Here is a 41,477-nt window from a genome sequence, read left to right as displayed (position 1 = left end):
CAACAGCCCGACCCTGATGAACGCCGGGCGGCCGCTCGGGATGCTCAGCGCATGCTTTGTCCTGCCAGTGGACGACAGCCTGGAGAGCATCTACGACACCATGAAGCACGCCGCGCTCGTTCACCAGTCAGGGGGCGGTTGTATTGCTGGCGACGCGCGCGTCTGGAGCACGTTCTGCGGCATCGAGCCGATTGAGGTGCTCTTCAACCGGGCCACGGTCGATGGGCGCAGCGGCATCGCTTCGGGCTTCGGCGTCGCCTACGATGTGGCTGACCTAAACATCAACACAGTGGCGATGAACCCGGCCAGCGGCGCGGTTGCCCTCAAGCCAGTTACCCACGTCTGGAAGTTCGATGTCCCCGCTGAGAAGCAGATCGTCGTAAAGACCCGCGAGGGCACGACCGTTCAGACCAGCGACTGGCACCCCTTCATGGTCGTGCGCGGCACGCGCATGGTTGAAGTCGCCGCCGAGCATCTGCAGCCCGGCGATGTGATCCTCGGCCCAGATCGGCCAGACACCTACTGGCCCTGGCAGGAGAACCGCACGGTCGGTCGTCTCACCATTGACACCGATCTGGGCTGGCTGCTCGGCTTCACCCTCGGCGACGGCTCCTTCGGCTATGTGCCCGCGCTGCGCCAATATCGGGTGCGCTGGTTCTCTGGCACCGAGGATGTGCTCAATCGGGTGCGCGAGATCCTGGCCCGTTATGATATTCACGTCTCGATCCAGAAAGATGCTCGCGGCCTACTGTCGGTCGCAACCTTGACTCAGCATTTCATCCACAGCCTGCTTGAGGCCTGTGGGCTAGAGCAGATCGGGCCGAAGGATGCGAGCATCCGCGTCCCTGAGATCATCGCCAAATCGCCGCTCGCGGTGGTGCGCGCCTTTGTCGCCGGCCTGCTCGATAGTGACGGTTGTGTGGACAAGGACGGCAGCCCCTCGTACACAACTGCATCGAAGGAGATGGCCGAGGATCTGGCGGCGCTCCTGAGTCTGCTGGGCTATCAGCCCACGGTGCGCAGCAAGCGCCCGCACGGCAAGGGCCGCCTCACGACCTACACCGTGCTGTTGTGCCCGCAGCGGCAGGTGAACGATCTGGCCGCCGACCTCGCGCCTTGGATCGCCAACGATATGCGCCGCGAGCGCCTGCATAATACCAACCACTACGCAAGCGCGCTGAAGCTGCCCTTCCGCGAGTGGCGCGACCGGCTGGTCGAACTGGGCGTGGCGAAGCCCAGGAGTATGGGCCATGTCGGCGGCCCCGGTGTCTGCGCCACCGAGATGAGGCAGTGGGCGGCGAACCAGGCCGGGCGCTGTAGCCGCCACGATCTGCTCAGCATCGCCGACGCGGTTGCCCCTCACGATCAGGAGCTGTCCACACTGATTGGGCGGATCGCCCGCTGCGGCCAGGAGGTGAAGTGCATCGAGCGCGCCGCCGTGGCCAAGCCCTACTACGACCTGAGCGTGGCCGACTGGAACACCTACGCCGCCGGCAACTCGGGCATGGCGATGATCCATAACACCGGCTTCGCCTTCTCGCGCCTGCGCCCGCACAACGACATCGTCCGCTCGACCATGGGCGTGGCCTCCGGCCCGGTCAGCTTTATGGAGGTCTATAACTACTCCACCGAGGCGATTAAGCAGGGCGGGACAAGACGGGGCGCGAACATGGGCATCCTGCGGTGCGACCACCCGGATATCCTGAGCTTTATCAGCGTAAAGCAGGACCTCAGCAAGGTCCAAAACTTTAACATCTCGGTCGCGATCACCGACGCCTTCATGCGGGCGGTGGAGGCCGACGGCGAGTACGATCTGCTGAACCCGCGCAGCGGCCAGGTGCAGATCGCCACCCGCGAGCCGCTCAAGCACCCGGTCACCGGCGAGGTGCTGGTGGAGGCGGGCCAGCCCATGCGCCTGCGCGCGCGGGTCGTCTTCGACCTGATCGTCGAGTGCGCCCACGCCACCGGCGAGCCCGGCCTGTTCTTTATCGACCGCACGAATGAGTGGAACCCGGTACCGGCGTTGGGCGACTATGAAGCTACGAATCCCTGTATTACCCGTGATACCTGGGTGCAGACGGATAGTGGGCCTCGTCAGGTTGCCGAGCTTGTAGGGATGCCATTCACAGCCGTCGTTGATGGCAAGCTCTATGAGGGTGATGATCGCGGCTTCTGGTCAAATGGCATGAAGCCTATCTATGAACTGCGAGTAGCTGATGGCTATACGCTCCGCCTTACGGGCAACCATCTCGTACTGCGTGTCAATGCACTTGAGCGTAACGATGAGCAGACAGAATGGGTCGAGGCTCAACGTCTTCAGCCTGGTGATCGCATCAAACTCCATAACCACCGTGAGCATACACAGTGGGATGGTGCTGGTACGCTTGAGCAAGGCTGGCTTTTGGGCCTCTTAATAGGTGACGGGACATTCAGCGAGGATCGTGCTGTTCTCTCCTTCTGGGGGCAGGATGCCGAATATATGGCCCAGCAGGCGCTCGGTGCGGTAAAGGCTAACCTTAAGACACGTGCAGATCTCGGTATTCAGTCCATCGAAGATCGCGATGAGTTCCGTGTCCGCTCAACCGCGCTTGCGACTCTCGCGGCAGCCTTTGGTATCACCTCAGAACATAAGGCTCTTACCGACAGCACAGAGCGTGCATCAAGCTTGCTTTACCGTGGCCTGCTGCGCGGCCTGTTCGACGCGGATGGCACCGTGCTCGATGGTGGCGATAAGGGTATGTCTGTTCGACTCGCGCAGTCCAATCTTCCACTGCTTGAGCGGGCACAGCGGATGCTACTTCGCCTTGGTATCGCATCAACGATCTATCGTAACCGTCGCCCTACTGGCGAGCGCGTCCTCCCCGATGGTCGCGGCGGCAAGAAACCTTACGTTACTGAAGCCCAGCACGAGCTGAGCATCTCTAAAGACAACTTGCTGGCCTTTGCCTCGCTGGTCGGTTTCACGCATCCGACGAAAGCTCAGGCATTGAGCGCGGCCCTTGCAGCCCGTTCGGCTCGCGGCCCTTATCGTGAGCGATTCGTCGCCGAAGTCGATTCGGTTACGATCATTGGCGAGGCCGAGGTGTTTGATTGCTCGATTCCAGGCATCAACGCCTTCGATGCGAATGGCTTGTATGTTCATAACTGCGGTGAGCAGCCGCTTCTCCCGTACGACTCCTGCAACCTGGGCAGCATCAACCTGGGCCTCTTCGTCACGTCCAAGGGCACGGTGGACTGGGACAGCCTGCGCGATGTCGTCCACGAGAGCACGCGCTTCCTGGACAATGTGATCGACGCGAACCACTACCCGCTGCCGCAGATCGCCGAGCTGAGCCAGCGCATCCGCCGGATCGGCCTGGGCGTGATGGGCTGGGCCGACATGCTGGTCAGGCTGGGCGTGGCCTACAGCTCGCAGGAGGCGACCGACCTGGGCCGCGAGGTGATGCGCTTTGTGGACGAGGAGAGCAAGGTGGCCTCGGAGCAGCTGGCCAAGGAGCGCGGCGCCTTCCCCGAGTGGGAGCGCAGCATCTGGGGCCCCGACGCGAGCTGCGCCCGCCGCCCCGACGGCTCGCGGGTGCGCCCGATGCGCCCGATGCGCAACTGCAATGTGACGACCGTGGCCCCGACGGGCACGATCAGCATCATCGCCGGCTGCTCCTCGGGGATCGAGCCGCTCTTCGCCGTGGCCTTCTGGCGCTACCAGGCCGACGCGCGCATGCTCGACATCAACGAGCAGTTCGTGGCCCAGGCCAGGCGCGAGGGCTGGCACTCCGAGGCGCTCATGGAGCGGATCGCCGACACCGGCCACATCCACCACCCCGAGGTGCCCGAGGCCGTGCAGAAGGTCTGGGTCACCGCCCACGACATCGCGCCCGAGTGGCACATCCGCACCCAGGCCGCCTTCCAGGACCACACTGACTCGGCGATCAGCAAGACGGTGAACTTCTCGCACGAGGCGACCCCCGCCCAGGTGCGCGAGGCCTACGAGCTGGCCTTCAGCCTGGGCTGCAAGGGCATCACCGTCTACCGCGACGGCTCGCGCGCGAACCAGGTGCTCTCGACCGGCCCCGCGGCCGACCCGGCCAAGCCGGCGGCCGAGCCGGCCGCGGCGCCCGTCGCCGTGGACATGCCGGTGACGCCGCGCAACATCCCGGCCGACGGCCTGCCCAGCCACTCCTTCCCGGTGCAGACGCCGCTGGGCAAGCTGCGCCTGTTCGTCACCGAGCTCGACGACAAGCCCTTCGAGGCCTTCGCGATCATCGGGCGGGCCGGCAGCGACGTGATGGCCTTCACCGAGGCGATCGGCCGGCTGATCTCGCTGGCCCTGCGCTGCGGCGTGCCGGTCAAGCTGATCGCCGAGCAGCTGCGCGGCATCGGCGGGGCCAGTAGCGCCGGCTTCGGGCCGAACCGGGTGCGCTCGGTGCCCGACGCGATCGGCAAGCTGCTCCAGGATCATTACGTCAACCCAGATCACCCAGAGCGGCCCAAGAGCCTGAAGTCGAGCGGCGGCGACCTGAACGGCGTCGATGTCGCCGTGGCCCTCGGCGCCACGATCGCCCACGGCGAGGTGGTCAGCTCCGGCGAGATCTGCCCCGACTGCCAGAACGCCACTCTCATGAATGAGGAGGGCTGCCGCAAGTGCCACACCTGCGGCTATAGCGAGTGCTAGGAGATGGGGGTTGGGAGATGGGGGTTGAGGGCTGGCCCAACCCCCATCTCCCAACCCCCAGCCCCCAGTTTACATTCTGCGTCATGTGTGATACGATCTCCCTACATCGCCCAGTCGTACGCATCACTGTCAGGAGAAAACGCCATAGAGACAGCAAGTCTTGCCCGTCGCATTGTTGATCTCGCCGAGGACAAGCAGGCCCACGAGATCGCCATGCTCGACATTCGCACACAGAGCACCATTGCCGACTACTTTGTGATCTGCTCCGGAGATAACGACCGACAGCTGCGCGCCATCGTCGATCATATCGACGAGGAGGTTCACCGCGAGTACGGCATGAACCCGCGTATCGAGGGATCGTCCGACACCGGATGGATCGTGATCGACTACGCCGATGTGGTCGTCCACGTCTTCAGCGCCGCTCAGCGCGACTACTATCGCCTTGAGCGCCTCTGGAGCAAGGTTCCACCGGTCGTCGTGGTTCAATGAGGCTTCTATGAGTAAGGCACTCCCACATCACAGAGCTGTCTCCCGACGCAAGCGCATGATCCTCTTCGCCGCCGGCGCCGCATGTGGCAGCGCCATCGGCCTCATTGTGGGCTCGCTGCTGACCTTCTGGATCGGTGATGGCACCCTGCGCGCTATCCAGCGCGGCATCCGCCGGATCTCCGGCGATGATGGACACCCCAGCTTCGACCTGCTGCTACAGTAGCGCCACCTGCGCACCGGAGTGTGTTACGGTGGCTTGTCGCGACGGTGCGCGGGCTGCTGTAGGTGGGCGTGCGCCTCAATTGGCTTGTCTATTCCGTGGTCGGCCCCCGACCGACCGCATAGCTATAGATCGCGCGGCGCCGACAGATGTCGGCGCCGCGCTTTCATCAGGGCTGTTGCAACATCCTGGGGCTGCGCCCCAGACCCCATTTTTTGGTGGGTTTGGGCGGCTTCGCCGCCCAAACCCACCAAAAATATATGTTAGCGCGAATAAGCGCTGGGTCAAGCGTGGGGGCGGCTTCGCCGCCCCCACACCCCACCGGAAGGTGATGTTGCAACAGCCCTGGCGCTTTCATAATCCCGCTTCCCTAGAGGAGTCATCGTGATGAGCGCGCACATTGGCATGGGCCTGGACGGCACTGTGGTCGCCCAGACTCATCTCGGATCGATCGATGGCGACGCCGGGCGCCTGAGCCTCTGCGGCTATAACGTCCACGACCTGGCCGACGGCGCGCGGTGGGAGGAGGTCCTGCACCTGCTCTGGCGCGGCGAGCTGCCCACGGCCGGGCAGCTTTCCGCCCTGCGGGGCGAGCTGGCCGCCGCCCGAGCGCTCTCCGCCGAGGAGATCGCGCTGGTGCGCGGCCTGCCCCGCGCCGGCCACGCCATGGATGTGCTGCGGGCGGCCGTCAGCCTGCTCGCCGGCCTGCACCGCCCGGCGACCATGCGCGCCGACACGGTCTTCGCCGATGGCCTGCGGCTGGCGGCGAAGCTGCCCATGCTGGTGGCGGCCTACGCCCGCCTGCGCGAGGGCCGCGAGCCGGTGCAGCCCGACGCCGACCTCGGCCACGCCGCCGCCTTCCTGCACGCCCTCCACGGCCGCCGGCCCGCCCCCGAGGAGGAGGCCGCGCTCAACACCTACATGGTGCTGCTGGCCGAGCACGGACTGAACGTCTCGACCTTCGTGGCCCGCATCGTGGCCAGCGCCCAGAGCGACCTCTACGCGGCGATCGACGCGGCACTGGCCGCACTCAAGGGCACGGCCCACGGCGGGGCCAACGAGCACGCCATGCGCGCCTTCCTGGCCATCGACGCGCCGGCCGGCGTCCCCGCCTTCATCGAGGATCTGCTGGCCCGCAGGGCGCGCCTTATGGGCGTCGGCCACCGCATCTACAAGACCGAGGACCCGCGCGTGCGCCACCTGCGACAGCACTCCGCCGCCCTGGCCGCGCGCCCGCAGGCCGACGCCGGCGCACACGCCGTGGCCGAGGCCGTGGCCGCCTACATCATCGACCACCCGCACTTCCAGGCCCGCAGGCTCTACCCCAACGTCGAGTTCTACAGCGCCCCGCTGCTCTACCAGCTCGGCCTGCCGCTCGACACCTTCACCCTGGCCTTCGCCATGGCCCGCCTGCCCGGCTGGGTCGGCCACGTGCGCGAGCAGCTCGATGTGGCCCGCCTGGTGCGCCCCGAGGCCGAGTACATCGGCCCGGCCCCGCGTCCCTTCATCGCACTGGAGGATCGCGCGTGAGCGCCTACACCCCCGCCCAGCTCGCCGACAAGTTTGTGCGCTTCGCCGACGAGTGCCAGCCAGGCTCACCGCTCTACGCCTACCTGTCGCCGCGGATTGCCGCTGACGCCGACCTGATCGATCTCGCCCGCGCCACGCGGCCGGGCCAGCCGCCGCCAAACATGCTCTTTGGCGCAGCCCACTACCTGCTGCTGGGCGACCGCCGCCACCCGCTGGCCGGCTACTATGCGACCCTGGGCGGCGCGGAGCCGCCCGGCGAGTCGGCCTTCGCCGCATTCCGCGACTTCTGTCTGGGGCACGCCGGTGTGATCCGGCCCCTGCTCGCGGCGCGGATCACCCAGACCAACGAGACGCGCCGCTGCGCCTACCTGCTGCCCGCCTTCCAGACCGTCGCCGCGCAGAGCGGGCGGCCCCTGGCCCTGCTGGAGATCGGCCCCAGCGCGGGGCTGAACATGCTCTGGGACCGCTACCGCTACGACTATGGCGAGCTCCAGGCCGGCGACCCCGCGGCGCCCGTCTGCATCGCCAGCGAGCTGCGCGGCCCCGCGCGCCCGCCCATCCCGGCGCGCATGCCGGCGGTGGCCTGGCGGTGCGGCGTCGAGATCAGCCCGCCCGACCTGGGCGACGCCGACGCTGTGCGCTGGCTGGAGGCGCTGATCTGGCCGGAGAAGACCGAGCGCATGGACCGGCTGCGGGCGGCCATCGCTATGGCCAGATCCGCGCCGCCGCCGATCATCGCCGGGGACGCCCTTGCGCTGCTGCCCGCCATGATCGCCGCCGCCCCCGCCGACGCGGCCCTCTGCGTCTACCACACCCACGTGACCTACCAGCTTAGCCATGAGGGCCGGGCGCGGCTGGGCGCGATCCTGGCCGAGGCGGGGCGGGGCAGGACGATCTATCGGCTGGGCTGCGAGGGCTCGTCGCTAGGCGATGCGCGCCTGACGCTGACGGTCTATGCGGGTGAGGTGTTGGAGGAGCGGCCGCTCGCCACGGCCAGCGGACACGGGGACTGGGTGGAGTGGGTTGCCGCGGGCGGAGAGTCACGAGAGGGCTAGGCCCACTCGTGACTCTTTCTACTCGCCCTCGGGCATATTGCCGGTGCGCTCGTACTCGCGCAGGGCGACAATCGCACGATCAACGCTATAGTAGTAGATCTCAACGTCCCAACAGTCGTGCCTCGTATCGAGGCAACAGTAGATCTCGATCTCGACCCCGCCATCATCGGCCCGATGGGCCGTGGCCATCCACAGCCGCGCGCAGCGGAGCGCATCGCCGCGCTGGAGAGCCTTGCGGAAGGTGTCGGCCCCTAGATCGCTCAGGATCTGGCCAGGGCTCATCTCGATAGACGTGCTGCCCGCCATGCCTCATCCTCCCCCGCTAGGCAAGTGACACGTGCTGCAAGCAGTACAATTATAACGCACATCTGCGAGCCGCATAACGCGCCCTGTACACATACGCGCGGCCACAGGATACATCCTGTGGCCGCGTGAGACGGCCGCCTTTAGGGGGTGGCCGCCACCATCGCTCAGTCGACCGGGTAGAGCATGCCGGCCTGAAGCGTCACATCAGGGATGGTGGGGCCGGCGTCCTGGTACGAGCCGAGCACCTTCATGTAGTTTGCCCGCTCGTAGGTGGAGGGCTCGGCGACCGCGCGCTGGGCCATGCTGCCCTGCATCTGCGTGATCGACTCGTACTCGTGCTCGGTCATCCAGGTCTGCAGCTCCATGAGCATGGCGCGGACAACCTCATCGGGCTTGCCCTTGAGCAGCGCCGAGGCCATCATCGCCACCTTCGCACCGGCCATCATGGCCTTGAGCACATCATTGGCGGTGTGGACCCCGCTGGTGAGGGCCAGGTCGACGGGCACGCGCCCGTAGAGCAGGGCCACCCAGCGCAGGGGCAGGCGCAGGTCGTTCGAGGTGCTCAGCTGGAGGTTCGGCACCACCTCCAGGCTCTCCAGGTCGAAGTCGGGCTGGTAGAAGCGGTTGAAGAGCACCAGGCCCTGCGCGCCGGCCTCCATCAGCCGCCAGGCCAGGTTGGGCAGCGAGCTGAAGTAGGGGCTGAGCTTGATGGCCAGGGGGATCTTGATCTCGGCGCGCACGTTGCGCACCAGGTCGACGTAGCCCTGCTCCAGATCGGCCCCGGTGATGTTCGGGTCGGTGGGGATGTTGTAGATATTCAGCTCAAGGGCGTCGGCGCCGGCCTCCTCGATCAGGCGGGCGTAGTGGATCCAGCCGCCCGGTGAGACGCCGTTCAGGCTGCCGATCACCGGGATGTGTACCTTACGCTTGAGCTCGTGGATCTGCTCGATGTAGCGCTCGGGGCCGACATTGTACTTCCCGTGGTCGGGCAGGTAGTTCAGGGCCTCGGCGAAGCTCTCGGCGCCGTGGGTGAGCAGGTAGTCCAGCTCCAGGCTGGAGCGGATAATCTGCTCCTCGAAGAGCGAGTACATCACCACGGCCGAGGCCCCGGCCTCCTCAAGGCGCTGGATCACATCTGGGTGGTGCGAGAGCGGCGATGCTGACGCGACGATCGGCGTCTTCAGAGGCATGCCCAGGTAGCTTGTGCTCAGGTCGATCATCAGTGATTCCTTTCTTCAGGCCTTAGCTTCCGGGAAGGTAAAACCTTCCCGGAAGCTTATAGTCTCACTCGCCCTTGGCCAGCTGCTCCAGGCGGAGGTGGTGCTCGTGGTTGTTGGTGGCCGCCTGGGCCATCAGCGCTGCGGAGCGGGTCGGGTCGCTGTGGACCAGCATCTGGAAGCGGCCCTCGCCGGCGATGTACTTCTCGGGGCTGATGCTCGGCGGCTTGGAGTCGATCACCATCGCCGGCTTGCCCTGGTCGATCAGATCCGGGTTGTAGCGGTAGAGCGTCCACATACCGCTCTGCACGGCCAGCTTCTGCTGATCGAGGCCCCTGGTCATGTCGATGCCGTGGGCGATGCAGTGGCTGTAGGCGATCACGAGCGAGACGCCCGGGTAGGCCTCGGCCTCCTGGATGGCCCGCAGGGTCTGCACATCATCATAGCCCATGGCGATGCGGGCCACGTACACATCGCCGTAGGCCATCGCGATCAGGCCGAGGTCCTTCTTCGGGCGGCCCTTGCCCTTGGCGGCGAACTTAGCCACCGCCGCCAGCGGGGTGCTCTTGCTGGCCTGGCCGCCGGTGTTCGAGTAGACCTCGGTGTCGAGCACGAGGATGTTCACGTTGCGACCCGAGGCCAGCACGTGGTCCAGGCCGCCGTAGCCGATGTCGTAGGCCCAGCCGTCGCCGCCCATGATCCAGACGCTGCGCTTGACGAGCACATCGATCATAGCCAGCAGATCCTTCACCAGGGGCGACTTCGGGCCGGCGGGGGCGGCATCCAGGCGCACCTTGAGCGCGTCCACCCGCTCGCGCTGGGCGGCGATCCCGGCCTCGCTCGCCTGATCGGCGTTGAGCAGGGCGTCCACTAGGTCGGCGCCAATGATGTCGGCCAGCTTGGGCAGCAGCTCGCGGGCGTACTCCTCCTGCTTGTCGATGCTCAGGCGCATGCCCAGACCGAACTCGGCGTTGTCCTCAAAGAGCGAGTTCGACCAGGTCGGGCCGCGCCCGTCCTTGTTGACCGACCAGGGCGTGGTGGGCAGGTTACCGCCATAGATCGACGAGCAGCCGGTGGCGTTCGCGATCACCGCCCGGTCGCCGTAGAGCTGGCTGACCAGCTTGACGTAGGGCGTCTCGCCGCAGCCCGAGCAGGCCCCGGAGAACTCAAAGAGCGGCTGGAGCAGCTGCGAGTTCTTGATCGAGCCCAGGCCGATCTGGGTGCGGTCGACCTCGGGCAGGCTGAGGAAGAAGTCCCAGTTGGCCGACTCGGCGACGCGCAGGGGCGGCTGGGGGGCCATGTTGATCGCCTTGCGGCCGACCTGGGTCTTATCCTTCACCGGGCAGACCTCGACACAGAGGGTGCAGCCGGTGCAGTCCTCGGGGCTGACCTGGAGCGTGTAGAGCTGGCCGGGCAGCTCCTTGAAGCGGGCGGACACGCTCTTGAAGCCCTCGGGCGCGCCCTCCAGCGCCTCGGCCGGGTAGACCTTGGGGCGGATGACGGCGTGCGGGCAGACGAAGGCGCACTTGCCGCACTGGATGCAGATCTTCTCGTCCCAGACCGGGATCTCGAGGGCGATGTTGCGCTTCTCCCACTGGGCGGTGCCGGTGGGGTAGGTGCCGTCGAAGGGCATCTTGCTCACCGGCAGATCGTCGCCGTGGCCAGCGATCATGGGGGCGAGCACATCCTTGACGAAGGCCGGCGCGGCATCGGGCACCGTCGGGCGCATGTGCAGCCCGTTGGGTGAGGGGTCGGCGGCGGGGATAGCGACCTCGTAGAGGTTCGCCAGGGTCTGGTCGACGGCCATAAAGTTGCGGGCCACCACGGTGTCGCCGCGCTTCCCGTAGGTCTTCTTGATGCTGTCCTTGATCGCGGCGATCGCGTCCTCGCGCGGCAGCACGCCGCTGATCGCGAAGAAGCAGGTCTGCATCACCGTGTTGATGCGGCTGCCCATGCCGGTGGACTGAGCCACGGCGGCGGCGTCGATGATATAGAAGCGCAGGTTCTTCGCGCGGATGGTGGCGCGCACCTCGGCCGGGATCTGGCCCCAGACCTGGTCGGGGCCGAAGGGGGTGTTCAGCAGGAAGATGCCGCCGGGGCGGGCGTAGCTCAGCACATCGACCCGCTCCAGGAAGGCGAACTGGTGGCAGGCGACGAAGTTGGCCTCGCCGGCGCCGATCAGGTAGGGCGCGTGGATGGGGTGCGGCCCGAAGCGCAGGTGCGAGGTGGTGGTCGAGCCGGACTTCTTCGAGTCGTAGACGAAGTAGCCCTGGGCGTTGTTGTCGGTCTCCTCGCCGATGATCTTGATGCTGCTCTTGTTCGCGCCCACCGTGCCGTCGGCGCCGAGGCCCCAGAAGACGCAGCGCACCGTCTCGCCGGCCTCGATGTTGAAGCTCGGGTCGTAGCTGAGGCTGGTGCCGCTCACATCGTCGTTGATACCGATGGTGAAGCGGGTAGTCGGCTGGTCCTTACCCAGCTCATCGAAGACCGCCTTGACCATCGCCGGGGTGAACTCCTTGGAGGAGAGGCCGTAGCGCCCGCCGATCACGGTCGGCGAGATCTGGCTCTCGGTCACGGCGGAGACGATATCGAGGAAGAGCGGCTCGCCGGCGCTGCCGGGCTCCTTGGTGCGGTCGAGCGCGGCGATCGCGCGGACGGTGCTGGGCAGGGCGGCCATCAGGGCGGCGCTATCGAAGGGCCGGTAGAGCCGCACGAGCACCACGCCGACCTTCTCGCCCTGGTCGGCCAGGAAGCGCGCCGTCTCGGCGGCCGTCTCGCCGCCGGAGCCCATGAGCACGATCACCCGCTCGGCGTCGGGGGCGCCGACATAGTCGAAGATCCGGTACTGGCGGCCGGTCAGGCCGGCGAAGCGGTCCATCGCCTTCTGGACGATGCCGGGGCATGCCGCGTAGAAGGGGTTGACGCTCTCGCGGGCCTGGAAGTAGACATCGGGGTTCTGGGCGGTGCCGCGCAGCACGGGGCGGTCGGGGTTGAGCGCGCGCGAGCGGTGGGCGTGGACGAGCTCGTCGTCGATCATCGCCCGGATCGTCTCGGTCTCCAGCACGCTGATCTTATTCACCTCGTGCGAGGTGCGGAAGCCGTCGAAGAAGTGCAGGAAGGGCACCCGGCTCTCCAGCGCGGCGGCGTGGGCGACGAGGGAGAGGTCGTGGGCCTCCTGCACCGAGTTTGCGGCGAGCATGGCGAATCCCGTGCCGCGCACCGACATCACATCGGAGTGGTCGCCGAAGATCGAGAGGCCCTGGGCGGCCAGCGAGCGCGCCGCAATGTGGAAGACGGTCGGCGTCAGCTCGCCGGCGATCTTATACATATTGGGGATCATCAGCAGCAGGCCCTGCGAGGCGGTGAAGGTCGTGGTGAGGGCACCCGTCTGCATGGCGCCGTGGAGGGCGCCGGCGGCGCCGCCCTCGGACTGCATCTCGTACACCGAGGGCACGGTGCCCCAGAGGTTAGGCTTGCCGGCGGCGGCGTAGGCGTCGGACGACTCGCCCATCGGGGTCGATGGGGTGATCGGGTAGATCGCCACCACCTCACTGAGCATATAGGCTACTCTGGCAACGGCCTCGTTGCCGTCAAGCGTGATCTGTTCGCTACTCATCAGGATCTCCTCATATAGAACGCGCACGCTCCCTGGGCTGATATAGCCAGTATACGTTTGCGCCGCTTTGCACGAGGTAAAGCTCGGGCAACGCGCAGTGGTGATCTCTTTATGGCACTCGCACAATGGCCGATCGCCGGTTGGGAATCGGCGGTTGCGCGCAGCCCCGAAGGAGCCCCCACTGGCGAAGGGAGGCTAACAATTTGTTCACAAAGTATTGATAACGCGCCGAGCGTCGCCCTATAATAGAGTGAGCGCTCCACCCAGACATTCGCATATCACAACCTACTACCTATTGTCGGATGTCCACTAGCGACGTCCGACACCTGAAGCTATGGCACACCTGCTCATTCTCCTGGCCCATGATCCAGTGGTTCAGCTGGCATCCAATGAGCTACCATCGCACCTGGGATTCGCTGCGACCAATCTCTACGCCGCGTTCCTCGAAGACAGCGTCGCACTGGCGCAACAGGTGGCGCGGGCCGATGTCTTCATTGTGGCGCAGCACGGCGCGCTGCTGCATGGACGTGCGCCGATCCCAACCGGCCCGGAGATCATCACGCTCGCTGATATGCGGCCCACAGCCCTTGGGCATGTCGTCGCCCGATCCCTCGCCTCCGGGCCGGTGATCCTCTTTGGCAGCGATATGCCGCACATGCCGATCTGGCGGCTGCGCGATACGCTGACCTACCTGGAGTGCGGGGCCGATGTCGTCATCGGGCCGCGCGAGAGCGGCGGCTGGTACCTGATCGGGCTGCGGGCGGCCCACCCGGCCCTGCTGCGCGCGCTCCCCGGCCGCGACGAGACGCCGGACGATCTGTGCATCGCCGCAGCCACCCACAGCCTGCGGGTGGCGCAGATCCCGGCCTGGTACGCCCTCGACACACTGGCCGACCTCGACCGCCTCGCCGCCGACCTGCGCACCATGCCGCCGGACATCGCGCCGCATACGCGCGCCATGCTGAACGGCGTCGACTCCCAGGCGAGGGCTGTTGGCGGGTAGCCTGGACAAGGTCTTATACCAATTCTCCTGAGATATTCCGCATTCCTGTCACCCTGAGCGGAGCCGCAGGCGCAGTCGAAGGGTCTTCCCACAACGGTCATTGGAAGATTCCTCGCTGCGCTCGGAATGACACCATTGACAGCGTGACTTCTTAGGTATCGTCCTGGCGCTTGGCCAGAGCCCGCTGGCGGGCGGCGAGGGCGAGGGCGCGGGCCTTCTTAATGCCGTGCTTGCGCACCGAGAAGCTGGTGCGGCCCTGCTTCCCGTTGACCAGCCAGGTGGCCTCGAAGACGTCTCGGCTGCCCTTCGTCACCCGGTTGACGCCGACATCGGGGCGCAGCGCCTGCCCGGGGGCGGGCTTGCCGAGCTCCTTCGTCATCTTGTCGCGCCAGTCGAGGGCGGCGGCCAGGGCGGCGAAGCGATCTCCATAGACGCCATCGCTGAACAGCTTAGCGCGCTGCACCCCCTTCCAGGTGACCCGCACGAAGTAGCCGTGGGCCTTCGGGTAGTCCATGCGCGTCACGTTCAGGTAGCGGGTGGTGCGCGGCCCGCGCGGGCTGCGCTGGGCCGCGGGCTGCTCGGCCGCGGGCTGCTCGGCCGCGGGCTGCTCGGCCGCCCCCGGCACGCTCACCTCGCTCAGCGGCGGGGCGAGATCGTGGGGGATGCGCTGGGCCGCCTCCTGGACAAGCTGCTCCCAGAGGGTGTCGTCGTCGGCGTTAATGCGTGTGCGGTGTGGGCGAGTGCTCATAGCTCAGATCTATATAATAGTAGAAGGTTACACAGGTCGGTGGATGTATAGGCGCAGCGCGCTGCGCCTGTACGCCGAATCCTGATCAGCCCTGGAGATATTCGGCGAGCAGGCCGTGGAAGTGGTGGACGCCGTTCTCGCGCAGAAGCGAGTAGCGCCCGGTGCTGTATGATCGCGAGCGCAGCCGCCGCTGCACCGACTCGCAGATGTCGATATCCTCTTTCTGGATCAGGTCGCTGAACTTAAACGATTTGTGGAACTCCTCGGCGACATCAGGCCGATCCGCGTCGAGCACATACCACTCGAAGATCGTGACGGTGCGGTCGGGGCCGAGCGGCAGGATGATGTTGATCTGCAGGTTGTCCGGGTAGATGTTCAGCATCAGGTTGGGGAAGGCCCAGTAGTAGAGGGCCTGGGCCGGGGCGCCATCCTCCAGATGCCGCATGTAGAGCGAGTCGGGCTTCTCGCGGATGGGGGCGTGCTGCTTCGAGTAGTGGCGGAAGGTCTCGACCCGGTACTGCTTGTAGTCGATCTCCTTGAAGAGGCCGGGGTGGGCCGGCGGGATGTGGTAGCCCTCCAGGTAGTTATCGACATAGACCTTCCAGTTACAGGCGATCTCATAGTCGATGCGCTTGTAGAAGCCCATGCGGCCCAGCGGCATGTGGGCCGTCTCGGCGGGGATGGCCCCGAGGACCTCTCCCAGCGGCGGGGCCTGCGGGTCGAGGTTGACAAAGACGAACGGCCCCCAGGTGTCCACCTGCACCGGGCGCAGGCCGTAGTCGGCCCGCTCAAAGTTCTCGACGCCCTCCCACTCCGGGGTGTTCAGCAGCCTCCCGTCGAGGCCGTAGGTCCAGGCGTGATACTGGCACTGGAGGGTCTTGCGGTTGCCGCAGCCCTCGGCGACGGAGCCGGCGCGGTGGCGGCAGACGTTGTAGAAGGCGTGCAGCTGGCCGACGCCATCGCGGGTGACGACGATCGGCTCATCGACGACCTGGCAGGTGATAAAGTCGCCGGGGAGCTGGAGCTGCTCGGCGCGGCCGACGAGCTGCCAGGTGCGGCCAAAGATCCGCTCCTGCTCCAGGGGCAGCATGGCCGGGTCGGTGTACCAGCGGGCCGGGATGGTGCCAGCCCTGGCGAGATCTGGCTCGAAGTCCCGCTAATACGATTGCAGATTGCAGATTGCAGATTGCAGATTGCAGATTGCAGAGCGCAGAGCTCCATAATCTACAATCTGCAATCTACAATCTGCAATTACGAAGGAGCACTACCCGTGAGCGATGAGAAAGCCGCCCGGCTGGCCGCCATCCGCGCCGCGAAGGCCGCCGGCCAGGCCTCCGCCCCTCCCGCCCCGGCCGCCGACCAGCCCCCCACGCAGACTCCGCCACGCGCCCCAGTACGGGCCTCCGCACAGGCCGACGACGAGCTAGAGCGGCTGGAGAGCCTGCCGGCCATGCCCTTCCACACGCTGGTGGCCATCTTCATCGCCGTCGGCGTCGGCGTCTTCGCCGCCGTGGTGGCCCTGCCCACCTGGCTCCCCGGCCTGAGCGCCTCGCTGCTCGGCACAGAGCCCAAGGCCTACTGGTACCTCTCGCGCAGCAGCGCATTTGTGGCCTACGCGCTGGTCTGGCTCTCGATGGTCTTCGGCCTGCTGATGACCAGCCGCATGTCGCGGGCCTGGCCGGGCGGCCCGGCCGCCTTCGACCTGCACCAGCACGCCAGCCTGCTCGGCCTGGCCTTCGCCCTGTTCCACGGCCTGATCCTGATGGGCGACCGCTACATCCAGGCCGACCTGCGCCAGATCCTGGTGCCCTTCGCCTATAGCGGCTACAACCCGACCTGGGTCGGCCTCGGCCAGGTCGGCATCTACCTGACGGCGATCGTCGGCCTGAGCTTCTATGTGAAGGGGCAGATCGGCCGGACGGCATGGCGGGCCATCCACTTTATGAGCTTCGCGATGTTCGCCCTGGCCCTCGTCCACGGCGTCTGGAGCGGCAGCGACAGCGAGCTGACCTGGATCCAGGGCGTGTACTGGTTCACCGGCGGCAGCGTGGTCTTCCTGACGGTCTACCGCATCCTGGCGACGATGTTCTCGCGCCGCCAGCGACCGGCGCGGGCCGAGTCGCCCAAGCTTCAGGCGGCGGAGTAGCCCGATGGCAGGTCTGCCGATCATCCACGCCGTGGTCGGCGCGCTGGTGGTGCTGAGCAACGCGGCGGCGGCGGGCCTGCTCTGGCCGCGCCCCGGCGGCCCGGCCGGCCCCTGGGCGGGCCGGGCCCTGCTGGCGGCCCGCGCCGCCCTGGCGGCCCAGGTGCTGCTCGGGGTGGCCCTGGCCGCCGGAGGCTACGCCGGCCGGCAGTGGCACTACCTCGGCGCCCTCGGCGCGGTCGCCGCCGCCTGGTGGGCCGCCGGCCGCGGGCGCTCCCAGCGCGACCAGGCGCTCGGCTGCGCGCTCGCCGCCGGCCTGGCCCTGGCCGCCTACCTGCTCGCCCGCGGCTGAGTTGACAGCTTCTCAGCCTGCTGCTATACTCCGCGCGTCATCGAGCGGAGCGAGTATTTTAACCAATGGTTACCACCTTCTCGAAGCAGGATAAGCGCACCAAGAAGCCGGCCCCCCGGTCTGGTTAGCGCTGCCTGCACGAATGATCGAGTGTAGGCCCGGCTCACCAGACAGTGGTGAGCCGGGCCTTTTGTATCTCCCGGAGGGATTCTATGAAACAGCGCTACCCGATGCCCGCAGCCGTCGCCTACACGCCGCGCCACTGCCGCCCCGAGCTGTTCGGCGCGTGTCAAGTGAGACAGGAGCCTTCACGCCATGTCGCTGCCTGATCGCTTCCACTTGGTCGAGACGACCCTGCGCGAGGGCGAGCAGTTCGCCGGCGCGCGCTTCAGCAGCGCGCAGCGCGTGTCGATCGCCGACGCCCTCGACGCCTTCGGGGTCGAGTACATCGAGCTCACCTCGCCGGCCGCCTCGCCGCAGAGCGCGCGCGACCTTGAGGCCATCGCCCGCCGCGGGCTGCGCGCCCGCGTCCTGACCCACATCCGCTGCCACATGGACGACGCCCGGCTGGCCGTCGAGGCCGGCGCCCAGGGCGCCAACCTGCTCTTCGCCACCTCCGAGCAGCTGCGCCAGGTGAGCCACGGCCGCACCCTCGACGAGATCATCGAGCGGGCCGTCGAGGTGATCGCCTACCTCCAGCGCCACGACCTTGAGGTGCGCTTCTCCTGCGAGGATAGCTTCCGCACCCCCCTGCCCGACCTCATCCGCGTGTACCGGGCCATCGACAGCCTCGGCGTGCAGCGCATCGGCCTGGCCGACACCGTCGGCATCGCCGCGCCGCGCCAGGTCTACGATGTGCTGGCCGCCGTGCGCGCCGCCGTCGGCTGCGACATCGAGTTCCACGGCCATAACGATAGCGGCTGCGCGATCGCCAACGCCTTCTGCGCCCTTGAGGGCGGGGCCACCCATGTCGACGTGACCGTCCTGGGCATCGGCGAGCGCAACGGCATCGCCTCGCTGGGCGGCATGATCGCCCGCCTGGCCGCGATCGACCCGGCCCTGGTGGCCCGCTACAACCTGGGCATGCTGGGCGAGATCGACCAGATGGTCGCCGACATGGTCGGCATCGCCATCCCCTTCAACAGCTGCATCACCAGCCCGACGGCCTTCACCCACAAGGCGGGGATGCACACCAAGGCGGTGCTGGCCGACCCGCGCAGCTACGAGGTGCTTGACCCGAGCCTGTTCGGGCGGACGCGCACCGTGGCCGTGGCCCACCGCCTGGTGGGCTGGCACGCGATCGCCGAGCGCGCCCGCGAGCTGGGCATCTACCTCAGCGAGGCCCAGGCCCGCGTCGCCGCCGCCCGCATCAAGGCCCTCGGCGATGAGCACGATATCGATGGCAACACGGTGGATGAGCTGCTGTATGAGTATGCGGAGTAGCCCCTGGGGGGGAGGGCCAGGGAGGGCAACGCCCTCCCTGAAACCCTCCCCCCTATGAGCTTAGGAAGCGGAGCAACGGTTATGGCGCAGACATTGAGCGAGCAGATCCTCTCGCGGGCGGCCGGCAAGACGGTGCGGGCCGGCGAGGTGGCGACGGTGGCGGTGGACCTGGTGATGATGCACGACAGCCTCTCGCCGAGCATTATCCGGATCATGGAGCAGGAGCTGGGCGCCGAGCGGGTCTGGGACCCTGAGCGCGTGGCGGTGGTGATCGACCACGTGGCCCCGGCGGCCACGGTGCAGACGGCCGAGAAGCAGAACGATGTGCGGCGCTGGGTGCAGCGCCAGGGGATCACCCACTTCTACGACGTGGGCCGGGGCATCTCGCACCCGGTGCTGGTCGAGGAGGGCGTGGCCCAGCCCGGCATGGTCATCGTCGGCAGCGACAGCCACTCCACCGCCTACGGCGCGGTGGGCGCCTTCGGCAGCGGCATGGGCTCGACTGACATCGCCCTGGCCGCCGCCACCGGGCGCACCTGGTTCCGCGTCCCCGAGACGGTGCTGGTGCGGGCGACGGGGCGATTCCGCCCCGGCGTGAGCGCGAAGGACCTGGCCCTGCGCGCCGCCCGCGAGCTGCGCGCCGACGGGGCCACCTACGCCGCCGTCGAGTGGCACGGCGTCGAGTTCCTCACGGTGATGGAGCGCATGACCCTGGCCACCCTCTCGATCGAGGTCGGCGCGAAGGCCGGGATCGTGCCGCCAGTCTTTCAGGATGCAGGCGGCGGGAGGCCGGCGGCAGGGTTCGGCCTGCCTCCCGCGCCTGCCTCCTGGACGCCTGTCGTCCAGGAGGGCGCAACCTACAGCCGCATCGTCGAGGTGGACCTGGACACCCTGGAGCCGCAGGTGAGCGCGCCGAGCTACGTGGACAACGTGGCCGACCTGAGCGCCCTGGGGCGTGTGCCGGTGGACGTGGTCTACCTGGGCACCTGCACCAACGGCCACTACGAGGACATGGCCGCCGCCGCGCGCATCCTGAAGGGCCGGCGGGTGGCCCCCGGCGTGCGCATGATGGTGGTGCCGGCCAGCCGCGACGCCCTGCTGCGGGCCACCGAGGACGGCACCCTGGCCACCCTGATCGCCGCCGGCGCGGCCCTGGGCACCCCCGGCTGCGGGGCCTGCATCGGCCGCCACATGGGCGTGCTCGGCCCCGGCGAGACCTGCCTGTTCACCGGGAACCGCAACTTCCGCGGGCGCATGGGCAGCCCCGAGGCCAACATCTACCTGGCCTCCGCCGAGGTCGCCGCCGCCACCGCGATCACGGGGTATATCACGCACCCGGCCGACGTGTTGTAGGGCCGAAGCATTCGCGGTTGTCGCTACGCGACAACCGCGAATGCTTCGGCCCTACGTGACCACAACAATGGGATTGGAGGAAAGACATGTCCCGCGTATGGATCTTCGGCCAGGATATCAACACCGACCAGATTGTCCCCGGGCGCTTCGCGCCGATCATGCTGAAGAATGAGGACGACCTGCGCAAGTACCCGTTCGTCGAGCACCGGCCGGATTTCGCCGGCACGGTGCGGTCGGGCGACATCATCGTGGCCGGGAACAACTTCGGCTGCGGCAGCTCGCGCGAGTACGCGCCGCTGGCCCTGCGGATGGTCGGCGTGGGCGCGATCATCGCCCCGCTCTTCGCCCGCATCTTCTTCCGCAACGCGCTCAACCTGGGCATCCCCTGCTTCACCGCCGACCTGACCGCGCAGCTGCGCGACGGACAGGAGGTGGAGATGAACCTGGAGCAGGGCCTGATCATCACCGACGACGGCAGCAGGATCGCGCTGCCCCCCCCGCCCGCCTTCCTCCGCGAGGTCTGGGCCGCCGGCGGGATTGTGCCCTTCTACCGCCAGCACGGGCGGTTCCCGGGCGAGTAGAGGCGCAGCAGCGCCGCGCTGCTGCGCCCTTACGTGAGGCTGAGAGGATACAAGAGGATTAGCGAAGATGCGAGTATGTGTGATTCCCGGCGACGGGATTGGCCCGGAGGTGCTGGGGGCGGCGGTGGATGTGCTGCGCGCCGTCGCCCCCGATGTGGAGCTGGCCGAGGCCGAGGCGGGCTGGGCGGCCTTCCAGCGCCACGGCGAGGCGCTGCCGGCGGCGACCCTGGCGGCGGCGCGGGCGGCCGACGCGGTGCTCTTCGGGGCGGTGGCCTCGCCCAGCCACAGCGTGCCCGGCTACCGCAGCCCGATCGTGTCCCTGCGCCGCGAGCTGGATCTGTACGCCAACATCCGCCCGGTGGTCGGATTGCAGATTGCAGATTGCAGATTGCAGATTGAGGCGCCAATCTACAATCTGCAATCTGCAATCTGCAATCTCGTGGTGGTGCGCGAGAACACCGAGGGCCTGTACGCCGGGCGCGAGCGGCTGGAGGACGGCGGCGACACGGCGATCGCCGAGCGGCTGATCACCCGGCGGGCCAGCGCGCGGATCGTGCGCGCCGCCTTCGACCTGGCCCGTAGCCGGGCCGCCGCCGGCAAGGCGCACCCCAAGGTCACGATCGTCCACAAGGCGAACGTGCTGCGGGTGAGCGACGGGCTCTTCCGCACCGTGGCCCTGGAGGTGGCCGCGCAGCACCCCGACATCGCCCACGAGGAGATGCTGGTGGACGTGGCGGCGATGCGGGTCGCCCAGACGCCGGGGCGCTTCGACGTGATCGTCACCACCAACCTGTTCGGCGACATCCTCTCGGACGTGGCCTGCATCCACGGCGGCGGGCTGGGGCTGGCCTCCAGCGCCAACCTGGGCGAGGGCCGCGCCCTGTTCGAGCCGGTCCACGGGGCCGCGCCCGACATCGCCGGCCAGGGCATCGCCAACCCGCTGGCCGCCATCGAGTGCGCGGCCATGCTGCTGGAGTGGCGCCGCCGCGCCGAGGCGGCCGCCCGCGTGCGCGCCGCCGCCGCCGCCGTCATGTCCGACGGCCCGCGCACGCCCGACCTGGGCGGCGCATCCACCACCGCCGAGGTCGCGCGTGCGGTGATCGAACGGCTGTAGGGCCGAAGCATGTTGCTCTGGCGCGAAGCGCCAGAGCAACATGCTTCGGCCCTACGGATGGCCAAAATACCGATGATACAAGGAGACACCCCGATGACCGCAGCATGCCCTGAGTGCGCCGCCGACGTGGCCCTGCCCGACGGAACGATGGAGAGCGAGATCATCGCCTGCCCCGACTGCGGGGCCGAGCTTGAGGTGGTGAGCCTCGCTCCGCCGACACTGGCCCTGGCCCCCGAGGTCGAAGAGGACTGGGGAGAATAATATGCGTATCGCCGTCCTCGCCTCGCGCGTCCGCGCCGAGGAGAAGCTGATCTTCACCGAGCTGGAGCGCCGCGGCATCGACTATGTCAAGATCGATGACCGCGAGACGATCTTCGACCTGCAGCGCCGCGAGTACCCCTACGACGTGGTGCTGGAGCGCTGCATCCAGCACAGCCGCGCCCTGTACATGCTCAAGATCCTGAACGACGCCGGGGTGCCCACCGTCAACACCTACCATGTGGCCAACGTCTGCGGCGATAAGTTCCTGACCACCCAGGCCCTCGTCCACGCCGGGGTGCCCACGCCGAAGAACCTGCTGGCCTTCACCCCCGAGAGCGCCCTGGCGGCCATGGAGCAGCTGGGCTACCCGGTGGTGCTCAAGCCGGTGGTCGGCTCCTGGGGCCGCATGGTCTCGAAGATCAACGACCGCGACGCCGCCGAGGCCATCCTGGAGCACCGCGATGTGCTGGGCAGCTACCAGCACGCGATCTTCTACATCCAGGAGTACATCCGCAAGCCCGGCCGCGACATCCGCTCGTTTGTGGTGGGCGACGAGTGCATCGGCGCGATCTACCGGGCCAGCGAGCACTGGATCACCAACACCGCCCGCGGCGGGGTCGCCTCGAACTGCCCGCTCACCCCCGAGCTGGAGGACCTGAGCATCCGCGCGGCCAACGCTGTCGGCGGCGGGGTGGTGGCGATCGACCTGCTGGAGACCGACGACGGCCGCCTGCTGGTCAACGAGGTCAACTACACCATGGAGTTCCGCAACAGCATCGACACCACCGGCGTGAACATCCCGGCCCGGATCATCGACTATACGCTGAGCATCGCGAGGGGAGGCTAGCCTCTGGCCGTAAGGGCGCAGCTCGCCGTAAGGGCGCAGCTCGCCGTAAGGGCGCAGCTCGCCGTAAGGGCGCAGCTCGCCTGAGATCCGCCGTAAGGGCGCAGCAGCGCAGATGCGTGTGGCGCTCCAGCGCCACACGCATCTGCGCTGCTGCGCCCCAACATCTACCCCCGAAAGTATCTAGAGCGGGAAACGCACCCTATGAAAATATCAATTGTCGGCGCCTCGGGCTACGTGGGCGGCGAGCTGCTGCGGCTGCTGCTCTGGCACCCCGAGGTGGAGCTGGCCCAGGCCACCAGCGGGCGCAACGCCGGGCGCTACCTCTACCAGGTCCACCCGAACCTGCGCGGGCGCACGGCGATCCAGTTCATCCACCCCGACAAGCTGGAGCCCTGCGACCTGCTGTTCCTGGCGCTGCCGCACGGCGAGGCGGCGCGGGCGATTGATCGCTACGCCGGCCTAGCCGAGCGGATCATCGACTGTAGCGCCGACTTCCGCCTGGCCGACCCGGCGGCATACCGGCGCTGGTACGGCGAGGAGCACCCGGCCCCCGACTGGCTGGGGCGCTTCATCTACGGGCTGCCCGAGGTGAGCCGCGAGCGGCTGCGCGGGGCGCGCTACGCCAGCGGGGTGGGGTGTAATGCGACGGCGAGCAACCTGGCGCTGCTGCCGCTGGTGCGCGCCGGCCTGATCGATGCGGCCAGGCCGGTGATCATTGAGGTCAAGGTCGGCTCGTCGGAGGGCGGGGCGAGCGGCAGCGAGAGCAGCCACCACCCCGAGCGGGCCGGCGCGGTGCGCTCCTTCGCCCCGGTGGGCCACCGCCACGGCGCCGAGATCCAGCAGGTGACGGGCCTGAGCAACACGCACCTCTCGATCACCTCGGTCGAGCTGGTGCGCGGCGCGCTGGCCACCGCCCACGCCTTCGCCGCGCGCCCCCTGGCCGAGAAGGATCTCTGGCAGGCCTACCGGGCCTTCGCCAAGGAGCAGCCCTTCGTGCGGGTCGTCAAGGAGCGCCAGGGGATCTACCGCTACCCCGAGCCGAAGATCCTGGCCGGCAGCAACTTCGCTGACATCGGCTTCGCCCTCGACGCCGAGAGCGGGCGGGTCGTCAGCATCTGCGCGATCGACAACCTGATGAAGGGCGCCGCCGGCAGCGCCGTGCAGTGCATGAACCTCATGCTCGGCTACGACGAGGCGATGGGGCTCGACTTCCCCGGCCTGCACCCGGTGTAATGTGGTGGGGTGCTGGTGGCGAAGCCGCCAACACCCCACCACATTGCCTTGGGGTGGCGAAGCCACCCCCAACCCCCCGCATGGCGGCGATTCGCATCAGCCCCGGCCTAAAATCCCCCTGAGGGTTGCGGTAGGTATAGGGAGTCACTATAATAGAACCTCAGGCGTGTGAGCAGCGCACCCACGTTCCTGTCACTCTTCCGCCCCCCGCTGTTACGAGGAAGTTGCATGGGCCTGATCAAAAAAGTCGGCACGAAGGGACTTGGCACGCCGTCGGCAGATGACAGCACGCGCCATATCCCTCCCGCCGGCGATAGCACGCAGCAGGCCCCCCCCGCCGGCGATGACGGCACGCGCCAGATCACCCCGGCGCCGCTCGATGACGGCACGCGCCAGATCACCCCGGCGCCGCCCAGCGACGGCACGCGCAACCTGCCGCCGCCGCCGCCGCCGCCGCGCGCCGCCCCGCCGGCGGAGCCGGAGCCCGGTATCGCCGCGATCCAGATGCTCGCGCCGGGCACGGTGCTCCAGGGCCGCTACCGGGTCGAGGAGCCGATCGGCATCGGCGGGATGAGCGTCGTCTACCGCGGGCGCGACCTGCGCTTTAAGGATGTGGCCCGCTACTGCGCGATCAAGGAGATGTCGCAGAGCGCCCCCGACTCGCACACGCGCGCCCTGAACCTGAAGAACTTCGAGCGTGAGGCGGGCCTCCTCGCCACCCTCCAGCACCCGGCCATCCCTAAGGTCTACGATTTTTTTGAGGAGGGCGGGCGGATCTACCTGGTGCTTGAGCTCATCCCCGGCAAGGACCTGGAGGCGGTGCTTGAGGAGTCCGGCACGCCGCTGAGCGAGGCCCGCGTGGCCAACTGGGCCATCCAGATCTGCGATGTGCTTAGCTACCTGCATAAGCACACCCCCCAGCCGATCGTCTTCCGCGATATGAAGCCCTCGAATGTGATGGTCGTCGGCGACGACCGGATCGTACTGATCGACTTCGGCATCGCGCGGAGCCTGAACCGCAGCGACCGCAAGGGCACCATGATCGGCACCGAGGGCTACTCGCCGCCCGAGCAGTACCGCGGCATGGCTGAGCCTCAGGGCGATCTGTACGCCCTCGGGGCGACCATGCACCACCTGTTGACGAACACAGACCCGCGTCTGGAGACGCCCTTCACCTTCCAGGAGCGCCCCATCCGCCAGCTCAACCCCGCCGTCTCCCTGGAGATGGACGCCCTGGTGGTGAAGGCCCTGGAGTACGACATGTCGGCCCGCTGGCAGAGCGCTGATGAGATGAAGCAGGTGATCATGGCGGCGACGGGAGCCGGCGTCGTGCGCCCCGCCGCCGGGGCGATCTCCGCGCCGGCGGTGGCGAAGGGCCACGGGACGACGGAGCTCATCTGGAGCTTCACCTGTGAGGATGAGATCCGCTCCTCGCCGACGGTGAGCGGCGGCATGCTCTTCGTGGGCTGCTACGACACCAACCTCTACGCCCTCGATGCCGCGCGCGGCGAGTTCCGCTGGAAGTATGCCACTGAGGGCGGGATCAACTCCTCCCCGGCGGTCTGGCAGGACTATGTGATGGTCGGGTCGGAGGACGGCGCGCTCTACGCCTTCGACATGCGCCGCGGCGGGCTGCGCTGGACCTTCCGCACCGGCAAGCCGATCCGCTCCTCGCCACGGATCGAGGACCGCGTGGTCTTCATCGGCTCCGACGACCAGCACATCTACGCGATCGACGGGACGCGTGGCACGCCGATCTGGAAGTACCGCACATGGAACCCCATCCGCTCATCGGCCTATGTCGGCGCGCAGGTGATCTATATCGGCGGCGATGATGGCCACGTCTACTGCCTGGACGTGCGCAGCGGCAGCCTGAAGTGGAAGCAGCGCACCCAGCAGCCGGTGCGATCCTCGCCCGTCTACAGCGAGGGGCTGGTGTTCGTCGGCTCGCTCGACCAGAACCTCTACGCGCTGGACGCCGAGGGCGGCTGGCCGGCCTGGCGCTTTCGCACCGGCCACTATATCAACTCCTCGCCCTGCGTGGTCGGCACCCGCGTGTTCGTCGGCGGCGTCGATGGCTTTATGTACGCCCTCGACACGAAGAACGGCCGCCTGGCCTGGAAGTACGAGACGGGCAGCCAGATCACCTCCTCGCCGAAGGTCGAGGGCGGGCGCGTCTACTTCGGCGCCGTGGATGGCAACGTCTACTGCGTCGACGCGGGCGCCGGCACGCTGATCTGGAAGTACCCCACCGGCGCGGCGATCGTCTCGACGCCGGCTGTGTCCGAGGGGGCCGTCTATGTGGGCAGCATGGATCATCGTATGTACGCCCTGAAAGGCTAGGTATGGCATTCTTCCGTAAGCTGTTCCGCGGGAACGAGGGCGAGGCGAGCCCGCCGGCGCCCGACGCCGACGCGCCTACTAAAGCGGGCGCGCCCGCCGCCGACCCGCCGGCGCCCGACGCCGGGGGCGCGGTCACGGTTCCCGACGCGGCAGTCTGGTGGGATAGCTCGGCCCCCGCCGCAGCTGAGGCCCCGCCGGCCCGGCAGTCTTCGGCGGAATCCGCAGAGACGCCGACCGCGCCGGTGAGCGTGCTGGAGGTTGAGAAGGCTCGCCAGCGCCTCGCCAGCGTCGCCGCCCAGGTCGCTGCGGCCACCGGCCCGGAGCCGGTGAGCCTGAACACCGAGCCGGTCGACGCCACTCACCAGCTTGAGGCCAATGATGCCCCGGCCCTCAGCTCCCGCCAGTCCGCCCAGGGCCTGGCCGCCATGGCCGCCCGCGACATCGGGCGGGTGCGCGAGATCAACCAGGATAGCGTCTTCGCCATGATCACCACGCTGCCCCGTGAGGGCTCCGACCTCTCGGTGGGCCTGTTTATTGTGGCCGATGGCATGGGCGGCCACCAGGGCGGCGAGGTGGCCAGCCGCCTGGCCATCCGCACCGTCGTACACCAGGTGCTCAGCGAGCTGGTGCTGCCGGCCCTCGACGATAGCATGAGCGCGGCGCTCCAGCCGCTGATGATCTCCGCCGTGCAGGCGGCCAACCAGGCGATCTGGGATACCGCCCAGGCGATGGGCTCGGATATGGGCACCACCTGCACCGCCGCGCTGCTCGTGGGCCACGGCCTCTATATCGCCCACGTCGGCGACTCGCGGGCCTACCTGTACGAGCCGGGCGGCCTGCGCCAGATCACCACCGATCACTCCACCGTCGGGCGGCTCATTCAGCTCGGCCAGCTTGAGCCCTCCGAGGCCCGCGAGCACCCCCTGCGCAACCAGCTCTACCGCACCGTCGGCCAGCAGGCCCAGGTGATGGTCGACTTCATCTACCAGCCCCTCGGGGTCGGCTCGCACCTGCTGCTCTGTAGCGATGGCCTGTGGGGCATGGTCGATGACCCGGCCCTGGCGCAGGCCCTCACGCGTAGCCCGTGGCCCCAGGACGCATGCAATGAGCTGATCGCCCTGGCGAACTTGGCCGGCGGCGAGGATAATATCTCCGCTGTGGTTGTGTCGCTGCCGATGGCAGAAAGGTGATCGCCGATGGCACCGGGCATCCAGCTTCGTTCCACGCTTAGCCGCAGCGCGCTGCCCGATGTCGCCGAGGAGCAGCTGATCTATGTGCTGCTTGAGGTAAGCGCCCAGGGCGTGCCGACGAGCACCCCCAAGCTGCCGCTCAACCTCTGCCTGGTGATCGACCGCAGCTCATCGATGCGCGGCGAGCGGCTCCAGCAGGTGAAGGAGGCGGCCGGCCGGATCGTCGATATGCTCGGTGAGGAGGACTACCTCTCGCTCGTCACCTTCAACGACCGGGCCGAGGTGGTGATCGCCGCGCAGCGGGCGCGCAATAAGGGCGACCTCAAGCGCCTGATTGGCGGCCTCGAGGCCGCCGGCGGCACTGAGATGGCCACCGGTATGGCCCTGGCCCTCCAGGAGGTCCAGCGCGCCATCCTCGGGCGCGGGGTCAGCCGCATCCTGCTGCTCACCGACGGGCGAACCTACGGCGATGAGAGCCGCTGCGTCGAGATCGCCCGCCGCGCCCAGGGCCGCGGGGTTGGCCTGACGGCGCTCGGCATCGGCAACGAGTGGAACGAGGACCTGCTTGAGACGATGACGGCCCGCGAGAACAGCCGCACCCAGTACATCACCTCGGCCAGCGAGATCGCCCAGATCTTCACCGATGAGGTGACGCGCATGCACTCGGTCTTCGCCCAGGACGTGCAGCTGCGCGCCGAGGTGCGCCCCGGCGCGCTGCTCCGCTCGCTGGACCGGGTGCGGCCCTTCATCGCCACCGTGCAGGTCGTCGAGGAGAAGGACCGGGTCTGGGCGGCGAGCCTTGGCGACTGGCCGGGGAGCGACCCGCAGGCCTTTCTGCTGGAGGTGGTGGTGCCGCCGCTGGCTGTGGGCGACCACCCGCTGCTGCGGCTGACCCTGCGCTACAGCCTACCCGGCATGAACCTGATCGACCAGGAGGGCCACCTGGTGCTGCGCGTCGGCGTGCGCGAGGCGGCGAGCGTGCCCTATGATGTGGACGCCACCGTGAAGCACTGGCTGGAGCGGCTGGTGGCCTACCGGCTGCAGGCCGGGGCCTGGCAAGATATGGAGGCCGGCCGGATCGAGGAGGCCACCCGGCGCCTCCAGATGGCCGGCACGCGACTGTTCGATGCCGGCCAGGTTGACCTGGCCCACACCGTGCAGGAGGAGGCCACCCGGCTCCTGCGCTCGGGGCAGACGAGCGCCGAGGGCCGCAAGCGGATCAAGTACGGGACGCGCGGCCTGATCGATAGCGGCGAGGCGCAGGAGCGCGAGGCGTGATGGGACAAGGATCACGATGATACGCTGTAGCAACTGTAACGCGAAGCAGATGAACGGGGCGATCTTCTGCTCGGAGTGCGGGGCCGCTGTGTTCAGCGGCGGCCCGCATCGCGAGACGACCACCTCCCTGAAGCAGGAGGCCGACGGTCTGCCCTCAGTGGTCGAGGCGGATCCGCTGATCGTAGTGCCCGAGCCGACGGTCGCCATTGGGGTTCAGAGCATCAGCCTGGTGGTGATCAACAGCGGCCGGCGGATCAACCTTGAGGCCGGCGAGAAGCTGCTCGTCGGGCGGAAGGATAACCAGCGCGGGATCTTCCCCGATGTCGACCTCGGCCTTGACGGCGGCTATGACGCGGGGGTGTCGCGCCGCCACGCGATTATTGTGCCCTTCAGCCAGGGCTACGCCCTGGAGGATCTGGCCAGCGCGAATGGCACGTTCATCAATGGGCGCAAGCTGTCGCCCCAGAGCCCGACCCCCATCCAGCACGGCGATGAGCTAAAGTTTGGGACGCTGATCTTGCGCTTTCGGCCTGGAGCTCGACCTGGTCACCCACGACGTGGAGAAGTTCTGCCGGCTGCTGCTGCGGCCCAACGGCTACGTGCTGGAGCAGCTCTGCTCGCCGCTGGTGATACACACGACGCCGGCCCACGCCGCGCTGTGCGCCCTGGTGCCCGGGCTGCTCACCCGCCACCACGCCCACCACTACCTGGGCTTCGCGGCGACCCAGTGGCGGCTGTTTGCGGGCGAGCGGCCGCGGCGGGTCAAGCCGCTGCTCTACGTCTTCCGCGTGCTGCTCACCGGAATCCACCTGATGCAGACCGGCGATCTGGAGGCGAACCTGGTGGCGCTCAATGAGATCTTCCGGCTGCCCTACCTCCCCGAGTTGGTGGCGCGCAAGCTGGCCGGGCCAGAGCAGGGCACCCTGCCTGACGACGACATCGCCTCGCTCGCCGCCGAGTACGCCCGGCTGCGCGCGGAGCTGGAGGCCGCCCGTGAGGCCAGCCAGCTCCCCGACGAGCCGAGCGCCCGCGAGGCGGTCAACGATCTGCTCGTGCGGGTGCGGCTGGGGGAGGCGTGATGGAGAAGGTGACCTCTGTGATTGAAGGTTCGACGAGCAGGATATGACCATGCAGCCCATCCGCCCCTGGCTGCTGATCGGGAAGTACCGCGAGACGCTCGATAGCGACCTGCTGGCCCGCGCTCAGGTCGGCGCGCTGCTGCACCTGGCCGCCCGAGTCGAGCCGCCAGACATCACGACGCTCTACCTGCCGGTCGAGGACGGCGAGCCCCTCGACGCGACGACACTGCGGCGCGGGGTGGACTTCATCCTGGCCCAGCGTGCCGCCGGCAAGACCGTGCTGGTCGCCTGCGGGGCCGGCATCAGCCGCTCCACGACCTTCGCTATCGCCGCGCTGAAGGAGGCCGAGGGGCTGAGCCTGCTGGGCGCCGCGCGGGCAGTGCGCCGGCTCCACGCCAACGGCCTGCCGCACATGGCCCTCTGGTCCTCGCTCTGCGCGCACTATGGCGAGCCCGACGACTATATGGCGCTTATCCGCACCGCTGAGCCGGAGTCCGAGCAGGGATGAGCAAACTCCCGCTTGACTCTCAAGCCGCTTGAGGCGGTAGGATCATCACGGTGGCTGTCCTGACGAGGAGCGGACCATGCTCAAGATCGGCGAGTTCTCACGGGTGTGCCAGGTGCCGGTGTCCGCGCTGCGCTACTACGCGGATATCGGCCTGCTCCCGCCGGCCCAGGTTGACCCCCTGACCGGCTACCGCTTCTATACGATGGAGCAGCTCCCGCGCATCCATCGTATCCTGGCCCTGCGTGATCTGGGGCTCTCGCTCGATCAGATCGGCCTGATGCTCCGCGAGCCGCTCTCGCCCGCGCAGATCCAGGGCATGCTCCGGCTGCGTCAGGGCGAGCTCAGCCAGCAGATCGCGGAAGAGCAGGCGCGCCTGGCCCGAGTCGCGGCCAGGCTGCGCCAGATTGAACAGGAGGGAACGATGTCTGACTACGATGTGGTGCTGAAGGAGGTCGAGCCCCAGCTGGTGGCCGGCATCCGGTCCGTCATCCCGAGCTACGGGGCCATCGGCGCGCTCTTCGATGAGCTGTACGCCTACCTGGGCCAGCACGGCACCGGCGGCATGGCCGTCGGCATTGACCACAACGAGGAGTACAAGGAGCGTGACCCGGAGATGGAGGCGGCCGTCTACCTCGCCGCCCCCGTGCCAGAGGGCGGCCGGGTGCGGGTGTACACCCTGCCTGGCGTCACCGTCGCCAGCACGATCCACCGCGGCCCCTGGGAGGGGCTGAGCCAGGCCTACGCGGCGCTGATGGTCTGGCTCCAGGCGAGCGGCTACACGCCGAGCGGCGCCAGCCGCGAGCTCTACCTGCAACAAGGGGCCACCCCTGACGCCCATGTGACCGAAGTCCAGATCCCGGTGCGCCAGCGCTAGCCAGCCTGCGGGCGAGCGGGGCTGCGCTGTCCGCGCCGCTGCTGCGCGCGCGGCGCGGCACGCGGGTCAGCTACGACAGCCTGCACTACCAGTGGGCGAAGGTCTGCGCGCGGGCCGGGCTGCTTGACGATGGCCAGCCGCGCTACACCCTGCACCAGCTGCGCCACACCCTGGACAGCGACCTGATCGCCGACCTGCCCGAGCAGGTGGTCAGCCGCATGCTCGGCCACCGCGACCCGCGCGCACCCGGCGCTACGCGGCCGTCCACGACGAGCAGGTGCGCGCCGCCCTCGCCGCGAGGCGTCGGAGGTGAGTGGTGCCTGTACGCCAGCGACGGGTTGCGCTGCGATAGATTCAGCATCGTGCTGCCGTATTCGGCCACGGTTACAGATACGCATTCTACAGATTATAATAATCGCCAGAATGCTTGTTACAGAACTGCCCCCTGTCCCCTATGCTATAATAAAGGCACAATGAGGTTTCAGGGATATGGTTCAGTTTATCTGTATATAGCACATACTGATGCGCTCTCCCTATACCCTATACCCTATACCCTGTACCCTGTACCCTGTACCCTGTACCCTTGTCTCATGGCCTGGCTACGCCGTACGAAGGAGGCAGTATGGAGATCAGCCACCGCCCCATGAACCGGGTGGATCTGCTGGAAGTCACCGGGCGTGTCGACGCCGCGACGGCGTCGAAGCTCAAGCAACAGATCGATGCCCTCTTCGATGAGGGGCGCTACCGTATTGTCCTCGACCTGGCCGGGCTCGAGTATGTCAGCAGCCCCGGGCTGCGCGTGCTGATCGAGGCGCGCAAGCGGGCGCGCGAGTGGAAGATCACCGACCTTGAGGGCGGCGACATCCGGATCGCCAACCTGCCCCCGAAGATCAAAGAAGTGTTTGACCTGACCGGATTCACCTCGCTCTTCGAGATGTACGGCGATACCGTTGAGGCGGTGGGCTCCTTTTAAACTATGAAGGATGAAGGATGAAGGATGAAACGCTGTTTCATCCTTCATCCTTCATCCTTCATCCTTCCAGCTATGGACACCATCACCCTCACCGCCGACCTCGACGCGCTGGCGAAGATCAGCGCCTTTATTACCGCCGCCGCCGAGCGATCCGGCCTTGATGAGCGGGCGACGTGGCAGGTGCAGCTGGCCGTCGATGAGGCCGCGACCAATGTGATCCAGCACGCCTATGACCAGGAGGACCCCGGCGATATCACGCTTGGCTGGGCCTGTGAGGGGGGCCGCTTCATCATCACGCTGCGTGACCGGGGCCGCCAGTTCGACCCGGAGAGCGTGCCGCCGCCCGATATCAACTCGCCCCTGGAGGAGCGGCAGGTTGGCGGGCTCGGCCTCTACCTGATCACCAGACTGATGGACGAGGCCCGCTTCGACTTTCACCCCCAGGAAGGCAACGTCCTCACCATGGTCAAGTATCTCAGCTCCACGCACCGCGATGATGTCGTGACCATGCCGATCAGCGGTCGCGTGGATGCGGTGACGGCGCCGCAGCTGAATAAGACCGTCCACGCGCAGATCGCGTCCGGGGCGCGCTTTGTGCTGCTCGACCTGAGCGACGTGACGTTTCTCTCCAGCAGCGGGCTGCGCTCGCTGCTGCTCATCCGCAAAGAGCTGATGACCCTCGGCGGCGAGCTGCGCCTCGCCGGGCTCCAGCCCCAGGTCCACGAGGTCTTCGCCCTGACGGGATTCACCCAGGTGTTCGCCATCCACACGACGGCAGAGGAGGCCCGGGCCTCGTTTGGCCTGGGGCGTGCTTGAACCGCGAACGGCTACTGATCGTCTACTGCCTGATGGTCGGGGGCATCGGCTGGCTTTGGCTGGCCCTCACCCCGCCGCCCCCCACGCCCCTGTTTGCCCTGCTGCTCTTCGGCGCCATCGCCCTCTCGGTTGACACGCTCAGCTTCCGCGTGCCGCCCACCGACGCCCACAGCATGGGCGGCCTGGTGCTGGTCATGGCCGCCCTCGCCCTCGGCCCGGCCCCGGCCGCGCTGCTCGCCGCCTGGGAGGGCCTGCTCTCCGGCGCGCTGCTGCCCTTCGTCTACCGCCGCCCGCGCAGCGTCTACCTGCTGCTGGCCCGGCCCTTCCTGCGCGGCGGGGTGCGCGCCGTCGGCATCCTCGGCGGGGCGGCCCTGGCCAGCGCCGCGCTGGGCGCGCCGCAGTACGACCCGGCCACGCTGAACCCTGAGGCGCTGCTGCTCTGGACGATCCTCTGCTCGGCGGCCTCGCTCCAGCTCGGCCGGATCGGCCGCGAGTACCTGCAGGGCGGCCGCAGCGGCGTGACCACCTGGTGGCGCTCCACCTGGCGGCTGGCCCTCGGCGTCGAGCTGGCCCCGCTGCCGCTGGCCCTGCTCGGCGCGGCGATCTACCTCCGGCTCGGCGTGGGCTACTTCTGCCTGGCCGGCCTGGCCCTGATCGCCGCCGCCGTCGCCGTGCGCCGGGCCAGCGTCAACCTCCTGTCGCAGCGCCGCTCGGTGCGCGAGCTGGCCATGCTCAACGAGGCCAGCCGGGCGATCATCCGCAGCGAGCTAGACGCCGAGGCCCTCTGCGAGCTGATCTACCGCGAGGCCAGCAAGGTGATCGACACCGGATCCTTCCACCTCGGCCTCTTCGACGGCAGCGACTACACGCTCATGGTGCGCGTCCAGGACCGCGTGCGCCTGCCGCGGCTCACCGTCGACCTCGCGGCGGGCGACGGGATCATCGGCTGGATCCGGCAGACCGGGCGGGCGCTGCTGGTGGAGGACTTCGCCCAGGAGATGAGCCGGCTGCCGGCGCGCCCGCGCTACCAGAGCGAGCGCCCGCCGCGCTCGGGGATCTATGTGCCGCTGATCGCCGGCGAGGATGTGATCGGCTCGATCTCGGTGCAGAGCTACCAGCCCTCGGCCTTCGGGGCCAACGACCTGCGCATGCTCTCGCTGATCGCCGACCAGGCCGCCGTGGCGATCACCAGGGCGCGGGCCTTCCGCCAGGCCAGCCAGCGCGCCATCCAGCTCCAGGCCATCCACGAGGTCAGCGAGCAGATCACCGCCATCCTCAACCTGGAGGAGCTGCTGCCCTCGATCGTGCGGCTCATCCGCGAGCACTTCGGCTACCACCCGGTGCATATCTTCACCATCGACGATGGCGGGCAGGCGATCCGCTTCCGCGCCAGCACCGCCGACCTCTCGCGCCAGGAGATCATCGCCGCCGAGCCGATGCGGCTCGGCCAGGGCGTGGTGGGCAGCGCGGCGGCCAGCCGCGCGGCGGTGCTGGTGGGCGATGTGCGCCTCGACCCGCGCTACATCCGCGACGCCAAGGACACCCGCTCCGAGCTGGCCGTGCCGCTGCGGATCGGCGAGCACGTGATCGGGGTGCTGGATGTCCAGAGCGATCAGGTGAGCGACTTCGACGCCGACGACCTGTTTGTGATGCAGACCCTGGCCGGCCAGATCGCCGTGGCCATCGACAGCGCCAACACCTACACGGCCCAGCAGGAGCAGGCCTGGACGCTGAACGCGCTGCTCCAGATGTCCGAGAACATCGGCAGGGCCAGCACCCTCGACACGCTGCTCTCGACGGTGGTGCGGATGCCGCCGCTGCTGCTCGGCTGCAGCCGCTGCTACTGTCTGCTCTGGGTGCGCGAGGGCCACTTCGCGCTGCTGGCGGCCTACGGGCTGCCGGGCGATCTGCGCGACAAGCTGGTCGGGCAGCCGGTCGGGCTGGATGCGGCGCCCCTGCTGGCCCGGCTGCGCGCGCCAGTCGCCGACGGCGAGGCGCCCACGCGCCCGCTGGTGCTTCCGCGCGCCCAGTCACACCCGGCGGAGTGGCCGCAGCTGATCGGGCCGGCGGGCAGCGGCACCCTGGTGGCCCTGCCGATGCTGGCCCGGGCCAGCCTGCTCGGCGCGCTGATCTTCGACTGGGACGACCCCGATATCGTGCTGGACAGCCGCCAGATCAACCTGAGCACGGGGGCCGCCGCCCAGGTGGCGGGAGCCCTGGAGAGCCTGCTGCTGGCCCGCGAGGCCGAGGAGGCCGGGCGCATGGAGCAGGAGCTGCGGGTGGCCCGCGAGATCCAGACGGCGCTGCTGCCCGCCCACCCGCCGCAGATCGCCGGCTGGCAGATCGACGCCGCCTGGCGCTCGGCCCGCCTCGTCGGCGGCGACTTCTACGACTTCTGGCCGCTACGAAAGGTAGAAGGGAGAAGGATGAAGGATGAAGATCGGGCGGTCACTGATGAGTCGCTGCCAGACAGCGCTGGCGGCGACTCATCCTTCATCCTTCATCCTTCATCCTTTCTCGGCTTTGTGATCGCCGACGTGAGCGACAAGGGCGTGCCGGCGGCCATGTTCATGGCGATGTCGCGCTCGCTGGTGCGCGCCGCCGCCCTGGACGGGTCGGCGCCGCCGGCGGCGATGGAGCGGGCCAACCGCTGGATCACCCGCGACTCCGAGTCGGGCATGTTTGTCACGCTGTTCTACGGGCTGCTCGACACCGAGAGCGGGCGGCTGCGCTACACCTCGGCCGGCCACAACCCGCCGCTGCTCTACCGGCCGGACGCCGGCACCTTCGACGAGCTGCGCACGCCCGGGATCGCCCTCGGCGTGCTCGAGGAGATCAGCCTGAGCGAGGCAGCGATCTCGCTCGACCCGGGGGATGTGCTGGTCTGCTACACCGACGGGGTGACAGAGGCGATCGACGACGCCCAGCGCGAGTTCGGGGTGGAGCGGCTGCGCGGGGTGATCGCGGCCCACGCCGGCGAGGACGCGCCGGCGATCGTGCGGGCGATCGTCGGCGCGGTGGACCAGCACGGCCGCGCCCCTACTGGAACATCTCCTCGACGGGCACGAGGCGCAGGGCACCGGTGGGGCACGCGCTGACGCAGGCCTGGTCGGCGTGGCCGTGGCAGAGGTCGCACTTATCGGCGCGCTGGGTCTGGGTCAGCGGGATGTGCTTCCTGCGCTGGATCTGGCTGCGGGCCTGGCGGAGCAGATCCCAGAGCGGGCCGGAGGGCAGCTGCTGCGCATCCTGGGGCACGCTGTCGACGGCGTGGTAGGGGCAGGCCGTGACACAGTCGCCGCAGCCGGTACACGCGTCGGTGATGATCAGAATGCCGTCCTCGGTGCGCGCGAAGGCGTCCTCGGGGCAGGCCTCGACGCACTCGGGGCCGACGCTACACTGGCGGCAGGCGTCGAGCACATCGAGGCCATCGACCATGGTGCCGCCCATGTGCAGCCGCTGGTGGCCGTGGCGGCCGACGCAGGCCTCCTCGCAGATCCGGCAGCCGGGCGGGCAGAGGCTCGGCGTGCGCACGAGCAGGTGGGTGCCGCGCAGCAGCCCGTTGTCCACCGCCTGGGTCAGGCCGAGGGCGCGTGCCTGATCCTGGTGGACAGCGGCGTTGTTGCGGGTGCGGCTCTCGATCACCGCGCGCAGGCTCACCTCAAGCTGCGGCCGGTCGCGGATGAGCTGGTGAAAGTCTGGGCTGGGCAGGGCGAGCAGATCGACGGGGGTGATCGCGCGGATACTGGCGCGGTGGGGCTGGCGGGTGAGCAGGGCGATCTCGCCGAAGAAGTCGCCCTCGCCGAGGGTGGCCACCGTCTGGCCGCCCTGCTCGACAAGCACCTGGCCGCTCTCGATCAGGTAGAGGGCGTTGGCGCTATCGCCCTCGCGGATGAGCAGACTGCCGCGGCTGAAGCTGGATGGCCGCAGGCTGCTCGCCAGGCCCATGCGCTCGACGGGCGGGAGCTGGCCGAGGAGGGGCACCCGCGCCAGGGTACACTCCACGAGGCGGCGCTTGTAGACCTTGCGCAGGGCGGTGGCGAGCATGGGCATCATGCCCAGCGACTCGCGCAGGTCGGCGAGGGGCACCTGGAGCAGGTAGCAGCCGCTGAGGGACTGGGCGCTCATGCGGCGGAAGAAGTCGCCGAAGAGCGGCCCCTCGCCGCAGCAGTCGCCGGGGCCGAGCACGCCTATCAGCACCTCGCGGCCGTCCTTGTCGCGCATGCGGAGCTGGAGATCCCCGCGCAGCACGATGAAGATGAAGCGGTCACGCTTCTGCTTGCCGAAGATGGTGGCGCCGGGGGCGAAGGCGCGAACCACCCCCTGCTCGATCAGGCGCGCGAGCTCACCGGCCGGCACGCCGCGCAGGCAGTCGAGGGCGCCCAGCAGATCCAGGGACTCCTGGCGACGCTGGGCCTGACGCGCGATGCGGGCCTGGGCGGCGGTGGATACGCGCGCCTGGCCGTTCTTGGCGGCCATATCAACCTCTGTCTAGTGTCTCATGCGGCCCATGCATTGTACCATAGGGATACACGGGGCTGTATAATAGTGGTGGCACGCTATCGTACATCCCAACGAGCACGGGCGCGATCACTTGCGCCCCAGGTGGGCGCGGCACGCTGCGCCTGAACAGTCACCCGCATGGCACTGCGTACCCTCACTGTAGATCTGGAGCGCGGACACGCGCGCCAGCAGCTCCCGGCCACCGTCGAGCGTGACTATCTTGGCGGGCGCGGGGCCATCGCCTGGCTGCTCTGGAGCCACCTGCCGGCCGACACGCCGCCCCTCGCCCCCGAGAACCTGCTGATCTTCTCCGCCGGCCCGCTGGCCGGCACCGGCGCCTTCGCCACCGGCGGCTTCGTGGTGGGCACGCGCTCGCCGATCACCGGCAGCATCGGCTACAGCTGGGGCCAGGGCCACTGGGGGGCGGCCCTGCGCCAGGCCGGCTACGACCTGCTGATCATCCGCGGGCAGGCCCCTGACTGGTGCTACCTGGTGATCGACGGCGGCCAGGTGCGCCTGCGCCCGGCGTCGCACCTGGTCGGGCGCGACACCCTGGAGACGAACGAGGCCATCCGGGCCGACCTCGGCGACGACTTCCGCGTGGCATGCCTGGGGCCAGCCGGCGAGGCCGAGGTGGCCTACGCGAGCATCGTGGCCGAGGGCCGCTACATGGCCGAGCCGGCGGGGCCGGGCGCGGTGATGGGCAACAAGCGCCTGAAGGCGATCGCCGTGCGCAGCGGCCCGCCGATCGCCATCGCCGATGAGCGCCGCCTCGGCGCGGCGATGGATGTGGTGCGCCGGCGGGTCGAGTCCAGCCAGCTGGCGGCCGGCCTGCGCGAGATCGGCAGCGGCCACCTCCTCACCCAGGCGATCGAGTGGGGGGGCCTCACCGCGCACAATGGCCGCGACGCCCACCTGAGCGACGGCGTTGGCCACATGCGCAGCTCGCTGGCCATGCGCGGCAAGCGCGACAGCCGCGGCTGCGACGGCTGCCCCATGCCCTGCTACTTCGACACCCAGCGCCGCTCCGGCGAGACGGTGCCGCTGCCCGAGCTGGAGCTGGTGGCTGGATTCGGCGCGCGCTGCGGCATCTCCAGCCCCGACACCCTGCTGCTGATCGCCGACCGCTGCCTCAGGCTGGGCCTCGACCCGGCCTCGGCCAGCGCCGCCGTGGCCTTCCTGATGGAGTGCCAGGCCGAGGGGCTCAACCTGTCGGGCACGCTGCCCTGGGGCAGCGATGAGGCGGTGCTCGCCGCCCTGGATCGCCTGGCGGTGCGCCAGGAGCGGCGCGACATGCTCTCCCTCGGCATCGGCGAGATCGCCGATGTCTTCTGGGGCGGCGCCGCCTTCGCCCCGCAGGTGAAGGGCCTGGCCATGCCCGCCCTCGACCCGCGGGCGCTCACCGAGATCGCCCTGGCCATGGCCACCGCGCCGATCGGCGGCGACTACCGCTACGCCATGGCCTACGAGGAGCTGATCCCCGACCCGCCGGCCTGGCTGCCCGATGAGCCGTCGCACCCCCAGGCGGTGAAGGGCAAGGCGCTGCGCCTGATCTGGCACGAGCGGTTCGCCGCCATGCTCGACTCCGCCGGGATCTGCCGCCGCCTCGGCCTGATGGCCTACCAGATCTCGCCCGGCGAACTGCTGGCCCTGATCACGGCCACCGGCAGCGCGGTGAGCGGCTCGGACATGGCGCGCATCGGCGAGCGGATCATCACCGTCGAGCGGCTCTTCGCCCGCCGCTACGCCGATAACGGCGCGCTCGACGAGCTGCCCGCGCGCTGGAGCGAGACCCCCCTCGACGAGGGGCGCGCCGCCGGCCATATGCCCCGCCTCGCCGACCTGCTGGCCGAGTACTACCGCCGCCACGGCTGGGGCGCCGATGGCAACCCGACGGACGAGCGCCTCGCGGAGCTCGGCATCAAGCCGTGAGGGGACAGGGGACAGGGGACAGGGGACAGATCCGGAGCGTGACACAGGGAATAGATCCGGAGCGTGATATCCCCTGTCCCCTGTCCCCTGTCCCCTGTCCCCTGTCCCCTGTCCCCTCGCCTAGCAAAAGCTCCTTGAATGAACCACCCACTCCCGCGCCGGCTGGTGATCAAGCTCGGCACCAGCGTGCTCACCGCCGGCACCGACCGGCTCAACCGGCCCTATATGGTGGACCTGGCCCGCCAGGTGGCCGCCCTGCGCGCCGCCGGCGTCCACGTGGCCCTGGTCTCCTCGGGGGCGATCGCCGCCGGCCGGGAGCGCCTCGGCGGCGCTCCCCAGCAGCGCGCCCGGGCCAACGTGCCGCTCAAACAGATGTTCGCCGCCGTCGGCCAGAGCCGGCTCATGCACCTCTACGAGCAGCTCTTCGAGCTCTACGGCCTCCAGGTGGCCCAGGCCCTGCTCACCCGCGACGACCTGCGCGACCGGCGGCGCTACCTGAACGCCCGCAACACCCTGAACCTCTGCATCGAGCGCGGGATCGTGCCGATCATCAACGAGAACGACGCCCTCGTCACCGCCGAGATACGCGTCGGCGACAACGACAACCTCTCGGCCCTGGTGGCCGGCCTGATCGACGCCGACCTGCTGCTGATCCTGACCGACATCGACGGGCTCTACAGCGCCGACCCGCGCAGTGACCCGGCGGCCCGGCTGCTCAGCGAGGTGCCCGCGATCGATGAGCGGATCTGGGAGATGGCCGGCGGCGCCGGGACGGCCCGCGGCACCGGGGGCATGCGCACCAAGATCCAGGCCGCCGACCTGGCCACCCGCTCGGGCACCAGCGTGGTGATCGCCAGCGGCGCCGAGCCCGACGTGATCCTGCGGGTCGCCCGCGGCGAGCGGGTCGGCACGCGCTTCCCCAGCGCCGTCAGCCACCTCGAGTCGCGCAAGCGCTGGCTGCTGGCCGAGACGGTGCGCCACAGCCAGCTGGTGGTGGACGCCGGGGCGGTGGCGGCGCTCACCCGCCAGGGCAAGAGCCTGCTGCCGGCCGGGATCGTCGCGGTGGACGGCAGCTTCGACCGTGGGCAGACGGTGCGGATCTACGCGCCCGACGGCCGCGAGATCGCCCGCGGCCTGACCCAGTACCGCGCCGCCGACATCGGGATCATCTGCGGCATGCGCTCGGCCCAGATCGCCGAGGCCCTCGGCTACGACTACGGCCCCGAGGTGGTCCACCGCGACGATATGGTGGTGCTGAGCTAGCGCAGTGGCGCTAGCTCAGCACCGCCATGCCCCCCGTCGCCTCTATGCACAGAGATATTGACACAGGGGCGATCCGCCCCTACAATCGGCGGCGAGAGCGGATGTGGCCCGGTGGCTGCCCTCGTCTTCAAAACGGGTGGGCGCGGTGACGAGCCGCGCCGGTGGGTTCGACCCCCACGCGCTCTCGGATGTTGTAAAATTACCCGGATTTTTTGAACTTGAACCCTGGATTTTTTGAAGTTCCCTGAATTCCTTGAAGTCCAGGGGGCAAGCCTCTCGCACACTGGTTTTGAAGACCAGTCGCACTATGCACTTCCGCGCCCACTGGTTTTGAAGACGAGTCGCACCGTACACTTCTTGCGCGGCTCAGATTCGCGTCGCAGTTGATCGTTTTGAGGGATGACCATCCGCGTCGCACTGCTCAGATCTGCGCAGTGACCACTGCAACTGGCCGACGAATGCCGGCGAAAAAGGAGGCCGTTATGTCGCACCGCTCAGATCTGCGCAGTGACCACTGCAACTTGGCGCTTGAGCTTCGCGG

The 41,477-nt window shown here is 68.6% G+C and carries 32 protein-coding genes, 1 tRNA gene and 2 pseudogenes; 28 read left to right on the top strand and 7 right to left on the bottom strand.

Annotated features, from left to right (window positions below):
• The 5 genes from K2Z83_RS13250 to K2Z83_RS13230 all read left to right on the top strand — a co-directional run.
• Positions 1-4,669, top strand: a 4,669-nt coding sequence (locus K2Z83_RS13250; RefSeq protein WP_220595661.1) for an LAGLIDADG family homing endonuclease, incomplete at its 5' end; no start/stop codon positions are given.
• A gap of 105 nt (positions 4,670-4,774) precedes the next feature.
• Positions 4,775-5,158: a ribosome silencing factor gene (rsfS, locus tag K2Z83_RS13245; RefSeq protein ID WP_370650172.1), complete on the top strand. Its 384-nt coding sequence runs from the start codon at positions 4,775-4,777 to the stop codon at positions 5,156-5,158.
• Positions 5,159-5,165: 7 nt separating this feature from the next.
• Positions 5,166-5,381 carry a hypothetical protein gene (locus tag K2Z83_RS13240; protein WP_220595659.1) on the top strand — a complete coding sequence of 72 codons (216 nt, stop codon included), beginning with the start codon at positions 5,166-5,168 and terminating at the stop codon, positions 5,379-5,381.
• Positions 5,382-5,765: 384 nt separating this feature from the next.
• The gene (locus K2Z83_RS13235; RefSeq protein WP_220595658.1) at positions 5,766-6,908 is read left to right on the top strand and encodes a citrate/2-methylcitrate synthase; all 1,143 of its coding nucleotides are present in this window, start codon (positions 5,766-5,768) and stop codon (positions 6,906-6,908) included.
• Complete coding sequence (locus tag K2Z83_RS13230) at positions 6,905-7,963, top strand: DUF2332 domain-containing protein (RefSeq protein WP_220595657.1); 1,059 nt, start codon at positions 6,905-6,907, stop codon at positions 7,961-7,963. Before K2Z83_RS13235 ends, K2Z83_RS13230 begins: the two co-directional genes overlap by 4 nt.
• 18 nt (positions 7,964-7,981) lie before the next feature.
• On the opposite strand, the gene K2Z83_RS13225 is transcribed toward K2Z83_RS13230, so the two are convergent.
• The 3 genes from K2Z83_RS13225 to nifJ all read right to left on the bottom strand — a co-directional run bounded on the left by K2Z83_RS13225 (position 7,982) and on the right by nifJ (position 13,102).
• Positions 7,982-8,269 (bottom strand): hypothetical protein, encoded by a 288-nt coding sequence (locus K2Z83_RS13225; protein WP_220595656.1) that lies wholly within the window; start codon positions 8,267-8,269, stop codon positions 7,982-7,984.
• A gap of 164 nt (positions 8,270-8,433) precedes the next feature.
• Positions 8,434-9,489 carry a dihydroorotate dehydrogenase-like protein gene (locus K2Z83_RS13220; RefSeq protein WP_220595655.1) on the bottom strand — a complete coding sequence of 352 codons (1,056 nt, stop codon included), beginning with the start codon at positions 9,487-9,489 and terminating at the stop codon, positions 8,434-8,436.
• A 64-nt stretch (positions 9,490-9,553) separates the two neighbouring features.
• Complete coding sequence (gene nifJ, locus K2Z83_RS13215) at positions 9,554-13,102, bottom strand: pyruvate:ferredoxin (flavodoxin) oxidoreductase (RefSeq protein WP_220595654.1); 3,549 nt, start codon at positions 13,100-13,102, stop codon at positions 9,554-9,556.
• Between the two features lie 334 nt (positions 13,103-13,436).
• Between nifJ and K2Z83_RS13210 the strand changes: the two genes are divergently transcribed.
• The gene (locus K2Z83_RS13210; protein ID WP_220595653.1) at positions 13,437-14,105 is read left to right on the top strand and encodes a DUF2064 domain-containing protein; all 669 of its coding nucleotides are present in this window, start codon (positions 13,437-13,439) and stop codon (positions 14,103-14,105) included.
• Positions 14,106-14,256: 151 nt separating this feature from the next.
• On the opposite strand, the gene K2Z83_RS13205 is transcribed toward K2Z83_RS13210, so the two are convergent.
• Positions 14,257-14,853, bottom strand: a complete 597-nt coding sequence (locus K2Z83_RS13205) for an AP2 domain-containing protein (protein WP_220595652.1) — start codon at positions 14,851-14,853, stop codon at positions 14,257-14,259.
• Between the two features lie 85 nt (positions 14,854-14,938).
• Positions 14,939-15,943, bottom strand: a complete 1,005-nt coding sequence (locus K2Z83_RS13200) for an aromatic ring-hydroxylating dioxygenase subunit alpha (protein ID WP_220595651.1) — start codon at positions 15,941-15,943, stop codon at positions 14,939-14,941.
• Positions 15,944-16,123: 180 nt separating this feature from the next.
• Between K2Z83_RS13200 and K2Z83_RS13195 the strand changes: the two genes are divergently transcribed.
• The 12 genes from K2Z83_RS13195 to K2Z83_RS13140 all read left to right on the top strand — a co-directional run bounded on the left by K2Z83_RS13195 (position 16,124) and on the right by K2Z83_RS13140 (position 28,991).
• On the top strand, positions 16,124-16,999 hold the full coding sequence (locus tag K2Z83_RS13195; RefSeq protein WP_370650168.1) for a hypothetical protein: 876 nt from the start codon (positions 16,124-16,126) through the stop codon (positions 16,997-16,999).
• A 4-nt stretch (positions 17,000-17,003) separates the two neighbouring features.
• Entirely contained in the window at positions 17,004-17,348 is a 345-nt protein-coding gene (locus K2Z83_RS13190) for a hypothetical protein (protein ID WP_220595650.1), read from the top strand.
• A 315-nt stretch (positions 17,349-17,663) separates the two neighbouring features.
• On the top strand, positions 17,664-18,791 hold the full coding sequence (lysS, locus tag K2Z83_RS13185; RefSeq protein ID WP_220595649.1) for a homocitrate synthase: 1,128 nt from the start codon (positions 17,664-17,666) through the stop codon (positions 18,789-18,791).
• Between the two features lie 81 nt (positions 18,792-18,872).
• Positions 18,873-20,144: a 3-isopropylmalate dehydratase large subunit gene (locus K2Z83_RS13180; protein ID WP_220595648.1), complete on the top strand. Its 1,272-nt coding sequence runs from the start codon at positions 18,873-18,875 to the stop codon at positions 20,142-20,144.
• An 86-nt stretch (positions 20,145-20,230) separates the two neighbouring features.
• Positions 20,231-20,725: a homoaconitate hydratase gene (locus K2Z83_RS13175; protein WP_220595647.1), complete on the top strand. Its 495-nt coding sequence runs from the start codon at positions 20,231-20,233 to the stop codon at positions 20,723-20,725.
• A 67-nt stretch (positions 20,726-20,792) separates the two neighbouring features.
• A complete protein-coding gene (locus K2Z83_RS13170) occupies positions 20,793-21,839 on the top strand; it encodes an isocitrate/isopropylmalate dehydrogenase family protein (RefSeq protein WP_220595646.1) in 1,047 nt (348 codons plus the stop codon).
• Between the two features lie 93 nt (positions 21,840-21,932).
• Complete coding sequence (lysW, locus tag K2Z83_RS13165) at positions 21,933-22,100, top strand: lysine biosynthesis protein LysW (protein ID WP_220595645.1); 168 nt, start codon at positions 21,933-21,935, stop codon at positions 22,098-22,100.
• A gap of 1 nt (position 22,101) precedes the next feature.
• A complete protein-coding gene (gene lysX / locus K2Z83_RS13160) occupies positions 22,102-22,947 on the top strand; it encodes a lysine biosynthesis protein LysX (RefSeq protein ID WP_220595644.1) in 846 nt (281 codons plus the stop codon).
• Between the two features lie 201 nt (positions 22,948-23,148).
• On the top strand, positions 23,149-24,180 hold the full coding sequence (gene argC, locus K2Z83_RS13155; protein ID WP_220595643.1) for an N-acetyl-gamma-glutamyl-phosphate reductase: 1,032 nt from the start codon (positions 23,149-23,151) through the stop codon (positions 24,178-24,180).
• 228 nt (positions 24,181-24,408) lie between these two features.
• Positions 24,409-26,523: a PQQ-binding-like beta-propeller repeat protein gene (locus tag K2Z83_RS13150; RefSeq protein WP_220595642.1), complete on the top strand. Its 2,115-nt coding sequence runs from the start codon at positions 24,409-24,411 to the stop codon at positions 26,521-26,523.
• Between the two features lie 2 nt (positions 26,524-26,525).
• A complete protein-coding gene (locus K2Z83_RS13145) occupies positions 26,526-27,713 on the top strand; it encodes a PP2C family serine/threonine-protein phosphatase (RefSeq protein WP_220595641.1) in 1,188 nt (395 codons plus the stop codon).
• Between the two features lie 6 nt (positions 27,714-27,719).
• Positions 27,720-28,991 carry a VWA domain-containing protein gene (locus tag K2Z83_RS13140; RefSeq protein WP_220595640.1) on the top strand — a complete coding sequence of 424 codons (1,272 nt, stop codon included), beginning with the start codon at positions 27,720-27,722 and terminating at the stop codon, positions 28,989-28,991.
• Between the two features lie 154 nt (positions 28,992-29,145).
• Here K2Z83_RS13140 and K2Z83_RS29960 read toward each other — a convergent pair whose 3' ends face one another.
• The gene (locus tag K2Z83_RS29960; RefSeq protein WP_370650173.1) at positions 29,146-29,364 is read right to left on the bottom strand and encodes a hypothetical protein; all 219 of its coding nucleotides are present in this window, start codon (positions 29,362-29,364) and stop codon (positions 29,146-29,148) included.
• On the opposite strand from K2Z83_RS29960, the pseudogene K2Z83_RS29955 reads away from it, so the two are divergent.
• The 7 genes and pseudogenes from K2Z83_RS29955 to K2Z83_RS13105 all read left to right on the top strand — a co-directional run.
• A pseudogene (locus K2Z83_RS29955) lies at positions 29,269-29,463 on the top strand (FHA domain-containing protein); the annotation flags it as partial. The gene K2Z83_RS29960 and the pseudogene K2Z83_RS29955 overlap by 96 nt on opposite strands.
• A gap of 55 nt (positions 29,464-29,518) precedes the next feature.
• Positions 29,519-30,070: pseudogene (locus K2Z83_RS13130) on the top strand (DNA polymerase beta superfamily protein); the annotation flags it as partial.
• A 43-nt stretch (positions 30,071-30,113) separates the two neighbouring features.
• Positions 30,114-30,578: a dual specificity protein phosphatase gene (locus K2Z83_RS13125; protein ID WP_220595638.1), complete on the top strand. Its 465-nt coding sequence runs from the start codon at positions 30,114-30,116 to the stop codon at positions 30,576-30,578.
• A gap of 76 nt (positions 30,579-30,654) precedes the next feature.
• Positions 30,655-31,452: a MerR family transcriptional regulator gene (locus tag K2Z83_RS13120; protein WP_220595637.1), complete on the top strand. Its 798-nt coding sequence runs from the start codon at positions 30,655-30,657 to the stop codon at positions 31,450-31,452.
• Positions 31,453-32,074: 622 nt separating this feature from the next.
• The gene (locus tag K2Z83_RS13115; protein WP_220595636.1) at positions 32,075-32,425 is read left to right on the top strand and encodes an STAS domain-containing protein; all 351 of its coding nucleotides are present in this window, start codon (positions 32,075-32,077) and stop codon (positions 32,423-32,425) included.
• Between the two features lie 24 nt (positions 32,426-32,449).
• Complete coding sequence (locus tag K2Z83_RS13110) at positions 32,450-33,241, top strand: anti-sigma factor antagonist (protein WP_255603877.1); 792 nt, start codon at positions 32,450-32,452, stop codon at positions 33,239-33,241.
• Positions 33,238-36,339 (top strand): SpoIIE family protein phosphatase, encoded by a 3,102-nt coding sequence (locus K2Z83_RS13105; protein ID WP_220595635.1) that lies wholly within the window; start codon positions 33,238-33,240, stop codon positions 36,337-36,339. Before K2Z83_RS13110 ends, K2Z83_RS13105 begins: the two co-directional genes overlap by 4 nt.
• Here the strand turns inward: K2Z83_RS13105 and K2Z83_RS13100 are convergent.
• A complete protein-coding gene (locus tag K2Z83_RS13100; RefSeq protein ID WP_220595634.1) occupies positions 36,281-37,717 on the bottom strand; it encodes a cyclic nucleotide-binding domain-containing protein in 1,437 nt (478 codons plus the stop codon). The genes K2Z83_RS13105 and K2Z83_RS13100 overlap by 59 nt on opposite strands.
• A 162-nt stretch (positions 37,718-37,879) precedes the next feature.
• Here K2Z83_RS13100 and K2Z83_RS13095 point away from each other — a divergent pair, with 162 nt between their 5' ends.
• From K2Z83_RS13095 to K2Z83_RS13085, 3 genes are all read left to right on the top strand, one after another.
• Positions 37,880-39,673 (top strand): aldehyde ferredoxin oxidoreductase family protein, encoded by a 1,794-nt coding sequence (locus K2Z83_RS13095; RefSeq protein WP_220595633.1) that lies wholly within the window; start codon positions 37,880-37,882, stop codon positions 39,671-39,673.
• Between the two features lie 138 nt (positions 39,674-39,811).
• Positions 39,812-40,936 carry a glutamate 5-kinase gene (gene proB, locus K2Z83_RS13090; RefSeq protein ID WP_220595632.1) on the top strand — a complete coding sequence of 375 codons (1,125 nt, stop codon included), beginning with the start codon at positions 39,812-39,814 and terminating at the stop codon, positions 40,934-40,936.
• Between the two features lie 93 nt (positions 40,937-41,029).
• Positions 41,030-41,123 (top strand) — tRNA-Sec (locus tag K2Z83_RS13085).
• The last annotated feature ends 354 nt before the right edge of the window (positions 41,124-41,477 follow it).

It is taken from the genome of Oscillochloris sp. ZM17-4 (genome assembly GCF_019599295.1).
In the GTDB taxonomy this organism is placed as follows: domain Bacteria; phylum Chloroflexota; class Chloroflexia; order Chloroflexales; family Chloroflexaceae; genus Oscillochloris.
This window is presented reverse-complemented; position numbering and strand designations above follow the sequence as displayed.

Coding starts and splice junctions, on each gene's coding strand:
- K2Z83_RS13240 (WP_220595659.1), top strand. CDS start 5,166: ATGAGTAAGGCACTCCCACATCACAGAGCTGTCTCCCGACGCAAGCGC.
- K2Z83_RS13235 (WP_220595658.1), top strand. CDS start 5,766: ATGAGCGCGCACATTGGCATGGGCCTGGACGGCACTGTGGTCGCCCAG.
- K2Z83_RS13225 (WP_220595656.1), bottom strand. CDS start 8,269: ATGGCGGGCAGCACGTCTATCGAGATGAGCCCTGGCCAGATCCTGAGC.
- K2Z83_RS13220 (WP_220595655.1), bottom strand. CDS start 9,489: ATGATCGACCTGAGCACAAGCTACCTGGGCATGCCTCTGAAGACGCCG.
- nifJ (WP_220595654.1), bottom strand. CDS start 13,102: ATGAGTAGCGAACAGATCACGCTTGACGGCAACGAGGCCGTTGCCAGA.
- K2Z83_RS13210 (WP_220595653.1), top strand. CDS start 13,437: ATGGCACACCTGCTCATTCTCCTGGCCCATGATCCAGTGGTTCAGCTG.
- K2Z83_RS13205 (WP_220595652.1), bottom strand. CDS start 14,853: ATGAGCACTCGCCCACACCGCACACGCATTAACGCCGACGACGACACC.
- K2Z83_RS13200 (WP_220595651.1), bottom strand. CDS start 15,943: ATGCTGCCCCTGGAGCAGGAGCGGATCTTTGGCCGCACCTGGCAGCTC.
- K2Z83_RS13190 (WP_220595650.1), top strand. CDS start 17,004: ATGGCAGGTCTGCCGATCATCCACGCCGTGGTCGGCGCGCTGGTGGTG.
- lysS (WP_220595649.1), top strand. CDS start 17,664: ATGTCGCTGCCTGATCGCTTCCACTTGGTCGAGACGACCCTGCGCGAG.
- K2Z83_RS13180 (WP_220595648.1), top strand. CDS start 18,873: ATGGCGCAGACATTGAGCGAGCAGATCCTCTCGCGGGCGGCCGGCAAG.
- K2Z83_RS13175 (WP_220595647.1), top strand. CDS start 20,231: ATGTCCCGCGTATGGATCTTCGGCCAGGATATCAACACCGACCAGATT.
- K2Z83_RS13170 (WP_220595646.1), top strand. CDS start 20,793: ATGCGAGTATGTGTGATTCCCGGCGACGGGATTGGCCCGGAGGTGCTG.
- lysW (WP_220595645.1), top strand. CDS start 21,933: ATGACCGCAGCATGCCCTGAGTGCGCCGCCGACGTGGCCCTGCCCGAC.
- lysX (WP_220595644.1), top strand. CDS start 22,102: ATGCGTATCGCCGTCCTCGCCTCGCGCGTCCGCGCCGAGGAGAAGCTG.
- argC (WP_220595643.1), top strand. CDS start 23,149: ATGAAAATATCAATTGTCGGCGCCTCGGGCTACGTGGGCGGCGAGCTG.
- K2Z83_RS13150 (WP_220595642.1), top strand. CDS start 24,409: ATGGGCCTGATCAAAAAAGTCGGCACGAAGGGACTTGGCACGCCGTCG.
- K2Z83_RS13145 (WP_220595641.1), top strand. CDS start 26,526: ATGGCATTCTTCCGTAAGCTGTTCCGCGGGAACGAGGGCGAGGCGAGC.
- K2Z83_RS13140 (WP_220595640.1), top strand. CDS start 27,720: ATGGCACCGGGCATCCAGCTTCGTTCCACGCTTAGCCGCAGCGCGCTG.
- K2Z83_RS13125 (WP_220595638.1), top strand. CDS start 30,114: ATGACCATGCAGCCCATCCGCCCCTGGCTGCTGATCGGGAAGTACCGC.
- K2Z83_RS13120 (WP_220595637.1), top strand. CDS start 30,655: ATGCTCAAGATCGGCGAGTTCTCACGGGTGTGCCAGGTGCCGGTGTCC.
- K2Z83_RS13115 (WP_220595636.1), top strand. CDS start 32,075: ATGGAGATCAGCCACCGCCCCATGAACCGGGTGGATCTGCTGGAAGTC.
- K2Z83_RS13110 (WP_255603877.1), top strand. CDS start 32,450: ATGAAACGCTGTTTCATCCTTCATCCTTCATCCTTCATCCTTCCAGCT.
- K2Z83_RS13100 (WP_220595634.1), bottom strand. CDS start 37,717: ATGGCCGCCAAGAACGGCCAGGCGCGCGTATCCACCGCCGCCCAGGCC.
- K2Z83_RS13095 (WP_220595633.1), top strand. CDS start 37,880: ATGGCACTGCGTACCCTCACTGTAGATCTGGAGCGCGGACACGCGCGC.
- proB (WP_220595632.1), top strand. CDS start 39,812: ATGAACCACCCACTCCCGCGCCGGCTGGTGATCAAGCTCGGCACCAGC.